We start from the raw sequence: 57,671 nt of genomic DNA on the forward strand, positions 1-57,671 counted from the left end.
GTACAAACTGGCGTAAAAGACGGCAAACCCGTTTACGGGCCTACCCTTTATGATCCGATAAACTTATTTACTTTTGATCCCAATAATCAAAGAATGGACATTCCATTATCTGGCAGAGCAACCCAAATTGTAAAAACAGATACGAATCGTTTTGGGGTTTATTTTCAGGATTTTATTTCGATTACAGACAAATTTAAAGTCTTAGCAGGTTTAAGATGGTCATGGCAGGAAGCCGAGGTAACTACTTATAAAGAAACAAACGGAGACGGAAGACCTGAAAATACAGTTCCGGTTGTAACGCCAAAACGTCTGGACAATGCTTTTTCTCCAAAAGCAGGAATTGTATATCAGCCGGCAAAAGACATTTCGGTATTTGGAAGTTATTCGAACTCGTTTACACCAAACTCAGGAAATACTGCAGACGGAGAAGCTATAAAACCCTCTATTATTGATCAGTATGAGGCCGGAATTAAAACAGATTTCTTTAAAGGATTATTAAGTACTAATGTTACGGTGTATCAAATTACAAACAGCAACCTGGCTCAAATGTCGCCAACTAAAGCCGACGGAACAGAAAATTCAGATCCAAACATTAAGGTTTTAAGCGGTGAAACCAAAAGCAAAGGTGTTGAAGTTGACGTTACTGCCCGACCAATTGACGGTTTGAATATTATTGCCGGTTACAGTTATAATGATATGCGTTATACTAAAACATCCGGCTTAAACGGAAGTTTTGTTCAAGGAGACCGTGTAGCAAGAACTCCTGTAAATACAGCCAATTTAAGTTTTTTTTATACTGTTCCTGAAGGTTTCTTTAAAGGTGTTTCGCTTGGCGCTGTTGGAAATTATATAGGAAAACGAATTGGCGGATGGAACGACGATTATTTGTGGACAGCTGTTAAACCTACGCCTGCAAATCCTAAACCGGATCCTGCATACACAATATCTGTCAGAGATCGTGATATTCCATTAGATGACTATGCTACAATTGATGTTTCTGCAGGTTATACGTGGAGGAAAATCTCGATTCTGTGCAAGTTATCAAACGTTACAAATGAATTAAATTATACCGTACACGAGAATTATAGTGTAAACCCAATAGCACCGCGCCAGATAATGACAAGCTTGCGTTATAAATTCTAAAAATTTGAATTAGATTATTTTCAAAACTTATTCCGGATTTCATATTTGAAAAACAGAAGAAGTTTTGGTTTTATTCAGAACCTCATTTATTACTAAATGAGGTTTTTGATTTTAACAAAAGAAAGTCTTTCAGGAATAATTACTTTTGCGGTCATAAAACAAAATTTCGAAACATGTCTGATACCGCCAAAAACCAATTGAAGAAAAGCCTTGGCCTAAGTTTTAACATTGCCGTATTAATTGGCGGTACAATTGGAGTTGGAATCCTGAGAACACCGGGAACCATTGCCGAAATGCTTAACAATTACTGGCTGGTTCTGGCTTCATGGCTCTTTGGAGGTTTGTACATCTTACTGGGCGCCAATTCATATTCTGAACTCGCCACCATGCTGCCAAAAGCGGGAGGTTCTTATAACTATATTAAAAGAGCTTTGGGCGAATATGCCGGGTTTTTATCCGGCTGGTACGATTATATTACCAATGTGATTCCGCCTGCATTTTACTGCATAGTAATTAGTGAATATATCATTATTTTGTTTCCTTCTCTGGCGTCTTATTCTACTGTAATGGCTATTTCCCTGCTATTTGCTTTTCTGCTGCTTCATTTAAGCGGTGTAAAAAACGGAAGCATCATTCAGCAGATTACAAGCTTATTAAAAGTGATTTGTTTTGTGGCTTTGGTTACCGCTTGTTTTATGTATACGGGTGTCGAAGTTCCAAAAATCCAGACTGATAACTCCATTTTTCATATCGGACTTATTTTTGGATTCTTTAAATCTTTACAGCTTATTATAGGAACTTATAATGGCTGGAACAGCGTCTGCTTTTTTGCCGAAGAAAATGAAAATCCAAATAAAAACATTCCAAAATCTTTGTACAGCGGTGTTATACTTGTTGCTGCAATTTATGTTTTGGTAAATGCCGCTTTTTTCCATGTACTGCCTATTGAAACTCTGGCCAAGTCGAATCTCGCTGCTGCCGATGTTGCCAAGATTCTGTTTGGCGAAAACGGTGCTAAAATCGTGACCGTAATTTCTATTTTCTCTTTAATCAGTATTTTGAATGCCTTTATGATGATTCCTCCAAGAATCCTTTACGGATTAAGCCGTGACGGTTTTTTTATCGCACAAGGCACAAAAGTAAACAAAGGCGGTACTCCAATAGTGGCACTTTTTGTATCGTCGCTTTTCAGTTTGTTTTTAATCTGCATTGGTTCTTTTGAAGTGTTGTTTTCTTTCGCCGCTTTTATCTCGATAATCGTTTGGGGGCTGGCGTATTTTTCGCTTTTAAAATTAAGAAGCAAAGAACCTAATCTTCCAAGACCTTACCACTCATTCTGGTATCCGTGGACAACCATAATCGCCATTATAGCCTCGATTGCTTTACTTGCCGGATTTATTTACAGCGATCCAAAAAGTTTTATAATTATTATTGGAATTACTGCGGTTTCTTATCCTTTATTTTTGGCTTTGCAGAAGAGAGAATAGTCATAATTCTAACAAAAAGTCCCGAATTACTTCGTCTATTTGCTTTCACGCGGGTTAAGGCAAAAAAACTTAAAAGCAGCTGACAGACTGTTGTCACTTAATATGATTTAATTTGTAATATAAAACCGAAAAAAAATGAACAAATTAGACTTAATAAAAACGGACAAGAACTATTATACTGCTAAAACGAATCCTGAAATTGTTTATATAGAAAAAACGAATTACATATCACTTACAGGCAAAGGAGATCCTTCGGGAATAGAATTTGCAGAAAAAATTCAGGCATTATACACCACAGCTTATGCAATAAAATTTATGCTAAAGGCCATAAATAATGATTTTGTTGTTCCAAAACTGGAAGCTCTCTGGAGTTTTGATACTGAAAAATATAAAAACATTTCGATGGATGAAGCACCATTGAAAATACCACGTGCTGAGTGGGATTACCGAATTATGATTAGAATGCCGGATTTTGTTACCAAAAAACAAATTCACAAATCTATAGATATTGCTGTCAACAAAAAGCAAAATGAATTAGCCCGAACAATCGAATTATTTGAATTGGAAGAAGGCAAAGTGATTCAGGTTCTTCATATCGGGCCTTTTGATAACGAACCAGCGACATTGAAAAAAATTCAGGAATTTAGTATTGAAAATAATTTGCAGCAAAATGGTTTGCATCACGAAATCTATCTTTCAGACTTTCGTAAAACAGCTCCTGACAAATTAAAAACCATACTTAGAGAACCTGTGAAATAACCTTACTTCTCTTGGAAAATCTTCATAAAAAAAGACCTAACAGGTTTAAAAAAACTGTTAGGTCTGTATTTGAAGAAATTTTTATTATTTCAAACCTGCTAAACTCTGCTCGATTGTAGCAATTTTTGCTAAAGCATCTGCTTGTTTTTGTTTTTCCAGATTAAGGACTTTCTCCGGAGCTCCGTTTACGAATTTCTCGTTAGAAAGTTTTGCTTCTACAGATTTCAGGAATCCTTTTGTGTAATTCAATTCTTCTGTCAGTTTTGCGATTTCAGCTTCAACGTCGATATTTCCTGTAATCGGAATGAAATATTCATTTGATTTTACACGGAAAGACAATGCCCCGTCTACTTTTTCAGAAACATATTCAAAGGCAGAAACATTTCCTAATTTCGTTATAATTGAATCGAAATAAGTTGAAACATTTTCGCTATTGATTCCTTTTAATTCGATGGCATCTTTAAACGGAATATTTTTGTCTTTTCTGATCGTTCTAATTCCAGAGATTACTTCGATAGAATTTTCAAAATCAGAAATTAATTTTGCGTCAAATGGTTTTACTTCCGGCCAGGTTGAAACAATTAAAGCTTCTTCTGGGGTTCTTTCTGCAATTAACTGCCAAATTTCCTCTGTCAAGAAAGGCATAAACGGATGCAATAACTTCAAGTTGTTTTCCAGCATTTCGATCGCTTTCGCAAAAGTTACGCTGTCAATTGGCTGTTGGTATGCAGGTTTAATCATTTCTAAGAACCAAGAACAGAAATCATCCCAAACCAATTTATAAATTGCCATAAGAGAATCTGAAATTCTGTATTTTTCAAAATTATCTTCAATATCAACTAAAGTCTGCTGTAATTTCGCTTCGTACCATTCGATTGCCACTTTTGACGATTCTGGCTGTGGAATAGTTTCAGAAACTTCCCATCCTTTAATCAATTTGAAGGCATTCCAGATTTTGTTTGAAAATGCTTTTCCTTGACTGCATAATTCTTCGTCAAACATAATGTCGTTTCCTGCAGAAGCACTCAAAAGCAATCCTACACGAACACCATCTGCACTAAATTTATCGATCAAATCTAAAGGATCAGGAGAATTCCCCAATGATTTAGACATTTTACGACGTTGTTTATCACGAACCAAACCAGTCAAATATACATTTGTAAATGGTTTTTCGCCTGCATATTCGTAACCTGCAATGATCATTCTCGCAACCCAGAAAAATAAAATATCCGGACCCGTTACTAAATCATTTGTTGGATAATAGTATTTGTAATCTGCACTTTCAGGATCCATAATACCACCAAAAACAGACATTGGCCATAACCAAGAAGAAAACCATGTATCTAACGCGTCAACATCTTGAGTTAAATTGTTAATGGTTAATTGTGAATTGTTAGTTTTTTCTTGTGCTAATTTTAATGCATCTTCGATGTTTTCTGCAACTACGAAATCTTCTTTTCCATCTCCATAATAGTACGCTGGAATTTGTTGTCCCCACCATAATTGACGAGAAATATTCCAATCGCGAATATTGTTCAACCAGTGTGCATACGTGTTTTCGAAACGTTTTGGATGTAATTTAATATCTCCCGTTTCTAAAACCGACTTAATTGCCGGTTTTACTAATTCTTCCATTTTCAGGAACCATTGGTCAGATAATCTTGGCTCGATTACGGCTTTTGTTCTTTCAGAAGTTCCAACTTTATTTAAGTGAATCTCTGTTTTTGCTAAAGCTCCAATTTCCTGAAGTTCTTTTTCAATTTCCTTACGAACCACAAAACGGTCTTTTCCTTGATACTGTAATCCAAAACTGTTTAAAGTTGCATCTTCATTAAAAATATCAACGATTTCCAGGTTGTGTTTTTCACCCAGCGTTTTATCGTTCATATCGTGTGCAGGCGTTACTTTCAAACATCCTGTTCCGAATTCTACATCTACATATTCGTCTTCGATAATTGGAATTACTCTGCCACAAATTGGAACGATTGCTTTTTTACCTTTTAAATGTGTAAAACGTTCGTCGTTCGGGTTGATACAGATTGCAGTATCTCCAAAGATAGTCTCAGGGCGTGTTGTAGCGATCGTCAAGAAATCTTCAGATCCTTCGATTTTATATTTTAAGAAAAATAATTTTCCTTGTTGTTCTTCGTAAATAACTTCTTCGTCAGAAAGAGTTGTTTTAGCTTCCGGATCCCAGTTTACCATTCGGTATCCTCTGTAAATTAACCCTTTGTTGTATAAATCAACAAAAGAACGAATTACAGAAGCAGACATATCTGGATCCATTGTAAATTTTGTACGTTCCCAATCGCAGGAAGCTCCTAATTTTTTAAGCTGTTCTAAGATTGTTCCTCCGTATTTATCGGTCCATTCCCAAGCATGTTTTAGGAATTCTTCGCGGGTCAAATCGTTTTTGTTGATTCCTTCAGCTTTTAATTTCGCCACAACTTTTGCTTCAGTAGCAATAGATGCGTGGTCTGTTCCCGGAACCCAGCAGGCGTTGAATCCTTTAAGACGCGCACGACGAATTAAAACATCCTGAATCGTATTATTCAACATATGTCCCATGTGAAGGACTCCAGTGACGTTTGGCGGCGGGATTACAATGGTGTACGGTGTTCTATGATCTGGTTCTGAATGAAAATAATTATTTTTCATCCAGTAATCATACCATTTACTCTCAATCGTCTTAGCGTCAAATTGTGCTGGAATTGTCATTTAAATAGGTTTAATCGTTGAATTTGTTAATTGTTTAATCGATGTTTTTAGTTACTTATAAATTTACTTTTTAATTATTTAACTGTCATAATACCATTATTTCACGAATCGATTCAAAACGATTAAACAAAATAGCGGTTAAACAGTTAAACAAAAAATTGGTTCAATTTTTGTAATTATAACTAACAGCAAAAGTAAATAATTAAGTAGATTATAAAAAACTAAATAATAATTTGTGTGTTAATTAAAAGAATGTATATTTACTTACAACTTAAAAACAATTTCAAAATGAAAAATGTTGCCTCTTTTATTGCAGTCGTATTTTTTAGTATAATAGGATATGCACAAAATGGCCCAAAAATTGAATTTGCAGCCCCGGACAACACTATTGATTACGGAAAAATTCCTAAAACAGATAACGGGGTTCGTTCCTTTGAATTTACTAATACAGGCGATGCACCGCTTTTAATTATTGGTGCGGCATCTACAGTTAGTTCTATAGTTGTTACCAAACCAGGCGCTGCCATCATGCCAGGAAAAAAAGGAAAAATTGATGTGAAATACAATATGGCTGCGGGACCTATTCGTAAAACAATTACAGTTGAAACCAATGCAGTAAATTATCCTGACGGCCGAGTTGCCTTAAAAATCAAAGGAGAAGTTTTATAAAAATTTAAAACCTTTAAAATAGTAAAAGCCGTTTCAAAATTTTGAAACGGCTTTTTATTTACTTAGAAATTAATTTCATCAACGATTATTCCCCGGCACATTCAGCACTGTCAAATTTATATTTTACGCTGTCAAAATCAATTGGTTTATCTTTTACCAAATATGTTACTCCCATTGTGGTCTGCATGGTTCCGTTTCCTAAAATAAGCTGATTGTTACGTTTTAAAAATGCCATAGGATTTTTGAACGTTTTATCTTTGCTTGCCAAATCTTTAAAAGTATAGTCGGCAAATAAGGTGTCTCCATGAAATTCTCCGGCAATTTCGCCTGTTCTAACTGTTGACGGAGCCACTTTCATAATCATGTTACCTGTTAGTTTTCCGTTCTTTAAAGTATTAAGTTTTAACTGGATCGTATCTTTTTCATAAAGAGCCTGATAACACTGTGTACTTACTATTTTTTCACCTTCGGCTTTTGCTGCTTCGGCTTCTTTTTGTTTTTCTTCATTTTTACAGCTTTGCAATCCTATTAAAGGTAAAAGCAGACAGGACAAAACTAGATTTCTCATAATTGCTGATTTAAATTTCATGGTTATTCCATAAAATTAATAAAAAAGAAGCCAATAAAAAGGCTTCTTAGTTAAATTTATTGTTTAAAAAACGGTTATAGATTCTTAATGACAAATTCAGATCTTCTGTTTAACTCATGTTCTTCTTCAGAACAGGCATCATCTGTTTTGCATTTTACAATCGGCACTGATTCGCCATATCCTTTAGCAGTAACTCTTTTAGCATCTATACCTGATTGTATGATAAATTCACGCGTCGAATTGGCTCTTTTTTGAGATAAATTCTCATTGAATTTAGCATTTCCGCGTGAATCTGTATGCGATCCAATTTCGATTGCCATTCCCGGATATTTCTTCATAAGCTCTACCACTCGTCCTAAAACCACTTTCGATTCTTTACGAATGTACCACATGTTGTAATCAAAATAAATTGGGTCTGTCTTAATAATTAGCCTGTCTTTATCTTTTACAACATCTTTCTCCTTCTCCAGAATTTCTTTTACTTTTTCATTCTTTTTAATTTCGGCGGCAACAATTGCGGCTTCTTTCGCTTTCTTCTCTTTTTCTTTCAGCTCAAGTGCTGCAAGTACCTCTTTTTTCTTGTTTTCTTCTTCTATTAATATTTCCTGCTTTCTTTTCTTTTCTGCAAGATCTTTTTCTTCCTGTTTGATTGCTTCCAGCGATCTTAATTCCAGAGAGGCATCATTTATTTTATCGCGGATTTTATCTGTCATTAATGTTTTGGAAGCATTTGTATAATTTTCTTTGAATGCCGAAACTTTGTATGAGGCTTCGCAGGGAACCGTAAAACTAAATTTTCCGTCTGCAGAAGTTGTGATCGTATACAGCATTTTATTGTTGGAATCCTGAAGCAATACTGTTGCATTTTCTAATACTGCTTTAGAATCAAAATCGGTAATGGTTCCGGCAATAAACTGTTTGCAGTCTTCAACAATAAGATCTTTTATTTCTTTAAATTGATAAATATCGTCTTTCCCTTTTCCTCCTTCTCTATTAGAAGAAAAATATCCTTCTTTGGTATCCGAATCAATATTGAAAGCAAAATCATCCAGATTTGAATTTAGCGGGAGACCAATGTTTACTGGTTTTGAGTATTCATTTCCGTTTATTTCTGAAACAAAAACATCCAGGGATCCATAGCCCAGATGCCCGTCTGATGAAAAATAAAGTTTATTATCTGCCGAAGCAAAAGGAAACTGTTCCCTTTTATCAGTATTAATTTCCGGGCCTAAATTCTTTGGTGTATCAAATGCTCCTTTATTAATATTTACAGAATAAATATCAAAAGAACCAAATGATCCCGGCATATCCGAAGCAAAATATAATACTTTTTCATCTGCACTTAAAGCAGGATGCTCAACCGAATAATTCGGGCTGTTAAAAGGAAGAGACGTAATGTTCGTCCATTTTCCATTTTCCAATTCAGCTTTAAAAATCTGAAGATTTGAGATTTTCTTATCGTCTTTCTTTTTCTTTCCGTTTTTCGAATTGTTTCGGGTAAAATACATCGTTTTGCCGTCTTTAGTAAAAACAGCATTTGATTCGTGCATTCCGGTTTTTAATTCTTTAGCAAAATAATGAACAATAGAATCCGAAGAGTTACTATTTTTGAGCGGAATTGAGACCAAATTTAAATATCCCGCATTATCCCATTTAAATTTTTTATCAAACAATCCCGGCTTTAATTTCACTCCAGCAAAAACCAAATTGTCTTTGTATTTTACCGCTCCAAATTCAGAATTTGGAGTATTTATCGGGAGGTTTTTAATCTCAAAACGCTGTCCGATAGCGCTGACATTTTCCAAAGTTTTAATATCTTTTTCAAAATTAGCGGCATCTTCTGTATTGGCTGATTTATTGTAATATTCTCTTAAAGCCTCGTTAGCATCATCATAGCTGTTTGTTGCTTTTAATGTCTGTGCATATCTGTAATAATATTCCCTGTCCAGATTATTATTATAGTTTTTTATTAAAAGACGATAATAACGCTGGGCTTTAATAAGGTCATTTGTGTAATAATAAGAATCGGCCAGATTTTTTATAACTTCCTGTGATGGTTTTTCATCAGCCAGTTTTTGATATAAAACTATAGCTTCAGTATAATAAGTTCTGTCAAAAAATTTCTTTGCCCTAATCATTTCCTGATCCTGAGCATTTATAAACTGTATTGAAAATACGAATATAATAACGAGTAGTTTTTTCATATTTTTCATTTTAGAAGAATCTTGGAGATTTATCAAATCCTTTTCCTAGTAAATCCAGATCAAAAAGCAGCATGATCTCGTGCGTTCCGGAATTAAACTGACCTAAATTGGTCAGTGTATAATCATATGCATATCCTGCTCTTAAAGAAGGCGTAATATTAAAATTAAAAAGGGCACTAACCGAATCACCGATTCTGTATGCTGCGCCAAATTCAAATTTTTCATTGTACAAAACATTTGCCGTAACGTCTAGAGAGATTGGGGCTCCTTTTACAAATTTTGACATAAATGCAGGTTTCAGTTTCCACATATCATTTACCTGAAAGACGTATCCGGCGGTCAAAAAAGTATGAATTTCTTCGGCTCCAAAAGCATTTACTCCTGATTTTTCCTGAATGTATTTTGACTTAAGCAAATTTGGCGCTGAAATTCCGACATAGAGATTATCTCTAAAATAATAAGCTCCTACTCCAATATTTGGTTTTGTTGCATTTATATTTTCAGCAAAAGCGAAATCTGTTGCAGGGTCACTAAAACGGAAACCATTAAAATTGGTCTGCATTGACGAAAAACCGGCTTTTAATCCGAGTGATAATTTATTTTTTCCTCCTAAATTTAATACATATGCAAAATCTGCATACACATTGTTTTCTTTTTTGGCACCATCTCCAATATCATCTGATATGAATGACAATCCTACTTCAACTTTTTCGGATAAAGCAGTATGTCCAAAGAAAGTAAAAGTTTTGGGAGCACCAACAGCACCTACCCATTGTGTCCTGTACAATCCTCCAAAGTTCATCATGGCAGGAGTTCCGGTTGCATAAGCAGGGTTTACAACACTCATATTGTACATATAATGTGTATACTCCGGGTCCTGCTGTGCAAAACCTGCTGTTAGACAAAGTAATAAACTTATTGTAAGTAGTATTTTTTTCATTTGAAAATAATCTTAAATAATAAAAGAAGAAACTATCGGTTTAAATAAATTCTTCCTTGCTGCGGAGGTTTATTGTTTTTATTAAAATTCAGAACATAAAAATATACTCCATTTGGTGCTATTCCTCCGCTGAGACCGCTTTGTTCATAATTCATTCCGTCCCATCCCGGTTTATTTTTATGACCTTTATACATTCCGTTTCCGTATCTGTTGAAAATCTCAATTGTATAATCCGGATATAAAAAGTCAATATCAGGAATTATAAAAGTATCGTTAATTCCGTCTCCATTTGGAGAGAATCCATCCGGAACAAAAAATGCATATTCCTGAGAATTACAATCGATTAAGGAAACTGTTACCGCCAGATTTTCATATGATATACAATTTTCGGTATTCGAAAAATCAAATCCATAATACGTTGTCCTGTCGCTTAAGGGTGTCGAAGAAGGCAGTACATTTCCGTTAACAGCCGCATCATACCATACAACCGTTGAAGGCGAATTGGTATTGTTAGATAAATTCAAAATTGTTGGATTGTCTAATCCGCAGAAATTTTGTCCATCAGCAATTAATACCGGTGCAGGAACATCATTTATAGTTACGGTAATTTTAGAGGCTTCGGAAACACATCCTGCAGGAGAAGTTTCTTTGACGAAATAATCTTCCGATTTTAGAAGATAGTTGTCAGGCAGTGGTGTTGCCGCAGTTTCAGAAATATACCATTTATACTGTACTCCCTGAGGCTGCAGGTCTAGTACCGTTGCTTCATCAGCTTTACAAAACGACTGATTTGCAGCTGCCGGAGCCGTTGGAATAGGATGTAGAATAAAACTTCCTGTTTTTCCTGTAACATCAATATCACAGCCTGTTGTATTATTTTTATAATTAGTGATAGTAATTGCTGATGATCCTGAATTAGGAAGTAGAGCAGATGGAATTACAAAACTTGCTATTCCATTAACCGGATTTAAATCAATTGTTTGTACTGGAGAAGTGTTTTGCCCTGAAAGCTGGTACGATAATGTAACATCTGTTAAAGCCTGAAAACCGGATATTGTAACCTGAACCGGTCTGCCGAAACAAACACTTGCGATTTGCATGGTCAGAGCTGAAAAATTTGGCAGCGGATTGATAATAATGTTTCCTGCTACATCTGCCCCACTGACGCATTGAGATTCAATATGTGTAATAGCAGTAATTCTAATTACAGAGGTGCCGCTTCTTGAATTCAACTGGTCAGGCACTATAAAATCTGCATTTCCTCCGGTAACCGTAATTCTTGCTACTTGTGAAAATGCTGTATTTGCACCTGTTACATTATATATAATATTATAGTCTCCATCAGCAAGTTTAATGGCATTACTTAGATGAACTATCGCATCTTTATTTTGGCAAGTAGGTTCAGATGTTAAAACAGCTCCCTCTAAGTCTGGATTGGGGTAAATAATCAAGTCGTCTGATAAATTATTTATAATATTTTGACATGCTCTTCGGCTGTTAAAAGCGTAAATATCTAATATGTTAACTTTAAAAACACCAACTTGTTGGAAAAAATCCGGTCTTAATGGAAAAGTAAGGACACCGTTGTTAAAATTAGATAAAACTGTTTCTGTTGCTGCCCTTGGCCCCGACACGCTATATCTTACATAATAGCTCCCATTTGGTATATTTGTTGCTCCTCTTGTAATAGTAACTGTATAATTGGCCGTTGTAATTTCACTTTCACATATATCCGAATTGACCTCTACAACTGCTCCGGTAAAATCAAGCTTTTCTTCAAGTCTAATTACAACTGTTGCTTGTTTATTCGGACAAATAGGATTTGTTGAGTTTACTCTATATGAAAAGCTATATTCGTTAGACCCAAAACTATTATATATTTTTTCAATATTTATCTCATGATCTCCTTTAAAATTAAGTTCTCCGGTATTACTATTATCTACCCAGGTTCCTCCCGGATCCTGTCCCGAAATCAAACTAAACAGATCATAATTTGTATAGGCAGATAATCCGTTACTAGCGCATAATGTTAATCTTTGTGCATCTCCTGCTTTTGGTGCCTGAAAAACAGTTATAAACACCGTTGAAGGAGGCGGCGAAGGGCAAGTGCCTATTGCAGGCATTGTGTAGGTAAATTGGTAGGTTCCTTCTAAATCTTTAACATTAATAACTGATCCGGATATATTTTGATTTGTAGTATCATTATGCCATTGACCATTTGAATGCGGACTTAGATAAGCACTGTCAAAAGCCTGAAAAAGATTAAAGGGACTATCTTCACTACAAACTGTCGCAGTTGGTGAAGGTTTTCCAGCATATCCCCCAATAGTAACAGTAACGGTAGCTGAATTGTCAGTACAACCCGCAGCGCCGCTTACAGTATATGTATATCTATAGATACCGCTTTGTCTAATTGCGTGCGCATTTAAAACACCACTTGTTGCATTTAATCCTCCTGAACTGTCGTCATCATTCCAAGTACCACCTGAATTAGCCGATCCAATTAAAGAAAATAAATTAATTGACTGATTGGCTGGATCAGGAATATCACAAACTGTTAAACTCGCATCGTCTCCGGCACATTGTGCGTAGAATGTTTGGTGACTAAATACTACAAAAAGAAGAAAAAGTACTTTTTGCAGAAATCCATTGTAATTTTTGACCATGAATGAATAAATTTTCGGTAAACTTATGAAAATATCAATACTCATTTTGTGAGAAAATGATTTTTAATTATTTTTTCACAAAACAAAAAACTAATAAATATTATACAATAATAATCAATCAATTACAATTCATCCTCAAGTTTGAACCTAAATTTTAAAATCAGGCTCTTTCTTTCTACTTCTAAGTTTATCCAAATATCATCTTCTGACTTCAGGATCTGGTTTATTTGCTGCAATGTGTATTTGTATGGCCGTTCTTTATTAATGGTAACAATTATATCTCCTGCTTGCAGCCCGCATTTTTCGGCTGTAGAATTTTTACGGATATTAACAATCTCGTATACTGGTTTTAGAGAAAATTTGTATCTGAAATTACCACTGTTGCTGTTCTGATTTATGTCGGTTTCATTTAATGAGCTCGACACTTTTACTGTCTCCAAATGTACGGTTTCCTGAACCCATTGTAATCCGTTATGCTGAATGGTAATACCGCTTTTATTATAGGCAAAAGGTTCTTTATATTTACTGTTTTTTTTAAGGTAAATTTTTTGGCCGGCGTAATCTAAAACAACTGTAAATCGTTTAAGTACTTCTCCTCCCACAGAACCTATACGCCCCGGAACCATCTTAACATTGCGAATAGAGGTAGAATCAGGAAAAGCTACAATTGGTCTTTTAAAATCAAACTCATCTATAGAGAACTTTGGAATCCTGGCACGGTGTCCTTCAATATCACCACTAAAACCTTTTCCCAGGAAATCCGGAAAATTCTTTTTAGGAAGCTTTATTTTATTATTTTCAAAAATCCAGAATGCGTCACTGTTTCCAATATCGATAAGCAGCTTTGCAGGTATTTCAACAGTATCTACTACTGCAGTGGTATAAATATAAGGTTTAGATCTTTCAATAGTAATGGGAACTTCCTTAAATTTTCTTTTTATCTTCTTTCTAACAGACTCGTTTTCAGAATAGACCGTGATTTTTTTCTTTTCGTAATTCACTTCAACCAGGTTATTCTTGAAAAATTTATATCCTATAATGCCATTAACAGGAATACCAATATGAGAAGAAAGATTAAAACTCTGATCTAAAATAACATATAGCATGTGGTTTTCAGATTTTAATCCGTGTGTTTCAAAAATATTCTTAGTCGATTTCAGCCCTTCAATTTCAGTTTCAGAACCTAAACCGCGAAGCTTGATTTTCTCCACATTATTAAACTTAACTTCCTGCATTTCATCCATACTAAACAAAATAGTTTCTTCGACTCCTGAATCTAATAAGAAATTCAATTCGATACCATTTACTCGTATTGGAATAAAAATGAGGTTATTGATCAATTTAAAAGGAATAACAACCTTCTTATGATTGTTTTCTATAATAAAATTATCTTGTGCTTTTGCCAAAAAAGGCAGCAATAACCCAAAAAACAGGACAATATGTTTTTTCATTGACAATATTTTATTATAAAATTAGCAAATATATTTATTATTGTTACATTTTTATAAGCACCCGCATTGTTTACGTTAAATTCGAAAAAAAAATGCAAATTTGCACTTCAATAAAAAATCACATGCCAACAATTTCTAACAAAGGCAGAAACATGCCCGAATCACCGATACGCAAGCTTGCTCCTTATGCTGATTTAGCAAAACAGAAAGGACACAAAGTGTATCACCTAAACATTGGTCAACCGGATATCAAGACACCCGAAGCGGCCATCGAGGCGGTAAAAAATATTGAATTAAGTCTTATCGAATACAGTCCGTCAGCCGGATATGAAAGTTACAGAAAAAAATTAGCTCAATTTTACCAACGCCAAAATGTAAATGTTAACTCAGAAGACATCATCGTTACGACTGGTGGCTCTGAAGCCTTATTGTTTGCGCTGGCCACGATTACAGATCCGGGAGATGAAATTATTATTCCTGAGCCTTTTTATGCTAATTATCATGCGTTTGCTTCTTCAACAAGTGCAACAGTTGTGCCTCTTGTTTCGTCTATCGAAACAGCATTTGCTTTGCCAAGTATCGAAGAAGTTGAAAAATTGATTACTTCAAAAACAAAAGCCATTTTAATTTGCAATCCCGGTAATCCAACCGGTTATTTATATTCAGAAACTGAAATTAAACAACTGGCAGGATTAATTAAAAAATACGACCTGTATTTAATTGCCGATGAAGTGTATCGTGAATTTTTGTACGACGGAGATGATGTTCATTATTCTGTAATGAATTTAGAAGATGTACAGCAAAACGTTATCATGGTCGATTCTGTTTCGAAACGTTACAGTATGTGCGGTGCAAGAATTGGCTGTCTGATTACTAAAAATAAAGAAGTTCTCGCAACTGTAATGAAATTTGCACAGGCACGTCTTAGTCCGCCGACTATTGAGCAAATTGCCTGCGAAGCAGCCATTGACACACCTCAAAGTTATTTTGATGAAGTTATTGGAGAATATAAAGAACGCCGCGATACTTTAATTTCTGAATTAAACAAAATAGAAGGCGTAATTGTAACCAAACCAAAAGGTGCTTTTTACTGTATTGCTCAATTACCAATCGAAAATGCAGATGATTTTGCACAATGGCTTTTGGAAAGTTACAACTTAAACGGTGAAACAGTAATGATTGCCCCTGCAAAAGGATTTTATTCAACTCTGGGAATGGGACTTAATCAGGTTCGTATTGCCTATGTTTTAAATAAAAAAGACTTAATTACTGCTGTTAATATTTTAAAAGAAGCTCTTTTAGCATACAGAAGCAGATAGTTAAAACTAAACTTAAACTTTCAAAAGACAATAACTTTCCAGTTATTGTCTTTTGTGTTTAAAAGCCAATTAGAGAAAATTTAAATTATATCCAAAAAGGTTCAATTAAATAATAAAAACCATAGAAAAGGTTTCCCATTTATTAATTATCTTTACCGCCTTAAAAAGATAAACCACACATAATAGTAGTTTTTAATGATAAATAACGACGATTTTTTAGACGAAATAGGTGACAGTCATTTCAGCAGCAATGCAAAAAACCCTTTACGAGAGGATGCTTTTGACTTAAGCGATGAAGAAAAAATAGAAAAAATTAAAAAAGATGTTGAAAACATTCTACAAACACTTGGAATGGATTTAACGGATGATAGTATAAAAGGTACCCCAAACCGAGTTGCAAAAATGTTCGTAAAAGAAATTTTTGGCGGTTTAAATCCTTCTAAACAACCAAAAGCTTCAACTTTTGACAATAACTACAAGTATGGAGAAATGCTGGTAGAAAAAAACATTACTGTTTACTCTACTTGCGAACACCATTTATTACCAATCATCGGACGTGCTCATGTTGCTTATATTTCTAGCGGAAGAGTTATTGGACTATCAAAGATGAACCGTATTGTTGAGTATTATGCAAAAAGACCTCAGGTTCAGGAGCGTTTGACAATGCAGATTGTTCAGGAACTTCAAAAAGCTTTAGGAACAGAAGATGTAGCCTGCGTTATCGACGCAAAACACCTTTGCGTAAATTCAAGAGGAATTAAAGATATCGAGAGCAGTACAGTAACGTCTGAATTTGGTGGAAAATTCAAAGATCCTCAAACTAGAAGAGAATTTCTTGATTATATTAAGTTAGATACACAGTTTTAAAAAGTTTGTTGTTTTTTGTTAATTGTTTATTGTTCTGATGGCGAAAATAGAAAAATTTGAAGATTTGGAAATCTGGAGATTAGCACGAGAGATTTGCCAACAAATTGAAAATTTAATCCAAACCACGAGCTTAAAAACCAATTATGCCCTAAAAGATCAAATTGACAGAAGTTCAGGATCTATTATGGATAATATTGCGGAAGGTTTTGAAAGAAATGGAAACAGAGAATTCATCAATTTCTTAAGTATTGCAAAAGGCTCCGCAGGAGAAGTAAAATCACAGTCTTACAGAGCTTTTGATAAAAATTTAATTAGCGAAGAACAACATTTAAAACTAAATGAAAAAGTAGAATTGGTGAAAAATAAAATTGGTGCAATGATGAACTATTTAAACAAATGTAAAATCAAAGGACTCAAATTCAAATAATACTTTTTACCGTCGAACCACAAACAACAAACCACAAACAACAAACAATAAGCAAATATGCCCTTATATAGCAGTCAACCACTAAAAATATACAATTCGCTTTCTGGCGAAAAAGAAGATTTCAAACCAATCCATGAAGGAAATGTTGGAATGTATGTTTGTGGACCAACGGTTTATAGTAACGTACATCTAGGAAACGTAAGGACTTTTATGTCTTTTGACGTAATTTTTAGATATTTTCTTCACTTAGATTACAAAGTTCGCTACGTTCGCAATATTACCGATGTTGGACATATTGTAGATGATGTTGATGAAGGAGAAGATAAAATTGCTAAAAAAGCACGTTTAGAGCAATTAGAACCAATGGAAGTTGTACAGCGCTATACTGTCGATTTTCATGACATTCTAAAAGCTTTCAATTTTTTACCGCCTAGTATTGAACCTACTGCAACAGGACATATTATTGAACAAATCGAAATCATCAAAAAAATAATTGATACCGGAATTGGTTATGTTGCAAACGGATCTGTATATTTTGACGTTGTAAAATATAATAAAACCAACAATTATGGTGTTTTAAGCGGTAGAAATATCGAAGATATGCTAGCTAATACCCGTGATCTTGATGGGCAATCAGACAAAAGAAACCCACAAGATTTTGCACTTTGGAAAAGAGCTGAACCGGAACATATCATGAGATGGCCTTCGCCTTGGAGCGATGGTTTCCCTGGCTGGCACTTAGAATGTACAGCAATGAGCACTAAATATTTAGGAAATCATTTTGATATTCACGGAGGCGGAATGGATTTAAAATTCCCTCACCACGAATGCGAAATCGCACAAAATGAAGCCTGCACTGGTCAGTCTCCTGTAAATTACTGGATGCATGCCAATATGCTTACCCTTAACGGAAAGAAAATGGCTAAATCTACAGGAAACAATATACTTCCCGGAGAAATTTTAAGTGGAGACAATACTGTTTTAAGCAAACCATTCTCAGCATCTGTAACTCGATTTTTCATGCTTCAGGCACATTACAGAAGTATTTTGGATTTTTCTGATGATGCCATTACTGCAGCCGAAAAAGGTTATAAACGATTAATGGAAGCTCTTGATGCTCTTCCTTCTATATCGGCAGGAAACTCAAGCTCTGTTGATTTCAACGCTTGGAAACAGTTGTGCTACGATGCAATGAACGATGATTTTAATACCCCAATTTTAATTGCACAATTATTTGAGGGAGTTCGTTATATCAACTTATTAAAAGATGGAAAAGAAACTATTTCTGCCGAAGATCTAAAAACATTCTCAGCTGCAATCAATGCATTTGTTTTTGATGTTTTAGGTTTATCAGATGAAAAAGCAGCTGACAGCAATAATGACAAATTAGAAGGCGTTGTAAATATGCTTATTGCCATGAGAAATCAGGCAAGAGCCGATAAAAATTTCGCATTATCTGACCAGATTCGTGACCAGCTTATTGCTTTGGGAATTCAGTTAAAAGACGGTAAAGAAGGAACCAGTTTCTCAATGTAAAAAGTAAAAAACTAATAAACTATGAAAATTACAACCCCATTTGTTTTATTAGTACGTTTTTATCAAACTGCCATTTCACCTTTTACACCTGCTTCATGCCGGTTTGAACCAACATGTTCAACCTACATGATTCAGGCATTGCAAATTCACGGATTATTTTATGGAGGCTATTTAGGAATTAAAAGAATCCTGAGCTGTCACCCGTGGGGAAGAACGGGTTACGATCCGGTTCCTGAGAAAAAATGTTCACATAAACATTAAGCTGCATTATGAAGATCTCAAATTTAAATAGCTATTTTTACAATACACAAAACATCTAATATATATATGACACAGTCTTTAAACATTGTTTGGAATCCGTCAGAAGGAATTGACTTAGGATTTTTCATGATTCGATATTACAGCTTAATGTTCGTAGTTGCCTTTGGTTTAGGCTGGTTTCTGATGAAGAAGATTTTCGAAAGGGAAAACGAAACACTGGAAAAGCTGGATTCTCTTTTTGTATGGACTGTTTTAGCCACCTTAATCGGAGCACGATTAGGTCATGTTTTATTTTATGACTGGGATTATTTTAAAGATCATTTATTAGAAATCTTCCTTCCGTTTAGATTTCAACCGGAATTCCAATTCACAGGTTTCCAAGGCTTAGCAAGTCATGGCGCTGCGATTTCTATCATAATCGCCATGTACTATTACAGTAAAAAAATTCTGAAACGTCCTATGTTATGGATATTAGACCGTGTTGTAATTCCTGTAGCCAGCGGTGCCATTTTTGTACGTATAGGAAACTTCATGAACTCTGAAATTATAGGAAACGAAACGACATCGGCATTTGGAATTCGTTTTTTACATGATAAATTCGACAAAGCTCAGGCAGTTGGTAAAACCGGAATTAATGATCCTAAAGAAGCTTATAATGCAATTGCAACTGATCCCAGATTTTCTCAGTTATTAGCAGAAGTTCCGGCAAGACACCCTGCACAATTGTACGAATCAATCTGTTATGTTTTTGTATTCGCCATTTTGTTCTTTTTATACTGGAAAACCAATGCCAGACTTAAAACAGGATTCTTATTCGGATTATTTTTAGTTCTTTTATTTGTTGTGCGTTTTATTGTAGAATTTGTAAAAGAAAGCCAGGGCGGTATCGAAAGTTCATTAGGCTATTTTTCTACAGGACAATGGCTGAGTATTCCGTTTATTATTATTGGTTTATTCTTCGTTATAAGAGCACAAAGAAACCCTTTAGCAGCATCTTAAATTAATTATAGAAATTATAAAAGTCCGGCATTTAATCGTAAATGCCGGACTTTTTTATTAGAGAGGATAAGAAATCCCAAATTCAATATTTTTGGTATTATAGCCCGCATTTGTATCACTTAATCCTCCGTTTGAAACATGCCTTACTTCCTGACGGATATCAAATTGCATTTTTTTAAATTTAAAAGAAAAACCAACCGCTAAAACATCTGCAAAAGCAAACCCTTCAGACATTCTTTCGGTTTCAGTATCGTTTATCATTGGACCAATGCTTCCTAAAATATAAAAAGAGCATCTTTCAGAAAGTGGTTTCCGAACCAGAAAACCGATATTCAGAACATATTCCTTAACATCTTTCAACTTTGTATATCTTTCTCTTTTTTCTTCAAAATACGGCGAATCAGGTTTAACAAAATAGAAATTCAGTAATTGATGTTTTGCAAAGTTGATTTCTGGCTGTATTAAAATTTGATATTGAAAATGCTTTCCTTCCTTTAAATTATAATACAATTGAAGCTTATAAAAGTGATTTGTAAAAGTATAATCTGTATTGCTAAATTCACTTCCGAAACCATAATTAAACCCAATTGCAAAGCGGGAAAGCTTTTCCTGAGCCGCTAACTCAGAAAAACTAAAAAGAAACACCAGATACATCAGTATTCTTTTATTCATAAACAAGCATTTGTTTTCTATAAATATAAACAAAAAAAAATCCAGCGAAAGCTGGATTTTTTTAATATTTAAAACATAATTAATTAAGCTTTGTTGTGCTTATCTTCAATTGTGTGTTTCTCATCAGCAGAGATTGTATCAACCAATACCGGAGTAGCAATAAATAATGAAGAATAAGTACCTACAATAATACCAATTAACATCGCGAAGATAAATCCTCTGATTGATTCACCACCAAAGATAAACATCGTTAACAATACGATAATCATCATTAATGAAGTATTCAATGTTCTTGATAATGTAGTATTAATAGAAGCATTTACGATATCTTCGAAACTTCCTTTACGGTTTCCGATGATAAATTCTCTTACCCTGTCAAATACAATTACCGTATCGTTCATAGAGTAACCAATTACAGTAAGAATCGCAGCGATAAAGTGCTGATCCATCTCCATGTGGAAAGGCATGAATTTGTAGCATAATGAATAAACTCCTAATACGAAAACTACATCATGCGCAACAGCTGCAATCGCACCTAATGAATACTGCCATTTACGGAAAGACACCATTAAGTATAAGAAAATAACTGCCATTGCTCCAAGAACTGCCCAATACGAGTTTGTTTTAATATCTTCTGAGATAGAAGCTCCTACTTTCGATGCTTGTAAAACCCCAACCTGTTTACCATTGTAAGAGTTGATGAATTTATCGTAAGTCGTATTTGGGTAATATTTCTGTAATGCGTTGTATAATTTTTGGTTCACCTCTTCATCGATAGCGATACCATCTTCTTTAATTTTGTATTTGGTTGTGATTTTCAACTGATCATCATCACCTAAAATCTTAGCTTCAACCGGAGTTCCAAAAGCTGCAGATAACTCATCTGAAACAACACTAGCATCAACAGGTTTTTCAAATTTAACCTGGAATGTTCTACCTCCAACAAAATCCACACCTTCATCTAATCCGTTAATGAAGAAAATAGAAGTTAAACTCACTACTGTTACAATAGAAGAGAAAACATAAGTAAATTTCTTAACTTTAATAAAGTCGTAGTGGAAATTAGTAAACCAGTTTTTAGTAATATTTGTAGAGAAAGTTAAATCACCTTTTCCTGCAATATTTCTATCAATAAAGATTCTCGCAATAAAGATTGATGTAAACAATGAAGTTACGATACCAATAAGCAATGTTAAAGCAAAACCTTTAATTGGACCTGTACCGAAGATAAACAAAATCGCTCCAGTTAAAACGTGTGTTACGTTAGCATCAATAATAGAACGCATTGCACCATGCCATCCATAAGATGCCGCTACAGCTTCAGATAATGATTTACCTTCACGTAATTCCTCTTTTGCCCTTTCATATATAATAATGTTCGCATCTACCGCTGTACCTAATGTTAATACGATACCTGCAATACCTGGTAATGTTAATACAAAACCAAAACTTGCCATAATACCAAACAAGAACAATAAGTTTAATAATAAAGCAAGGTTTGCATACCATCCTGCTTTACCATAATAGAACACCATCCATGCACAAACTAATAAAAACCCTAATACAGATGAAGTTGTACCTGCATCAATTGCAGCCTGACCTAAAGATGGTCCTACAACTGTAGACTGGATAATGTCTGCAGAAGCCGGCAATTTACCCGCATTTAATACGTTAGCTAAATCTTTTGTTTCAGCAACATCAAAAGAACCTGTAATTTCAGATCTTCCTCCGGCAATTGGACCGCTAGTAACACCAGGCGCAGAATACACGATGTTATCCAGAACAATTGCAATATATCCTTTTTGAGAGAAAGCTCTTCCTGTTAATTCTTCCCAAACTTTAGCTCCCTGGCTGTTCATTTGCATAGAAACAGCTGGCTTACCCATTTGGTCAAAAGTATCTTTTGCATCAGTTACAACACCACCGCTCATAGCTGGTACGTTATCTCTGTTCCCTTTTAAAGCGTATAATTCTACAGCTTCAACTTCTTTTGCTTTAGCATCTTTAATAGTCGTTGGTTTGCTCCAAACGAATTTTGCATTATGCTGATCAGCAGCCAATAAAATTCTAATTTCCGGTCTTTTAAAATATCCGTTGATTGCAGCAGTATCTTTTACAGCGAAGTATCCTAAAACCGGACCACCGCCCTGGACAATCATTTTATCAAATAAAGGATTGTTTCCTTTTTTAACGTCGCTTGAATCTTTAGCATCAGTTAATAAAGCATTCAATGAATCTTTAGCAACAGTTTTAGTTTCTGTTTTCTTAACTTCTGTTGCTTTTAAAGCTTCGTTTGCTGAAACTAAGAAGTTACCAACTTCTTCAATTTTATAAGTTTCCCAAAACTCTAACTGAGCTTTTCCACCTAATAATTTTTTAATTCTGTCAACATCCTTAGCACCCGGAAGCTCAACTAAGATTCTTCCTGTTTCTCCTAATTTCTGGATGTTTGGCTGTGTTACACCAAATTTGTCGATACGCTCTCTTAATACTTTAAAAGCACTTTCAACAGATTCATCAACTTTTCTTTTGATTACTTTTTGAACCTGAGCATCAGACATTTGAAAATCGATCCCACCATCACCCTGCAGACTTCTGTTTGCAAAAATATCCGGTGAAGCCAATTTCACTGTTCCTTTTGAATTTGCTTCAAAAGCTTCAAAAAATTTATTTAAATAGGTCTTATTTCCTTCTAAATTTGCACTTGCATCGGCTAATGATTTATTAAATACCGGATTTTTAGAATTATTAGCTAAACCTTTTAATACGTCTTTAATAGAGATTTGAAGAATTACGTTGATTCCTCCTTCTAAGTCAAGACCTTTGTTTAACTGCTTGTTTTTTACTTCGTTGTAAGTAAAATCTGTAAAACCAAGACTAAATACTTTCTCTTTACCAATAGAATCTAAATATTTTAGCTCTTTATCAGGATTATCTCCTGCAAAAGCTTTAGCTTCACCTTTGACATTATTTGCCACAAAAGTGAACGAGAGTTGGTAAATACTTACCAATGCAAATAGAATTGCGAAAAATTTAATAAGTCCTTTATTCTGCATTATTACTAAAAATTAATTATGTTTTATTGTTTGTTTCTGGTTTTAAATTCACTTTTAATAAGCCCTGACATGAATTTTTAAAACAAAAAAACGAGATCACGAATTACCAATTTTTTTTTAAATCGAGCAAATATATAATTAACGAAAATATTTACCAATTTATTTATTAATTAATCTCAAAAAAAAAGCTGCAAAAGTGCAGCTTTTTCTTTTTATTACGGTTTTTATTATACTAAAATCGCCTTTAAAGCATCGTTCATGTTACGAACTGCATCTGCACTTTTCGCAAATAATGCCTTTTCCTGGTCATTTAAATTAATATCAACAATTTCTTCTACTCCATTTTTACCTATTATACAAGGTACACCTATGCAAATATCATTTTGACCATATTCGCCTTCTACAAAAACTGAGCAGGCAATCATTTTTTTCTGATCATTTAAAATACTGTCTACTAAATACGCTACAGACGCTCCAGGAGCATACCACGCCGAAGTTCCCAGTAATCCTGTAAGAGTAGCACCGCCCACCATGGTATCGGCAGCTACTTTTTGAAGTACGTCTTCTGAAAGAAACTGAGAAACCGGAATTCCGTTATAAGATGCTAAACGTGTTAACGGAATCATAGTAGTATCACCATGACCGCCAATTACCATTGCCGAAATATCATTTGCAGGTTTATCTAAAGCCAGAGAAAGATATGTTCTAAAACGAGAGCTGTCTAGCGCTCCTCCCATACCAATAATTCTGTTTTTTGGCAGCCCTGTCGCTTTTAATGCCAAATATGTCATAGTATCCATTGGATTAGAAACTACAACAATTATAGTATCCGGAGAATATTTAAGTACATTTTCGGCAACTGTTTTCACAATTCCTGCATTTATACCTATTAACTCCTCACGAGTCATTCCTGGTTTTCTTGGTATTCCTGATGTAATTACTACCACATCACTTCCTGCGGTTTTAGAATAATCGTTGGTAACGCCTGAAACTTTGGTATTAAATCCTGTATTTGTGGCACACTGCATAATATCCAACGCTTTACCTTCGGCAAAACCTTCTTTAATATCCAACAGTACTACTTCGCTTGCTATTCCTCTATAAGAAATAACATCTGCACAGGTAGCTCCAACATTTCCTGCTCCTACAATGGTAACTTTCATATTTTTTTACTTTATCGGTTATTAATTAATTTGTCTATTCTTAAAAAAGACAATTCGTTTAATTGTCTAGTAAATTTAAACAATTAAACGAATTGATTTTATTAAATTTTCATTTTATGCGTCAATATTTGCATAAACTGCATTTTTCTCTATAAACTCCCTTCTAGGAGGCACCTCATCCCCCATCAGCATAGAGAAAACCTGATCTGCTTCGGCAAGACTGTCGATGGTTACCTGGCGCAATGTTCTAAAATTAGGATCCATTGTTGTTTCCCATAACTGCTCGGCGTTCATCTCTCCAAGACCTTTATAACGTTGAATATTGGCACTTCCACCCATTCTTTCGTTAGCCTGATCGCGCTGCACATCATTCCATGCATATTCCTTTTTATTTCCTTTTTTTACTAAGTATAAAGGCGGTGCTGCAATATATACGTGTCCTTCTTCAATAAGTTCTTTCATAAAACGGAAGAAGAACGTTAATATTAAGGTAGAGATGTGACTACCGTCGACATCGGCATCACACATGATGATTACTTTATGATATCTTAGTTTTTCAATATTTAGTGCTTTACTGTCTTCTGCAGTACCAACTGTTACACCTAAGGCTGTAAAGATATTTCTAATCTCTTCGTTTTCGAAAACTTTATGATGCATCGCTTTTTCAACGTTCAAAATCTTACCACGTAGTGGCAGAATAGCCTGAAAGTTACGATCACGTCCTTGTTTGGCCGTTCCACCCGCCGAGTCTCCCTCGACAAGATAAACCTCACATCTTGCAGGATCCTGCTCAGAACAGTCTGATAATTTTCCCGGAAGTCCACCGCCGCCCATAACGGTTTTACGCTGCACCATTTCACGCGCTTTTTTCGCTGCATGACGTGCCTGAGCTGCTAAGATTACTTTCTGGATAATCAGCTTAGCGTCATTTGGATTTTCTTCCAAATAATTCTCTAACATTTCTCCAACCGCCTGAGAAACCGGAGAAACTACCTCTCTGTTTCCAAGTTTAGTTTTTGTCTGTCCTTCGAATTGAGGTTCAGATACTTTTACCGAAATAATTGCTGTTAATCCTTCACGGAAGTCATCTCCGGCAATCTCGAATTTTAATTTATCAAGTAAACCTGAAGCATCAGCATATTTTTTAAGCGTTCTTGTCAAACCACTTCTAAAACCTTGTAAATGCGTTCCTCCTTCGTGTGTATTGATGTTATTTACGTAAGAGAAAATATTCTCTGAATAACTTGTATTGTAAATTAAGGCAACCTCAACCGGAATCTCTCCTTTGTCATTATCCATACTGATAACGTGAGAAACAATTGGTTCACGGTTTCCGTCTAAGTAACGGATATATTCTTTAAGTCCTTCATCAGAGTGAAATACCTCACTTCTGAATTCACCTTTTTCATCTACTTCTCTTCTGTCCGTAAACGTAATGGTAATTCCTTTATTAAGGAAAGAAAGCTCACGCATACGGGCTGACAATGTATCATACGAAAACTCAATTGTCTGAGTAAAAATAGTGTCATCCGGAAAGAAAGTCTGGCGTGTACCTCTTTTTTCTGTTTCTCCAATTTGTTTTACAGGATATAAAGATTTACCTCTTTCGTATTCCTGCTCATAAATTTTCCCTTCTCTGAAAACAGTAGATTTCATATGAACAGAAAGTGCATTTACAACCGAAACCCCAACTCCGTGAAGACCTCCTGAAACTTTATAAGAATCTTTATCAAATTTACCTCCCGCACCAATTTTAGTCATTACAACCTCAAGTGCAGAAACGCCTTCTTTTTTATGTAAATCAACCGGGATACCACGTCCGTTATCTTCAACAGTAACAGAACCGTCTTCGTTTATTGTAACACCAATAGTATCACAATGTCCTCCCATTGCCTCATCAATAGAGTTATCAACAACCTCGTAAACCAAATGATGCAGTCCTCGAACTCCTACATCTCCAATATACATGGACGGACGCATTCTTACGTGCTCCATTCCTTCTAATGCCTGAATACTATCTGCTGAATAATTGTTCTTCTTGATTTCTTCGCTCATATAATCTGTTCTAAAAAATATAATTATTGTCTAACAGGCAAATATATAAAAACGCAGGGTATATACCTATAAAATCCCGAGTTAAAGCACTTAAGTTATCAACACAATGGTATTAAAAACGATAAAATTTAATCAAATTCCAAAATTACAGCATAAAAAAAATCCGAACACAAATAGTATTCGGATTTTATATTTTAAGCCAAACCGGATTTTAGAATTTTAAATATTGGATTTTATGCCTTAAACTGCTATTCCGGATTTTACAGCTTCAAAGTTTCCGTTTAAATGGGCAGCATTTGCCCTTCCGCTTGGATCCAGGTTTTCCTGCCATTTCGGAATCCATTTACGAACCGTTTGCGCTGCGCTGACCTGCGGATAGTATTTATGAAAAATTGATCTGTAATAATACGCTTCTTTCGTCGTAGGTGTATTGTATGGAAATTCTGCACTTGCTCCGGCCAGTTGTTCATCTGAAACCTGAGAAGCACAATATTCGATTAATTCATCAACCCAGTTGTACCCTACTCCATCAGAAAACTGTTCTTTTTGTCTCCATAAAATTTCAGAAGGCAGATAAGGATCTTCTGCCGTATCAAAAGCTTTTCTTAAGATATATTTTTCAACTCCGTTATAGGTTTTAGGCTGTTTTTCTTCGGTTTTAATTCGAATCGTAACATCCAGAAAATCTTTATCCAAAAACGGAATTCTGGTTTCGATTCCGTGAGCCATTGTTGTTTTATCAGCACGAAGTAAATCAGCAGTAAATAACTTCTGAACTCTTTCTATGGTTTCATCCTGAAATTCTTCTGCTGATGGTGCATTTCTAAAATACAAATGTCCTCCAAAAATTTCATCGGCACCTTCTCCGGATAAAATTACTTTTACTCCCTTTTCTTTTATTGCTTTAGACAATAAATACATAGGAACACTGGAACGAACTGAAATAATATCGTAGGTTTCGATAGACGAAATTACTTTTTCTAAAGCTTCTACTCCTTCTTTTACCGTAAAATGAACTTCGTGATGTTCTGTACCTAAAAATGCCGCCGCTTTTCTTGCTGCCAAATTATCCGGTGAATCGGCATCTAACCCAATAGAAAATGAAGGTAATTTTTTACCGCTTTCTTTAAATAATCGTGAAGCTATAGAAGAAATTAAAGACGTATCCAAACCTCCTGATAACACAACGCCAACGGGAACTTCACTCATTAAACGTTTACGGGTGGCCTCGATTAAACTTTGGCGGATTAAATCGAAATCCAGACATTGGTCTGCTTTTAAATGATCTTCGTATTCCGGACGGTAGTATTTTACAAAACCGCTTTTGGCCGTATAATAATGTCCCGGAGGAAAAGTTGAAAATGATTTACACTGGTCTGCAATAGATTTCATTTCTGAAGAAAAATAAATCCTTCCTCTTTCATCCAATCCATAATATAAAGGTTTAATCCCAATTGGATCTCTTCCTGCCACATAATTATCTCCATCGATAATTACGAAAGCAAAATCTCCATCAAGTTTATTGCAAAAATCATAGCCAAATTCTTCATACAAATGCACGATTACTTCTGAATCTGAATTGGTCCTGAAAGTATGGTCTTTTAAAACCGTATTTTTTAATTCCTCATAATTATAAATTTCCCCATCATGCACCATCCAGGCATTTTTTGTTCCCTGAATAGGCTGTTTACCTGATTTCAAATCGATAATAGATAAGCTTTCATGACAGAGCACGCTGCCATTTTCCATAATATGTAAATCGCTTTCATCAGGACCACGATGTGACATTCTTTCTGAAAGCTCTTTTACAAGCTGCGGGTCTTTTCCTTTGCCGATAACGGCCAATATTCCAGACATACTATTTTATTTTTTTACTTTTTAATGATTGTAATAAGCTTTAACATTAAAAAATCATTAAAAAATTCAACTAAAAGCAAAACTAAATATTATTTTTTGCTTTTCTATACTTTAATGCTAAAATCTCAACGATTTAACTCGAAATCGATATATTCCAAATATATCAAAAGAAAGTTAAATAATTGCCAAAAACTTATTCACAACATGTTGATTTTTAGAATTTAACATTATAAGACAAGAAAAACGTCCTCAATTCTGAGAACGTTTTTCGCGAAAATTATATACTAATTCTAAAAATTAACTTGTTTATGCTTTTACATAAGCATCGTCGTGAACGTTTGCAACCGCTCTTCCTGAAGGATCGTTTAGGTTTTTGAAAGCTTCGTCCCACTCTAAAGCGATTTTTGTACTGCAGGCAACACTTGCTTCCTGCGGCACACATAATGCAGCTGCATCGCTTGGGAAATGTTCTGTAAATATTGAACGATAGTAGTATTCTTCTTTTGAAGTAGGTGTTTGTAACGGGAATTTAAATCTTGCGTTTGCCAATTGCTCGTCTGAAACTTCTCTTGCCACAACTTCTTTCAAAGTATCGATCCAGCTGTATCCTACTCCATCAGAAAACTGCTCTTTTTGTCTCCAGGCAACACTTTCAGGAAGCATATCTTCAAAAGCTTTACGAACTACCCATTTTTCCATTGGATGTTCTTTGTTAATCATTTTATCTTGCGGGTTGATACGCATGGCAACATCCATAAATTCTTTATCTAAGAAAGGCACACGACCTTCGATTCCCCACGCAGCCAAACTTTTATTAGCACGCAAACAGTCATACATATGAAGTTTTCCTAATTTACGAACGTTTTCTTCGTGGAATTCTTTTGCGTTCGGCGCTTTGTGGAAGTATAAATATCCTCCAAATAACTCATCTGCACCTTCTCCTGAAAGAACCATTTTGATTCCCATTGATTTGATAACTCTGGCCATTAACCACATTGGAGTCGAAGCTCTTACAGTAGTTACATCATATGTTTCAAGGTTATAAATTACATCACGAACAGCGTCTAAACCTTCCTGAATTGTAAATTTAATTTCGTGGTGAATAGTTCCAATATGATCTGCTACTTTTCTCGCTGCAGCTAAATCCGGAGAACCTTCTAATCCAACAGAGAATGAGTGTAATTGAGGATACCACGCATCTGTAGTATCATCTGACTCAATACGTTTTTGAGCAAATTTTTTGGCTACAGCCGAAGTTATAGACGAATCTAAACCTCCTGAAAGTAAAACTCCATAAGGAACGTCACTCATTAATTGTCTGTGAACCGCTGCTTCAAGTGCTTTTCTGATTTCTGGAATGCTTGTTTCGTTGTCTTTTACTGCATCGTACTCCGTCCAGTCCCTTTTGTACCATTGTACAAATTCTCCGTCTTTGCTTGATAAATAATGTCCCGGAGGAAATAATTCGATTTTTGTACAGTATCCTTCAAGAGCTTTTAACTCAGAAGCTACGTAGAAAGTTCCGTGCTGGTCCCATCCAATATACAATGGAATGATCCCCATATGGTCACGGGCAACGAAATATTCGTCTTTATCAACATCATAAATCGCGAAACCGAAGATTCCGTTTAATTCATCAACAAAGCTTACTCCTTTTTCTTTGTAAAGTGCCAGGATAACTTCGCAGTCGCTTTCAGTTTGAAAGTTGTATTTTCCTTCAAATTGTTTACGAAGTTCTCTGTGATTGTAAATTTCACCATTTGCTGCCAAAACCAGTTTTTTATCTTCTGTAAATAAAGGCTGTTTTCCTGAAGCCGGGTCTACAATTGCCAGACGCTCATGAGAAAGAATTGCTTTATCATTGCTGTAAATACCGCTCCAGTCTGGTCCGCGGTGACGAATGATTTTAGACATTTCTAATACTTGAGGTCTTAAAGCTTCTGCTTTTTGCTTTAGATCAAAGGCACATACAATTCCGCACATAATTTTATATTTTTTACTTTTAAATTTTATTTTGATAGGGCAAAGATGAAGTATTAGTTACAATTGAAAAACACAAACAACAATATCAATTACAATTATCAATCAAAATAATCAATTTACATACAAAATGTAAAATTCTAACATCAAAAAAAGCCTGAAACTTAAAATTTTTAATTTTGAGGATAAAACTGGTTTAAAATTGAAAGTTTTTAAGAAGTATTTGAATTATTTTTTGAGTTGTATAGATCTAAATGAAAGATTCGTAAAGTCAGGAAAGAAAGTTGTTCTGGAATTATAATTTACATAATCCAGCGGATTGTTTGTCATTTCGGGGAACGAGAAATCGCACTAGCAGCTCCGAAAAGAATATACTTTGTGGATAAGCTAGTGCGATTCCTCCTTTGTTGAAATGACAAGATTGTGCAGAATTAGAAAATAACTACTCTACACTCTCAATAGTATAATGCGTTTTATTAATCTCAAACTGAAACCCGACTTTATTCCCCATTAAATGATTTCCTAAAGGTGACTGCGGAGAAAGTGCAATGACATTAATTCCGTCGATTGCAATTTTAGGAAGTGCAACGCTTACGTACAAATAAATTCCGTTTGCTTTTACCAGACTGCCCAAAACGATGTTTTCTGTTGTTTTGGCGGGGTCAATTTTATCCAGAACGGCTATCTGTGCGATCGATTCTTTTAATTTATGGGTTAGTTTTTCCTGCTCGATGTGCATCATCGATAAGGCGGTTTCGTGTTTATCGCCGGCAGAACCTTTGGCGTCGTTTTGAGAATCTTCGGTCAGGTTTGAAATCATGTCTCTGAAAACATCAATTCGATCCTGAACCATTTGGATATAGTGTGAATATATTTTTTCTTTAAATGTCATTTTTTTAGCTGGTAAGATTCTGTAGTACTGAGATGCTAAGGTTTCTTAATTTAAGATTTTATTGAAAAAAAATATCCGGATAAACTACATTTCCGTATACCTTTTTCAATCCATCTTTTGTAAGGGGAATAACCATACAATTTTCTGCAGGAACATCAAATGGCATTTTGATATTGTATTTTGAACAGCGTTCGTATCCAAATTTTGGATAATAATTTTCATGACCAAGCAAAACAACGGATTTATATCCCAATTTTTCTGCCACATTATGACCTTCTAAAATAAGTTTTGCTCCTACTCCCTTTCCCTGAAATTCAGGTAAAACAGAAACCGGTGCCAGGGCCAGACATTCAAAAGTATCAAGTTCATTTACAATCTCTAGTTTTGTAAATAAAATATGCCCGGCAATTTTTCCGTCGATCTCTGCAACAAGAGATAATTCCGGGATAAAGATTTCTGATTTTCTTAATCTTTCTACTAAAAACTGCTCTTTGTGATCACTATATTCTTCTTTTTCAAAAGCTTTTTCTATCAGCTGGAAAACACTTTCAAAATCGTCTTTTTGTTCTTGTCTAATTATAACTTCCATTACTCTTTAATTTAGTCACAAAAATAGCCACAAATTCACGAATCTACTCCAAAAAATCCATGAACCTATGGCTAAAAAGGCACTTTCTGTTTAAAAAACTTCGTACCTCACTGCTTTTGCATCAAAAACTGTCCTAAAAATCGAATTTATAGTTCCCTCCGGCTAAAACCTGAAATCCCTGAACCGGATAGTTCAGCCATCTTTCGTAAGCCTGATTTCCTATATTATTTAATTTAAGGAAGAAAGTTAAACGCTCATTATATTTGTATCCTAAATGCGCATTGGCATCGAAATAACTTTTTAAAGTGGCAATAACGGGATCTGTTCCCAAACTTAAATTAGTCTGCATATCTTTACGTTCGCCTACATAGAAAACCTTTACACCGGCATACCATTGTTTGGTAATATTTACATCAAGACTTGAACTCAGTTTCATTGATGGTAAATTCCACGCTTCGGCCACATTATCTGTTTGATAACTATTAAAAGTTCCGTTAATTCCAAAAGTCACATTTTGAGAGAAATCAGCTTTTAATTCTCCATAGAAACGGAAAGTCCTGATATCATCATACGTTACACCAAAAGAGTTCCCGAAAGCGTAGTTTTGGTTTGTGAAATCTTCTGTATAATCATTGCTTTTAAACAACGCTTTGTCCTTTTCATTTAAATACGAACCTGTCAGATTATAGCTTACATTATTGGCCAGTTTTCCTTTTAAACCCGCAAACACATTATATTGTGTACTGCTTGGTCTCATATTTAAAGTTGGAGATAAAAACGGATTATCGGTCACAAAATCAGCATACGAGTTTTGGTTTAACGCTCCATTTACTCCTGTGTAGAAAATCATTAAATCGCCAACTAATTTATAAGAAGCATTTACTTTTGGATAAATATAAAATTTGTTGCCGCTGTTTTCAGAATCCAGAGCATAGAACAATCCGGCACCCAATTCTAATGTCCATTCGTTTTCATGAACCACAAAACTCGGTTCAATACCAAAATTGGTTAAACTGTATTTTACCGGTTCAAGATTATCTCTTAAGTAATTATTTTTGAATGAACCGCTTACGTGATCTACAATAATATTTGTATTTATTGCCTGATCCATAACATCTACTTTAAAAGTCGGCTTTAGGTAGAAACGATTTTCTGAAGAAGAAAAACTATCCGAAAAATGGGTAAATCTTGTCGAAATCTTGCTAAAAATACCTTCTGTAAATTCGGCATTCCCGCCTGCTGAAATCGTATTATAAGAATGATCAGGACTTATTCCTCTAATTAAATCATTTTGCAGTTCAGGTGATAAAGTCGATCCAAATCCCGCCGGAAGTCCGTACCAATTGTAAATTTGATTCTGATATCCTACATCAACTCCCCATGAAACATCGCGGTTGTTTACGCCATACCCAATATTTAAAGCTGTATCGTAAAATTCGTCATTAAGCTGTACATCTTTAATACCGCCCTGGGAAGAATGATGACGAAACATTCCTGCCAGATAATCGTTGTTTCCTAAATCGTGTGTTACAAACAATTCAGCATTTAAAGTTCCGTAATTACCAACACCAGCCGTTGCGTAATTGCTGAACAATCTTTCTTTTTTAGATTTATCTACAGCTTGTGCATTTCCTTTTGCCGGGGTAAAAGTCGAGGCAACCGGAACAGACAAAATACTGTATTTGATCGTTTCTTTAGGCTGGTTTCCGGCATCGTCAAGTGAAGGAATTTCTTTCACTTTAAACGCATCTGATATCGTTGGCGAATAAGGTTTTACCACGTTTACTGTTTCTGTTCCTATGTTTTCATTTTTCTTTTGTGCAAACGAAAGCTGAACAACAAATAACACTAGTAAAATGATGATTTTATTTCGGCAGTTTAATTTCATATTTCTTTTATTTTGTAAAATGTCTATTGTAAAATGTCAGATGTTTTACGACTCTCTTTTTTTACTTTTCACATTTCACATCGTACATTATCTAACTTTCTAATTCTCTAAATTATTATGCTTCCCAATCTCCTTTGGCAACAAACTGGGCTTTTCCTCCTATTTGTATATCAAACTGATCATTGGTCAATTTTCCTTTGAAATAAATCTCAGACGGACGATTGATATAATCTCCCTGATGGTTCGTTAATTCTAATTCCGGTTTGTGATATTTTAGTAAAAAAGCCTGTAAGCAAGTACTGGCACTTCCGGTAGCGGCATCTTCAACCAATTGGTTGTGTTCAATGCACAGCATTCGGCTGAAGATTTTTGAACCTTCTAAATAATAAAAATACAATCCTCGATGACTTGTTTTACAATGATTTTTCAGCCATAGATCGGTTTTATCTTTATCCAAAACCAGATTTTCAAGTGCTCTTTTACTGCTCAAACCTACCATTACAAAGGCACTTCCGGTGGTAACTTCCTGAACCGGAAATTGGTTTTCGAAATCACTCACAGTCAAATTACTGAATGATGTAATATCCTGTTTCGAAAAAACATCCCAAAATTTTGGCTGTGCTGCTTTTAACCAAATCAAGCTTTCTGACTGATGAATCGCAATGGGTCCAATTGGCACTTCCAGTTTAATTTGGTCAGGCGAATTATCAAACACTTTATTCATCAAAACCCACGAAGTCCCAATTATAGGATGACCTGCAAACTGCATTTCCTGCGATGGTGTAAATATTCTGATCTCGGCTTTATTATTTTCTGTGTCCAGTTTTGTAACAAATGTACTTTCGGCAAAATTGATTTCGCGCGCTATCTGCTGCATTTCTTCTGAACTTAAATTTCCTGCTTCCAAAAAAACCGCCAGCTGGTTTCCGGCATATTTTTTATCTGCAAAAACATCTACTATATAAAAAGGTAAACTCATATCTTGTACAATGTGTTTAAGGTAAAATGTATTTCTGCTTTATTTCAATTCACAGATAACATTTTACTTTTCACTAATAAACTATCTGTTAATTGATGAATTCGTTTTTGATTCTTCTAGCTTAATCGCATTCAACTCATTTTTAGCTTCTTCAACAACATCCGGATAATCGGTGAAATTATTGATTACGTTGTCTAAAATATAGGTAGCCTGATAACTGTCTTTTAATCCGTAGAAGTTTCTCGCCATTAACACCAATCCTTTCGCTCCGTAATATTTGTAGGCTGAATAATTTTTAGCCAGTTTTTGAACGGCAGTATTTGATGCTTCAAATTTTCCTTCTTTTGTTTTAAAATAGGCATCATAATACAAAGCTTCTGCTGCTAATTCTCCTTTTGAAGTTGCCAAAAGTTTAGCATAAGCTGTTTTTGCTTTGTCTTCGTTTCCGGTCTGCATTGCGGCGCGGGCTACAACAATCTGTGCATCGGCTTTTACACCGGCATCTGATTTTGGATTTTCTAAAACCTTATCTGCTGCTGTAACCGATTTATCATAATCTTTCTTGTCGTAGTAACATTTCATCAGGTTAGCCTGTGCAAAGTTTTTATTTTGAGGATAATCAGCTTCGGCTTCTAAACGTACCAAAACAGGAATTGCTTTATCGCAGTCTTTTGCTTTTAAATAAATCTGAGCCAGTCTGTTTAAAGCCTGCTCTGTAAATTCGCTTCTTGGCTGGTCGATTACATATTGGTAATTAGAAGTCGATTTTGTTTCTGAACCTTCTGCATAGTACAATTGTGCCAGATAGAAATTAGCTTCTAAAGCATGTAAACCAGAAGGAAATTTGCTTACATAACCTGCAAAACCGGTAATCGCCGCCTTGCTGTTGTTTTGACTGTATTGTTTAAAAGCCGCATCGTAAGTATCGTTATCAAGTTCAGCATCGGTTACAGAAACGAAATCCAGCGTCTTTACCCATGTCGCATATTCATCAACTCTTCCTGAATCAACATAAATTAATCTCGCTGTAGAAACGGCTTCTAAGGCTTCCGGCGTTTTTGGAAATTCAGCTGCAACTTTTTTGAATTTTGTTAAAGCCTGCTCGTCACGATCTGAATTATAATAAATCAAACCTTGTTTCAGGATAGATTTTGAAGTAAACGAACCGTTTTTGTATTCAGAAATTAACTGGTCGTACGTTTTAATTGCCAGATCATTTTTCTTATCTGCCACGTACGTATTTCCTAATTCGAATAAAACATCATCACGATATTCTGATTTTTTATACATTTTCAGGAAATTGTTCAGTTCACTGATTTTCTGATCATTTTTCCCCATAAAACCATACGAAAGTGCTTTTTGAAACTGAGCATAATCTGCATCGACACTTTTGGCATCCATTGCTTTTCCGTATGCTTCCATTGCCTGAGCATATTTAGAAGTTACAAAACGTGAATCTCCCAAACGTAAATAAGAATCATTTAAACGTACTTTGTCTTCTTTAGAATTCTCAATCTGCGCCTGAAATGAATTAGCAGCCTGATCGTATTCTTTTAATTTAAAATACGTATATCCAATATTATAATTGATGTTTTTATATTCGTCTGTACTTTTTGCTGCCGGAAGTCCTGCAAATTGTTTGTACGTCAATAGTGCATTTTGCATATCGTCGTTAAGATATTCTGTTTCTGCTTTCCAAAAAGTCGCACGGGCTGTAAATTCAGGTGTTTTTTGTTCAGCAATGGCACTTTTGAACATTTTTGAAGCTTCTGAATAATTTGATTCGTTGTACAATTCAAGTCCTCTGTAAAAAAGTACTTTTTGGTACGCTGCTTTGTTTTCAGGCGTTCTGTTTTTTTCTAATAAAACCAAAGCTTCTTTGTAATTTTTGGTAGAAATATAAGAGTCAACTAATAATTTTTCTACTTCTGCCCTGCTTGAATTGTTTGGATATTTCTTTAAGAAATCCAGTAAAATTCCCGGAACGGTCTGGTAAGCGTTTCCAATATCGTAACTTAATTTTGCGTAATTTAAAGAAGCATCTTCCTGAATTTGTGCATTAAAATCCATTTCGGAAGCATTTTTAAACGCGTTTAAAGCTTCTTGCTTTTTACCCGTATTTAAATAACTCAAACCTAAATGATAATACGCATTTTGAGCCACAAAGTCTTTACCTTCAATGATTTTATTAAATTGTGAAATGGCTTTTTCATATTCTTTCTGCTCATAATACGCATATCCTAACTGATAAAAATCGGTATTGTTCCATTTTCCTTTTTTACCTGCATACTGCTCTAAATACGGAATGGCTTTTCCGTATTGTTTTAAGTTGAAATAACTTTCTCCAATAATTTTATTCAGTTCCGATTTTTCCATTGCATTGGATTTCTCCATTGCTTTTTGCCCCAAATCGATTGCTTTTTGGAAATTTCCTAATTTGAAATTCATATCGGCCTGATAGTACGAAAGTTTCTCTTTGTACTTTTCTTCTCCCGAAACCTCATCAAAATATTTGGTAGCCTCTTTATAATCATCTCCTTCATAAGCCATAAAACCTAAGTAATATTTGGCCTGCGAACCATATTCAGGAGAATTCACCACTTTATTGAAATATGTTGTCGCTTCTTTTTTCTTTTTAGCATTAAAATAGCCGTATCCTTTCTGGAAATTAAATTTATCCGATTCTGATTTGCTCATGTAACTTTCGTCAACTCTGTCAAACCACTGTAAAGCTTTTGGATAATTGCCTTGTTCAAAGAAATATTGCGCTACCTCGATATACGCCTGGTTCTGTTTGGTGCTTGTTGGGTAATCCTCAACAAACTTTTCCATCAAAGCATCGGCATTGGGTTTATTGGTTCTGATAGCACAGTTGGCAATGTAATAGGCACAGTCTGATTTTACTTCTTCGGTAACTGCGGTGTTTTTTACATTTTCGAAAATATGTTGTGCCGAAGCATATTGTTTGTCATTATATAAAGCCAGTGCTTTGTCAAAATCCTTTAATTCGTAAGTATATATAGCTGATTTTTGTGCTGAAACTGCTGTAGAAATAAGGATAATTTGGAATAAAAAGAACCAGGAAAGTTTACGCATTTTAGTTATATTTAGTATTCAAATTTATCATTTTATACCGTTTATAACGAAACGTTTCTTAATTTTATTATGAACAAATGTTAACGATCGGCTATTTGCGGCTTAAATTTCACCATATAAGAAATATAAGTAATTATAAGCTAAGTTTTTCAGCCGTGATTTTGCCCAACACAAAATCAACACGCAAAGCTAAAATAAACTTACATGACTTATATGGTTTAAAATTAGTTCTATATTCCAAATTAGTCGTATCGTTCAATTTGCCCATTCGTTTCAGGGAGTTTTCTTAAGAAATGATTGAAATTTATTTTGAATCCAGTCGTTATCTTATTACTTTTACCATTCAAATCAATTTTATTATGTCACAAACCGTACTATCTCTTAAGGAAGTCACTATATATCAGGAAGGAAGAAAAATTATCTCTCATATTAATTTAGATGTTCAGCATGGCGAATTCATCTATATTATCGGGAAAACCGGTTCAGGGAAAAGTACTTTTTTAAAAACCCTTTATGCTGATTTGCCTTTAATTGAGGGAGAAGGAAATATTGTAGAATTTGATCTTGCGACTTTAAAAGAAAAAGACATTCCGTATTTGAGACGTAAAATCGGGATTGTATTTCAGGACTTTAAACTGCTTCCGGATCGTTCTATAAAAGACAATATGCTTTTTGTTTTAAGAGCTACTGGATGGGTTGAAAAAGAAGCCATGCAGCACAAAATTGATGAAGTTCTGGACAAAGTAGGAATGAAGGATTTCCTTAACAAAATGCCTCACCAGCTTTCCGGAGGTGAACAGCAGCGTGTTGCGATTGCCAGAGCACTTTTAAATGATCCTGAATTTATTTTAGCCGATGAACCAACCGGAAACCTTGACCCACAGACGAGTACTGAGGTTCTGGAAGTTTTAAAAACCATTAACGCGGCGGGTAAAACCATTATCATGGCAACTCACGATTATGCTTTATTGATGAAATTCCCATCTAAAACATTAAAATGTGAGGATGAAAGAATTTTTGAAGTAGTGCAAAGAAGCGTGTAATGCTTTCTGTTTTAATTCCTGCTTATAATTATAATGTTGTACCGCTTGTTTTAGAACTTAAACAGCAGGCAGATAATTTAGGAATTGAATATGAAATTTTGGTACAGGATGATGTCAGCCAAAAATTTACGAGCGAGAATTCACATATAAATACCTTTGAAAACTGTCATTTTTCTATTAATAAAGAAAATTTAGGCAGAGGACGAAATATTAACCTATTGTGCTCCAAATCAAAATATGATTATGTTTTGATTATGGAAGCAGATGCGCTGCCTGAGAATGAATTCTATCTTAAATCTTATATCGAATTACTGTCAAATTCGCCATCTGTAATTTTTGGAGGTGTAAGATACCCGGATTCTCTACCCGCCAGAGAAAAATTACTTCGCTGGAAATACGGCATTCAAAGAGAAACCAAATCTTTAAAACAAAGACTAGAAAATAATTACAACTTCGTATTTACCTGGAATCTGCTTTTAAAAAAAGAAATTCTGCTAAAATTTCCGTTTCCGGAATTTATAAAAGATTACGGATACGAAGATTTGATTTTTATAGAAAATCTGCGTTTAAATTCAGTTGATGTACTTCATACCGAAAACCTTTTAATTCATTTCAATAATGAAAACAGCATCGATTTTATTGAAAAATCTGAAAGGGCTGTTAAAAACCTGCACGCTTTAATTCAGTTTCAAAAAATTGATCCAAAAAATATTCGGCTGGCCAAAGCTTATTTACTTTTAAAAAAACTGTATTTAACCGAAATTGCAAAAGCATTTTTTCAGACAGCTAAAAACCGGATTACAAACAATTTAACTTCAGAAAACCCGAACTTATATTTATTAGATTTCTATAAATTAGGGTATTATTGCACTTTAAAAAAATAATTGGTTATGGTATTTTTTTCTGTTGTTGTTCCATTATACAATAAAGCTGCTCATATTGAAGAGACTATAAAAAGTGTCCTCGATCAAACTTTTACTGATTATGAAATTATTATAGTAAATGACGGCTCGACCGATAAAAGTGAAGATATTGTAAATCGTTTTTCAGATAAAAGAATCAAAATCTTCAATCAAAAAAATCAGGGGGTTTCAAGCGCCCGAAATCTGGGAATAGAAAAATCAAAAGGAAAACTTATTGCTTTTATGGATGCAGACGATTTTTGGTTTCCGGATCATCTGCAGGAATTATCAAATTTATATCGTGATTTTCCAGACTGTGGCATCTATTGTTCCCGCCATAAAATCAGGATTTCTAAAAATAATTTTCAAATCCCTTTTTATAATGGAACAGACCCGTCTTTTAGAGGAATTGTAAAAGATTATTTTTTTTCAAACCGTCCTTTTCGAATCACCTGGACTTCAGCTTTGGCAGTTCCAAAGGAAATCGCAGAAGAAAACGATCTGTTTACACCCGAAGTAACAAACGGTCAGGATTTGGAATTATGGACTAAAATAGGCATAAAATATCCGGTTGCCTTAACCAATAAAATCACAGCAGTTTATAATTACAACATCCCAAAAAGTCTTGCTAAAAATCCTGTAAATACGATGAAACTAATGGATTTTGAACAATTTAAACCTTCAGAAAAAGAAAATCCTTCACTTAAAAGTTTTCTCGATTTATACCGAATCGAATACGGCCTGCGCTATTATATTTTTGGAAACAAAGAGAAAATGAACTTTTATATAAAAGATGTCGATCCGCAAAATATCAGCTTAAAAATTAGGCTTTTAATGAAAATGCCTTCCGGTATTTTACGTTTCTTTTTAAGATTAAAGAATACCTTAAAAAGATTAGGGTTTGATTTCTCTATTTACAATTAGAATATTCCAGAAATTCATCAAAATCTCTAATGTAATCTTCTTCAATATAAACCTCTGAAGCCACAACCAGACAAATAGAACCCGAAGAAAAATTCTGCAGTTCCCTCCAGATTCCGGGATTAATCAACAAACCTTCATAAGGTTTGTTTAACGTAATAATTTCCTCTTCTTTTCCATCGTTTAAAACCACATCAAAACTGCCGCTTAAAGCTACTAAAAACTGCTGCAGGTCTTTATGTGCATGCCCGCCGCGTTCTGATCCCGCCGGCACATCATACAAATAATACACTCTTTTTATCTCAAAAGGAATTGTGTCATTTTCTATTACAGATAAATTCCCTCTGCGTTCCTCAATTTTAGGAATTGGGATAATTTTTACTCTGTTATTTTTTATTTTCATCGTGGTATTTTTTCAAATTTTTCATGTCCGTTTCTGCCACTTTCCAGAACGGTTTTGATGTTTTTAAATTTTATTCTTTTCTGTTTTAAATCAAAAAACAATTTTATAAACAGCCAAATCTTATATTTCTTTTTAAAGATTCTCGAAAATAATGCGCCCTGAATATAATATCTTTCAGTATCATCTTTCTTATTTGAAGAAGTCTGGCTTTCATGCTTCACAATTATTTCAGGATAAAATGCCAGCTGTTTCTTCTTTTCTTTAAAATCCGATAAAAAAACAGCTTCTTCTCCCATTTCAAAAGCACTTCCTAAACCAAAATTTTCATCAAATCGTATTTTCGATTCATCAATGATTCTTTTATTAAGTGTCATTTCTATTGAACTCACATTCAGAATATCAAAAATATTCAGATTCGGTTTAGAACCGGAAGGATATTTTTTAATCAAATCTCCGTTTGAATTTACGGCTTCAAAATGTATTACAGCCGCTTCCGGAAATTTATGATATCCCTGAATAATTTTATTCAAAAATTCTTCCTCATATACTACATCATCATCAGCAATAAGAAGGATTTTTCCAACAGCATTTTCAAGAGCTGTATTCCGGCTTTTTGCCAAACCTGTTTCAAATGAGTTTATAACTCTCACATTTGAATAATCTGAAGTTAAGGTTTTCTCATTTTGGGTTTGGTTCACAATTAAAATCTGAAAATTAGCAAAATGATCAAAAGGAAACATTGGAACTAAAAAATCCAATGACTCCCGGTTCATTGTAGAAATTAAAATTTCGATGTCGCTTATGTTGTAAATCTCTTTCAAATGTTTTTTCAGCTTAAACAAATGTAATTTTTTTTTCTCCTTAAATACAAAATGCAATTTTTTTGTTTTGTAATTGTTTTACTTTTACTTTTTTTCTTTAACGAACACAGTTTATGCGCATTTTACTAATCGGGGAATACAGTCTTTTACATAATTCCTTAAAAAAAGGATTAACAGAGCTGGGACACGAAGTTGTTTTGATAGGCAATAGCAATGGCTACAGATGTTATCCTGTTGATTACGATTATGAAGCAAAGTTTTTTAAGAAAGAAATTTTCACGATACCCAGAAAAATTATATTCAGACTCTTCAAATTTGATTTGGTCAGTCTCGAATATGGCATTCGTTTTTTCAGGTTTCTTCCCAAATTAAGGGATTTTGATGTTGTGCAGTTTGTTAACGAAGCTTCTGTAAAAACAACCCGAAGATTTGAGCTTTATCTAATAAAAAAAATAGTGAAAAATAATAAGTCCATTTTTCTATTATCCTGTGGACTGGATTATATGACCCTTAAGTTTTATACTGAAAACAAAGATTATAAATCTATTTATCAGCCTTCTATAGAAAATCCTTCTACAGAATTTAACTGGTTTTTTGATTATTTTAAAAAAGGGCATATTAAAATTCACCAATATATGATGAACAATTTTAACGGATTGATCGCGACTGATTTCGATTATGCTGATGCTGCAAAAAAATATCCTATATTCTCTGATTTTATTCCATATCCGATAGATTTAACCAAATTGAATTTTAAGGAACTAGTGGTTGCCGATAAAGTCATTATTTTTTTAGGGATTAATAAATACAGTTACCATCAAAAAGGGATAACGTATTTTGAAAAAGCACTGAAACTGATTGAAGAAAAATATCCGGACAAAGTAGAAGTTATCATTACAAATACAGTTCCTTATCCTGTTTATATTGATTTATACAACAAAGCTCATATCTTGATGGATCAGGCTTTCAGCAGAGATCAGGGGTATAATGCACTCGAAGCAATGGCAAAAGGAAAAGTGGTTTTTACCGGCGCCGAAAATGATTTTACAGAATATTACAAAATTACAGACCGGGTTTGTGTAAATGCGCGTCCTGATGTTGATTATTTAGTTGAAGAATTATCGTTTTTAATAGAAAATCCAAATGAAATAACGGCGATTGGAAAACGGGCAAGGGCTTTTGTAGAAAAAGAACACGATTGTATCATGATTGCCAAACGCTATCTGCAAACATGGGTAAAATAAACAGCCCGATTTTTACCCTTTTTTCATTTTCAATACGATTTCACAAACTTCTTTTAATTCTTCTAATCTGAATAATCTGCAGATAACTAAATAAGTTATCACTCCAGATATACCGCCTAAGAACAGCTGTAAAATTAAATTTTCTGTTAGCCAAGAAGTTATAAATACTACAATACTCATTCCTATTGTCGCTGCTAAAAAAGGAAGCATATCTTTTATCTGTTTCAGAATACCATAACCAAAAAGTTTTCCGGGCAAATAGGCATTTACCGCAAAAAACAGTGCCGATGTAACCACATGTCCAATTACTATAGCTTTTACTCCAAGCGGAATTGTAATGGCCATAGCCAGTAATGTTACGGGTAGTTTAGACAAATCGGTTTTTAGATATAAATCTGAACGCCCTGCAGCGTTTAATAAATTCAAATTGAGTGAACTCACCGGAAGAAAAACACGCGAAAAAACGATCCATTGTAAAAGCGGAATTACAGAACTCCATTTTTCTGTCAATAATAATAAAACTATCGGTTTTGCCAGTAAGGCAATAAGAGTCATTAGCGGAAGTACGAGAAAAGCCGACATACGGATCATCCGGCTGAAAATAGAAATTAGTTTTTCTTTATCGTCCTGCACAGACGCCAGAATAGGAAATGTACTTTGTTGTAAAATACTCCCAATTGTTCCCGCAGCTATATCGGCAAAACTTTTGGCACGTGTATAATAACCCAATGAAGCCGGAGTATAAAATTTCCCTAAGCAGATATTGTAGATGTTATTGAGAATCTGAGCATACAAACCTGCGATCAATAACCTGGAACCATAACCAAATAAAGATCGAAATGCTTTTTTTGAAAAAGCGACAGAAGGCATCCAGTTACTTAAAAACCACAAAGACAATGAGGAACTGAAAGCTCCGGCAAGCATTTGAATAACCAATGACCAGACTCCATAACCATTTATTGCTGCCACGACCCCGCAGATACCGCCTGTAATCATTCCTATAACATTGCTTTTTGCTATAGATTTAAAATCTACTGCAATGGTTAATTTTGTCCGCTGGACTATTGCAAAAGCATTAAAAAACAGCGTCAGACCTAAAACTCTGGTTAAATACGTTAATTCCGGCTGTCCGAAAAAAGAAGAAATAAAAGGCGCCGCAAAAAATAACAGCAAATAAAAAAAACCGCTTACAGCTAAATTGAATACAAATAATGTCGAAAAATCAATGCCGGATCTATTTTGACGTTGTATTAAACCTGTCCCTAATCCGCTTTCTGTAAATGTCTGCGATACGGCTATAAAAATGGTCAGCATTCCTATTAAGCCAAAATCTTCCGGAAGTAAAATTCGGGCCAGCAGTATACCCACAACAAACTGGCCGAACTGAACAGCAAATTTGTCGACTGCTGACCAAATTACTCCTTTTATTGCGGTTGACTTTAGAGAATTATTACCCATTTATAAAAATTACAAAAGTTCTAAATTATTGAAAAATCTGGCTTTCTAAATAATCCAGTATATTTTCGGATGCTGTTAGTTTGTTTTTAGGAAGCAACATATTTTCTACAAAATCAGTACGCTCTTTCATCATTTGGTCGCTGCCATTTAAAACCACATTTTCAATAAAATCGATTACTTGTTCTTTGGTTCTGGATTGATAATGTACGGCTACCGCCTGTTCGCCAAACGCATTCCAGTGTTCCATAACCGATTCGTCTCGAACCATAAAAAGCGCCGGTTTACCGGTTACAAGATATTCTGCCATAAAGGAACCGCAATCGTGTATTAAGGCATCAGATGTTGAAAAAAGAGTGGTGTATTCGCCATTTTCACACTGACCGTTTGAAAGATTCATCCATTTTGTATAATACGCATCTGTTTTTTCTTTACCCCAATATTCCTGTTCCAGCTTAATTCGTAATAAATGATGCGGTTTAAATGCAATTTGTATTTTATCACTGTATGTATCTGCCAGTTCTAAAAAGAAATCATAATACTCTAAAAAATTAGCTACTTTATTCCAGTCAGAAATTGCGTGGTGCGGCGCCCAGATGATTCTTTTTAAATCTGGATTTGCATTTTTCCAAACCGAAGAATTATGCTGCTTTTTATTTAACAGTAACTGATCAAATCCCGGGTAACCTGTTAAAACGTTATTTTTTCCTTTATTTTTTCGTTTTTGCAAAGCTATTTCATTGTGAATGGGAGTTTCAGCAAAAATCTTCCATACCAGATTATGAAAATTTAAATTATAAATAAAATCATAATTCACGGTCATAATAGCATAAGGGACATAGCAGGTTAATGTTTTTGAAAACTCTTTTATATAATACCTGTAATCCTGCAATCCTTCGTACGGATTGGTAAAAAATACAATATCAGGAGCAAAAGTTTTGTGTATATCTACATAACTTCCTGCTGCCTCATCATACGTTTTTATAACATTGTATCCTTTCTTTTTAAATGCTTCAAATGTTTTATTCATTTCAAAAAGCATATTTTCCGGACCAAAATTCACAGCCGGACAAACAAAGATCTGAGGTTCGAAACGAGGATGCTGCAACATCAAATCAAACAATACATCGTATTTCCAGACCGATTCATGAATTAAAAAAAAAGCCACTTTAACTTTTTCCTTTTTCCTGACAAGCTGCAATGCTTTTTGGTGATTCTCAGGCGCTTTTTTTATTTGGTACCAATCATTTACTGCGCGAAGTTTTGTAAAATTATAAATTCGGATAAGCGAAATCCAAATGATTTCGGGTATGAATCGTTTAACTGTCAGTTTTAATTTTTTCATTTGTATCAAATCAAAAATTAATACTGATTTAAAACTTCAATTATAAAATCAATTTCCGATTCTTCTAAAACAGGACTCATTGGCAGACTCAAAACTTCATTATGAATTTTCTCTGTTACAGGAAAAGACAGAATATTCCATTCCGGAAAAGCCTTTTGTTTGTGTGGCGGAACCGGATAATGTATAACGGTCTGAATTTTATTCTGAAGCAAATAGTTCTGTAAATCATCTCTGTTTTCTGTTCGTATAACAAACAAATGAAACACATGATTATTCGAAAAATCCCAAAAAGGCAGTATTATTTTATCGTTTTTTATTTCAGACAGATATCGTCTGGCAATCGCTCTTCGTTTTTCATTATCTGAATCTAAATTAGGGAGTTTCAGGTTTAAAAATCCCGCCTGAACTTCATCCAGTCTTGAATTTACGCCCACAAATTCGTTGTAATATTTCTTTTCAGAACCGTAATTTCGCAGCGAACGAAGCACTTTTTCTAACTCAGGATCATTTGTTGTTATAGCGCCGCCATCTCCTAAACATCCCAGATTTTTCCCCGGATAAAAACTATACGCGGAGGCAGATTGTAAATTGTAAATTGCAGATTGTAGATTTTCATCGCTTTGGAATTTGGTCTTTAAAAATTGAAGTTTAAACACTTCTGTTCCATGCGATTGTGCACAGTCTTCAACAACAACTAAATTATTTTTTGCAGCTATTTTGATTATTTTGTCCATTTCGGTCAATTGTCCGTAAAGATGAACTACCAAAATAGCTTTTGTTTTTAAGGTGATTTTTTCCTGAACCAAATCAGGATTTATATTATAGGTTTCTAATTTTGGTTCAACCAAAACCGGGATTAAACCGGCCTGCAAAATAGCTAAAATACTTGCTACATACGTATTCGCAGGAACGATAACCTCATCTCCCCTTTTTAATTTCCCGAGTTCGATATAGGCTTTAAAGATCAGTGTAAGTGCATCAAAACCATTCCCGACTCCAATACAGTATTTAGTCTGGCAATAGGCGGCAAAAGATTTTTCAAAAGTATCGACTTCATTTCCTAAAATATACCAGCCATTGTCTAAAACCGTTTTCAGTTTTTCGTGAAAAGCGGCTTCATACGGTTGATTTATTTTTTTCAGGTCCAGAAACGAAATCATCTATTTTGTTTTTTTAGACAAAAATACCATTTAACTTAGTATAATTTGAAGTTTCGACTTCGTAAAAATCATGAATTATAGTACTTGCCCCAAAACTTTCTTTCCAATACGTTAAACCTTCGTTTAGATTTTTTCCCTGATTTTCATTTGAAATCCCAAAATCAAAAAAGCGTTTATTGGCAAATCTTTCATTGATTAAATAATGAAAAAGATAATCCAGGCTTCCTAAATTTTCTGCATCAGGATTTTTTGAAATATATTGGCAATGTGCCGTTGTTCCGGTTTCAAAAACGGTTGTTCCCGCCGCAATTTTATCTTCAAAATAAACATTAAACTGATGAATATTATCCGGAAAAAATGCTTTCAGTCGGCTTATTTCTTCAATTGAATGAACGGGTTTTGCATCGTGTCTGTTTTCCAGATTCGGAATCAGAATTTCATTCCAAAACAACTCAAATTTCGATTCTTCTTTAATTATAAGTTTATTTAAAATCGCTTTTTTTAATCCTCTCTTTCTAATTTTAGAAATTGATTTTTCCTGTGATTGGTCTATAACCGAAAGTGAATCACGTCTTATCAGTTTTGCTTCTGCCAAAAAAAGGGTGTATAAAATTTCTTCCCCGGGTTTGATATGATAAATAGACGGAAGAGTTTTAATGTATAATTTCTTAAAGCCGGCATTCTTCAAAAAAAGCAATACACTGTTAAAAATGGCAATTATGGCTGTTTGTTTGGTTTCTTCTTTATAAACCAATCCTCCATAAGTAAGTCCCTGATGAGAATGAATTGAATTTCCTTGTGTATTAGCGGGCAGAATGGCATGTAACTTTTCTTCTTTGAAAATCAGAAGCGAAAAATCTTCAAAACGATCTGCATGATATTCCATAAAATCCCGATGAAACAAAAACGTCGCATTTTTGGCCTGACTTACAAAGTCATTCCATAAGGTATAATCGTTTTTGTGGTATCGTTTTACGGTGTATGCTGTCATTTTAAAAATTACTTATGATCGAATGCTTTTAAGTTCCATTTGTACTTCACTGCCAGCAGTCGAATCAAAATAATAATCAGAGAAGTGACCAAATATAAAATATCGTCGTTTAAATTGAGCTTTCTGAGGCCAAAAAAAACAATTCCTCCAAAAATACAGATGGTCGCATAGATTTCTTCCCTGAAAACGTTTGGGATTTCATTGCACAGAATATCTCTTGTTACGCCTCCAAAACAAGCCGTCATGGTACCAAGAGCAACACAAATTACAGGATGAAGTCCCGTTAAAAGTCCTCTTTCGAGACCAATCAGCGTAAAAACCCCGAGCCCGATGGTATCAAATAGAAACAAGGAAGTTCTTAATTTGTCAAATTTCTTTCTGAAAATAATCGCCAGAAAATAGCCCAGAATGATAACATAAACATATTGCAGATTCTGCATCCATCCAACCGGAGTTCTTCCTATTAAGACGTCACGAAGCGTTCCGCCTCCTACAGCTGTTACAAAAGCAATGATAAAGACACCAAACGGATCCAGTTTTTTATGCATTGCAGTTAAGGCACCCGACATAGCAAAGGCCATAGTGCCAATAATATCTAATAAATGAAACATTTTTTTTAGTTAAATTTTCAAGCTGCAGAGGTACAAAGATTAAATAGACAATTCACCTACAATTAGTTATTTTTTTACATAAATAGGACTTCTTTTTAACAAATAGGTTATGGAGTCCATCCAACTGTCTTTTACATTTAAAAAAGGTTTTCGGGTCTGCGAATACACCTTAGTTGTGTTTTTATACATGTCAAAATAAACGGTGTAGTAATAGTAGGCCTGAGTATTAGCAGTTGTTGTCGATACATCGTTGGTTTTCTTCTTATTATTATCATTTGATTTGGTATTACTGCTGCTATACGTTGTAGCCGTAGTTCCTGATCCTATTGTATACGATACTTTTGCTGCAACAATATTATCTACTCCTAATATCTTTTCAAGATCTTCAATTGGTGTTTCATCAATATTGTTGTGGTTAATTCCGGCTTTATGCAGTAAACTGTTGGTTGTTCTTAAATCCTGAACAGTAAGCGGAAAAATATTGGCCGACTTATCGAGCAGTTTGTTATAAAGGTCATTTTGTGCAAATTTTGCCATATCTTCAGATCCTTCCTGACTATCAGAATTAACATAAGGAACAGGCAGTACTGCAATAGTATTTGTTTTCATTGTCGCAGCAGTTACAGGCTGGCCCGAATTATCCTGTGAGGTATTTGAAGCCGAAACATCAAAAGTCTGAGAACGTCCGCTGGCAAAATCAATTCGGGCAATCTGCGAAACATCCAGTACGATTAACAAAGTTTCGCCCGGCAGCGAATATTCGACCTGTTTATCAGATATTTTGGCAATTTTACAATCAATAATCTGATAATCTCTTTTAATAATTTTGTCTAATTTTTTTTCGCCCTGAGCGAAACTAAAAAAAGTACCAAGTAACAAAAACACAATAAGAAAAGGCTTCAAATTTTTCATTTTCAAATTTTTAATTCAACTGTACTAACTAAATAATCAGTTAAATATAAAAAATTATCACCAAAACCTGAAAAACATTTTAAAATCCTTAAAGAAAAGATTACATATACTACAGGTAGAATAATCTACTGTACCGATAATACCAACAAATCTAAATCATGAAAACATTCATTATCTTTTTACGTAAATTGGACTTCTCTTTAACAAGTAGGAAACAGAATCCATCCAGCTGTCCTTGTCACTAAAAAAAGGCTTACGGCTTTGTGAGTAAATTTTGGTCGAATTTTTATACATATCAAAGTAAATAGTATAATCATAAACCTTCTCTGTATTAGAATCTGTTGTCGAAATATCACTACTACTGACCTTTTTATGATCGCCGCTAACTTTTATATCGCCACTATTGTATGTTGTCGAAGAAGTTCGGGCATCAATACTGTAAGAAACTTTTACAGTTACAATATTATCAACTCCCAGTATTTTTTCAAGATCTTCAATTGGAATCTCATCAGCATTTTTATAATCAATTCCTGCTTTGCGAAGTAAGCCGTTTGTTGTTCTTAAATCCTGAACCGTAAGAGGGAATATATTTGCTGATCGATCTAATAATCTACTATATAAATCATTTTGCGCAAATTTTGCTATATCTTCTGAACTTTCCTGCGTGTCTGAGTTTATATAAAGAACAGGTAATACAGCAATAGTATTAATTTTCATTGGAGCATAACTTATTTTGAAATCGGATATTTTAGATTCAGAATCGTTTTGCAATGGAACGGATGAAACTGATGAAACTGATGGAGCTGATGAAACTGATGGAGCAGATAAAGCAGCATCAAAAGTTTGAGATCGTCCGCTGGCAAAGTCAATTCTTGCAATTTGTGATGCATCAAGCGATATTTGAATTGTCTCTCCCGGCAGCGAATATTCAACTATTTTATCAGACATTTTCGCAATGCTGCACTCAATTATCTCATAATTACGCTTTATAATTTTATCTAACTTTTTAGCAGACTGAGCTTCAGCATTAAACGAAATAATTAATAAAAGAGCGAGAATAAATACATTTTTCATTTTCATAAAATCAATAGTGCAGAACATAAATAAATTATTTTTTTACAAGTTTTTTCTTGCAAATATATTTTATTTTAGGAAATACTGCAATAACTGATTCTGTTTATTTTTTTACATATGCTGCGTATAAAAATTATAATCTTTTAAAATTACCCTGATAAAATCCTCATTATTTCCGGATTGATTTTTTATTCCGGTCACACTTTCAATTTTTGCCACCAGTTTATAAATGATTTCATGATCGTTTTTCATCATTGCGTTCTGAAAAGTTTCCTTAATAATACGCATATCATTGTCGGAAAGCTTAATTACCAACGGATAAGTAGGCACATAAGCATCTCCGATTTCTTCAAGAATCGTGTGGCTGATATTAATTTTATTCTTTAAAGTTATAACCGCTGTTCCGGCTGCCATGTCTCCTAACCTCTGTGATTTTTTTCCGGATGAAACCGCAATGAGAGCAATAAGACCGTTAAACAAGTCAAAATCGATTAATCTAAAAAACCATCGAATTAAATAATCGCCAAAACCGGCCTGATAACCATCAATTTTTACTACTTTTATTTTTACCAGCTTTTTTCCGAACGATTGTCCTTCAAAAATACTTTCTAAGGTTATAGAGTAAATTAATAACGGAAAAAATAGTATTATAAATATTGCGCCTTTGGACCACATATCCAGTCCGGACATATATCGGTCCATGTCGAGCATACCGTAAAATACCCACAAAACCATTAACAGATATGCAATTTTTATTACCGAATCTATCAGGTAAGCTGATATACGCTCGCCTACAGTAGCAGCAATAAAATTTATTTTAACATTTTGTGTTGTAGTAATAGATAATTCTGACATATTTTATATTTTAGCCCTCAATGAGAGAAGTTGCTTTTATAAAACAAAATAAAGAAAAATGGCTGGAATTTGAGCTAGCTATTTTTGGTAAAGCTAAGAAAAATCCTGACGATTTAGCTAACTTGTACATTCAATTAATGAATGACTTGTCGTATGCACAAACTTATTACCCTAAAAGTAAGACAGTTATTTATTTAAACCATCTTGCATCGCAGATTTATCAAAAGATATATAAAACGAAGCGGACAGAAAAAAACAGAATTGCTGAATTTTTTAAAACCGAAGTGCCTCTTTTGCTTTTTGAGTACAAAAGGTACCTTCTTTACGCTTTTGTACTGTTTTTTGCCACCGTTGCAATGGGGGTTGTATCCGCTCGCTATGATCATAACTTTGTCCGGCTGATATTAGGAGACGATTATGTAAACATGACTTTGGACAATATTAAAAAAGGAAATCCGGTGGCAGTTTACAAATCAGGATCAAACTGGGGAAGCTTTATTGGTATTACAATAAATAATCTTGTAGTAGGTGCAAAATGCTATATGTATGGAATTTTAGGCGGACTTGGAACCTTTTATATTTTTCTTCAAAATTCATTAATGCTGGGTTCATTTCAGTACTTTTTCTTTGAGCAGAATGTTTTCTGGAAAAGTGTCCGCGGTATTTGGATTCATGGCTCAATGGAAATTTTTGCTATCGTAATAGAATCTGCCGCAGGGTTTATTCTGGGAGCCTCTATCCTGTTTCCAAAGACTTTTTCGAGAATGAATTCGTTTAAAATCGGGTTTAAAAACAGTTTCAAAATATTTTTGAGTACTTTCCCATTTACCATAAGCGCCGGATTTCTGGAAGGTTTTATAACGAGATATTCTATAGACATGCCAAACTGGTTAAGCAGTTTTATTATATTATTTACATTAGGAATTATTTCATTTTATTATTTGATATACCCTTCTATTGTTTACAGAAAAATGCAAAAATTATCAGCCAAAACGAATTAATCAGAACCTGTAATGAATAGAATTTTAATTATTTTATCCTTTCTTTTTTTCTGCTGTACCGCAAACGCTCAGGACAGCCTGGCAATGCCGGATCCTCCAAAAGCTAATTTCGAAAAATTTACGGAAGACGATATTTATGTTGACTCCGACTCTATCGAAGCCAAAACTTTCACTAAAGATTATCAGAAAAAATATACCGATAAAGATTTTGTGTACGAACACAAAGCGCCTGAAAAAAGTCTTTGGCAGCGTTTCAAAGACTTGATAGCCGGTATTTTAAGAAGTTTATTTTCTTTCAACACAACCGAATCATCATTAAAGTTTGTCGATTTAATCATTAGAATTGTAATTGTCATCGTAATTGTTGTGGTAATTTATATGATTGTAAAATCAATTATCAATAAAGAAGGCCAGTGGATTTTTGGGAAAGATTCAAAAAAGAGAACCATTCATTATTCTGATATTGAAAAGAATATCCATCTTCTGGATTTTGAAAAATTAATAAAGGAAAGTCTCGAACTGGGCGAAAAACGAGTGGCAATCCGATACTATTATCTCTGGCTTTTAAAAATAATGGCCCAGAATAATTATATCGAATGGGATATCGAAAAAACCAATTCAGATTATTTATACGAAATACAACAACCATCTCACAGAGAAGAGTTTACCTATTTATCATACCTCTACAATTATATTTGGTACGGAGAATTTGAAATTGACGAAACCACCTTTGTCAAAGCAGAAAACAGATTTAAGAATGCTTTAAAAACCTTTAGCTGATGAGTAAGAATGTCAAAATATACATAGCTGTACTGGTTTTAATTTTTGCCGCAATTCTGATTTCAGATTACAATGAACCAAAACCAATAGACTGGCGTCCCACGTATTCTGTAAACGACAAAATTCCGTATGGCTTATTTGTCCTTGATAAAGAAATGGGAGGAATTCTAAAAAAACAAAAGATTGAACGAATTTCTTCTGTAACGCCTTATGAATTTTTAGATTCTAAATACGATCCGGATTCCCTTGTACAAACCTATCGCATCAAGGGTACTTTTATCAATATTTCTTTGCAGAATAATATTGACGATCAGTCGATGAAGGAAATCATGTATTTTGTATCACATGGAAACAATGCTTTTTTAAGCATGGGAGATTTCCCTAAACCTTTGTTAGACAGTTTAAAAATCGAGTACAAATCTGATTTTATCCCAACAGACAGTTCTTCTGTCTGGATGGCGAATAAAACCCTGAGTACAAAAAGATACAAATCTACCGGCGATGTGGCTGAGTATTTTAGTAAAATTGACACCCTTCAGACTACTGTTTTAGGATACCAGAGCAATCAGAAAAAGAAGAAAAACATCAATTTTATAGCCGTTCCCTTTCACGACGGATACTTTTTCCTGCATACACATCCTGTTGCTTTTACAAATTATAATTTATTGAAAAAAGACCGTTTTCAATACACCGAAAATGTATTATCGTATATCCCGGAAGGAGATATTTTCTGGTACACAAAAGTGCACAACAGCGAAGATATTTCTTTGTCTCCAATGCGATATATTTTGAGTCAGCCCGCTTTAAAATGGGCCTGGTATTTATTCCTTATCGGAATGTTTGTCTTTATACTATTCAATGCTAAAAGAAAACAGCGTATTGTTCCCATTTTGCAGCCACTGCAAAATCTGACAGTCGATTTTACCAAAACAATTGGAAACTTATATTATCAGGAAGGCGATCATACCAACATAATTGACAAGAAGATCATTTATTTCCTCGAAAAAGTAAGAACCGATTATTTAATCGATACCACAAATCTTGATGATGAATTTGTAAAAAAACTGCAGCATAAAACAGGAAAAAACGAAGCCGATATTCAGGAATTAGTATTTTTAATCAACGAACACAAAAACAGCTATCATGCCAGCATTGAATCAGATTTAATTCGGATAAACAATGCGATCGAAAAGATTTTACACTAAATAAATATAAAAACAGCATATAAACTCAATAAGAAAAACATACCCATCATGGACGATATCAATAAAACTGAAATTACAAACGAAAACGTGAATTTTGAAACCAGAATAAACCTGGGACCTCTTTTAGACCACGTTAACGCTATTAAAAAAGAAATCGAAACTGTTATTGTAGGACAGCATAAAATGGTCGATCAGCTTTTGGTTGCTATTTTATCAAATGGTCATGTTTTGTTAGAAGGTGTTCCCGGTGTTGCCAAAACCATCACGGCAAAACTTCTTGCAAAAACACTTAACATAGATTTCAGCCGAATTCAGTTTACACCGGATTTAATGCCATCGGATATTTTAGGAACTTCTATTTTTAATTTAAAAAATTCTGAATTTGAATTTAAAAAAGGTCCTATTTTCTCCAATTTGGTTCTAATTGATGAGATCAACCGTGCCCCTGCCAAAACTCAGGCCGCTCTTTTTGAGGTTATGGAAGAAAGACAAATTACAATTGACGGTTCCGGCTTTAAACTGGAAGCTCCGTTTTTGGTAATTGCCACCCAAAATCCAATCGAGCAGGAAGGAACTTACCGTTTACCGGAAGCACAATTAGACCGTTTCTTGTTCAAAATCACAATTGATTATCCCAAATTAAACGAAGAAATCCTGATCATCCAGAGAGAACATATGTTACAGGATCATGGAAAACTCGAAGCAATTAAAACAATTCTTTCTTCATCTGAAATAAATGAGTATCAAGGTCTTGTAAAACAAATCAGAGTCGAGCAAAACTTACTGGAATATATTGCCAGAATTGTAGTAAACACGCGTGAAAATGCGTTTTTATACTTAGGAGCTTCTCCTCGTGCATCGATTGCTATTTTAAATGCAGCCAAAGGTTTTGCCGCTATCCGAGGACGCGATTTCGTAACTCCAGAAGATATTAAAGAAGCTGCTATTCCGGTTCTCCAGCACCGTGTTATCGTAACTCCTGAACGTGAAATGGAGGGCATTACAAGTTCTGAAATTATTAAACAAATTATTGAAACTGTAGAAATTCCGAGATAGTTTTTTTATCTGCAAAGGGTTAATTTCGATCAGTTTATCAAAATTTAGTAGTAAAATATAAAACTAAGAAAACTTGAATTTTATAAAAAGTTTATATCTCAATAATTTCTTTTTCTATGTGCTTTTGGGCGTTATAGGATTATTTATTTGTGCCTTTATTTTTCCAAACCTCTACAATGCGGTTTGGTTTGTACTTTTGATTCTGCTTACTTTTGTAGGATTGGATATTTTAATTTTGTATGTCACCCAGACCGGAATAGAAGCTGAGAGAACTGTACCCGAAAAACTATCCAACGGAGATTTAAATCCTGTAAACATTCAAATTAAAAATCATTATACTTTTCTCGTTTCGGTTAAAATAATTGACGAAATTCCGTTTCAGTTTCAGGTACGTGATTTCAAAATTATTACAAGTATAAAAGCATCCGGTCAAAAAGAAATCGGCTACGATCTTCGCCCGACAGAAAGAGGCGAATATCATTTTGGGGCTTTAAATATTTATGCTTCTTCGCCTTTGCGATTGATTTCCCGCAGGTTTTCTTTTGGGAACAATCAAATGGTTCCCACCTATCCTTCTTATATTCAGTTAAGAAAATACGATCTTTTGGCTTTTTCAAATAATTTGTACCAATACGGAATCAAGAAAATACGCCGAATTGGTCATACAATGGAATTTGAGCAAATTAAAGAATACGTTCAGGGCGATGATCTCAGAACTTTAAACTGGAAAGCTACTGCAAAGAAAAATGCCTTAATGGTGAATCAGTTTCAGGACGAAAAATCACAATCAGTTTACATGGCTATAGATAAAGGCCGTGTGATGCAGATGCCTTTTGATGGTTTGAGTTTATTAGATTATGCTATAAATTCGACTTTGGTTTTATCAAACGTGATTCTAAAAAAACAAGATAAAGCCGGACTTTTTGCTTTTTCGAAAAAAGTCGAAAACAGAGTTTTTGCAGAACGAAGAGGTTCACAGATGCAAAAAATCCTTGAAACTTTATACAACATCAAAACCGACTTTTTCGAAAGTGATTACAGCCGATTGTATGCCGATATTAAGAAAAACATCAATCAGAGAAGCTTAATTATTCTCTACACCAATTTTGAAACAATGGACGGACTGCATCGTCAGCTGCCGTACTTAAAAGGAATTGCAAAAAGTCACTTATTGGTTGTAGTTTTTTTCCAAAATACCGAATTAAACTCCATCATCAACAGAAAAACCGATACGATTCAGGAAGTATACGATAAAGTAATTGCCGAAAAATTCATGTTTGAAAAACGTCTTATCGCCAATGAATTAAAGAAATACGGAATACATTCGGTTTTAACACAACCTGAAAACCTGACATTGGATGCCATAAATAAATATTTGGAAATTAAGTCACGCGGGATATTGTAAACCATCTAGTTATATCTATTTAAAACCAAAAAATACAAATGAAATCATTCTTTGGAATTCTTTTCCTTTTTATAACAATTACTATTACTGCACAGATTCCAAAAACCTTAACAGCAAATGATAAGGTCTACGGACTTTCGAAATTCTGGCAGGAAGTAAATTATAATTTTATTTATTTGGATAAAGTAGACCGCACAATGTGGGATAACCAATACAAAGAGCTTA

General features: G+C 34.4%; 47 protein-coding genes (2 of these 47 cut by a window edge). 20 read left to right on the plus strand and 27 right to left on the minus strand.

The genetic code is table 11. From position 1 onward, the window contains the following. The 3 genes from OZP11_RS07725 to OZP11_RS07735 form a co-directional block, all read left to right on the plus strand. A protein-coding gene (locus OZP11_RS07725) for a TonB-dependent siderophore receptor (RefSeq protein WP_281234644.1) crosses the window boundary here: on the plus strand, window positions 1-1,143 show its final stretch. The gene continues 1,164 nt to the left of window position 1, outside the view; only the last 1,143 of its 2,307 coding nucleotides appear in the window; its start codon lies beyond the left edge, outside the window; the stop codon is at window positions 1,141-1,143. Between the two features lie 173 nt (window positions 1,144-1,316). Next, complete coding sequence (locus OZP11_RS07730; RefSeq protein WP_281234645.1) at window positions 1,317-2,630, plus strand: APC family permease; 1,314 nt, start codon at window positions 1,317-1,319, stop codon at window positions 2,628-2,630. A 135-nt stretch (window positions 2,631-2,765) separates the two neighbouring features. Continuing rightward, entirely contained in the window at window positions 2,766-3,389 is a 624-nt protein-coding gene (locus OZP11_RS07735; protein WP_281234646.1) for a GyrI-like domain-containing protein, read from the plus strand. 84 nt (window positions 3,390-3,473) lie between these two features. Here OZP11_RS07735 and OZP11_RS07740 read toward each other — a convergent pair whose 3' ends face one another. Beyond that, window positions 3,474-6,107, minus strand: a complete 2,634-nt coding sequence (locus OZP11_RS07740; protein ID WP_281234647.1) for a valine--tRNA ligase — start codon at window positions 6,105-6,107, stop codon at window positions 3,474-3,476. A gap of 288 nt (window positions 6,108-6,395) precedes the next feature. On the opposite strand from OZP11_RS07740, the gene OZP11_RS07745 reads away from it, so the two are divergent. Then, on the plus strand, window positions 6,396-6,776 hold the full coding sequence (locus OZP11_RS07745) for a DUF1573 domain-containing protein (protein ID WP_281234648.1): 381 nt from the start codon (window positions 6,396-6,398) through the stop codon (window positions 6,774-6,776). Between the two features lie 85 nt (window positions 6,777-6,861). Here OZP11_RS07745 and OZP11_RS07750 read toward each other — a convergent pair whose 3' ends face one another. The 5 genes from OZP11_RS07750 to OZP11_RS07770 all read right to left on the minus strand — a co-directional run bounded on the left by OZP11_RS07750 (window position 6,862) and on the right by OZP11_RS07770 (window position 14,626). Further along, on the minus strand, window positions 6,862-7,344 hold the full coding sequence (locus tag OZP11_RS07750; RefSeq protein WP_281234649.1) for a hypothetical protein: 483 nt from the start codon (window positions 7,342-7,344) through the stop codon (window positions 6,862-6,864). Between the two features lie 95 nt (window positions 7,345-7,439). Beyond that, window positions 7,440-9,569 carry an OmpA family protein gene (locus tag OZP11_RS07755; protein ID WP_281234650.1) on the minus strand — a complete coding sequence of 710 codons (2,130 nt, stop codon included), beginning with the start codon at window positions 9,567-9,569 and terminating at the stop codon, window positions 7,440-7,442. 10 nt (window positions 9,570-9,579) lie between these two features. Then, complete coding sequence (locus OZP11_RS07760; RefSeq protein WP_281234651.1) at window positions 9,580-10,509, minus strand: PorP/SprF family type IX secretion system membrane protein; 930 nt, start codon at window positions 10,507-10,509, stop codon at window positions 9,580-9,582. A gap of 32 nt (window positions 10,510-10,541) precedes the next feature. Next, window positions 10,542-13,175, minus strand: coding sequence for a T9SS type B sorting domain-containing protein (locus tag OZP11_RS07765; RefSeq protein ID WP_281234652.1), 2,634 nt, complete (start codon window positions 13,173-13,175; stop codon window positions 10,542-10,544). 122 nt (window positions 13,176-13,297) lie between these two features. Next, on the minus strand, window positions 13,298-14,626 hold the full coding sequence (locus tag OZP11_RS07770; RefSeq protein ID WP_281234653.1) for a PDZ domain-containing protein: 1,329 nt from the start codon (window positions 14,624-14,626) through the stop codon (window positions 13,298-13,300). 122 nt (window positions 14,627-14,748) lie between these two features. On the opposite strand from OZP11_RS07770, the gene OZP11_RS07775 reads away from it, so the two are divergent. The 6 genes from OZP11_RS07775 (at window position 14,749) to lgt (ending at window position 20,035) form a co-directional block, all read left to right on the plus strand. After that, window positions 14,749-15,945, plus strand: a complete 1,197-nt coding sequence (locus OZP11_RS07775; protein WP_281234654.1) for a pyridoxal phosphate-dependent aminotransferase — start codon at window positions 14,749-14,751, stop codon at window positions 15,943-15,945. Window positions 15,946-16,140: 195 nt separating this feature from the next. Further along, entirely contained in the window at window positions 16,141-16,812 is a 672-nt protein-coding gene (gene folE / locus OZP11_RS07780; RefSeq protein WP_281234655.1) for a GTP cyclohydrolase I FolE, read from the plus strand. A 37-nt stretch (window positions 16,813-16,849) separates the two neighbouring features. Continuing rightward, entirely contained in the window at window positions 16,850-17,239 is a 390-nt protein-coding gene (locus OZP11_RS07785; protein WP_281234656.1) for a four helix bundle protein, read from the plus strand. A gap of 57 nt (window positions 17,240-17,296) precedes the next feature. Further along, window positions 17,297-18,775: a cysteine--tRNA ligase gene (gene cysS / locus OZP11_RS07790; protein ID WP_281234657.1), complete on the plus strand. Its 1,479-nt coding sequence runs from the start codon at window positions 17,297-17,299 to the stop codon at window positions 18,773-18,775. 21 nt (window positions 18,776-18,796) lie between these two features. After that, entirely contained in the window at window positions 18,797-19,036 is a 240-nt protein-coding gene (gene yidD, locus OZP11_RS07795) for a membrane protein insertion efficiency factor YidD (RefSeq protein ID WP_281234658.1), read from the plus strand. Window positions 19,037-19,102: 66 nt separating this feature from the next. After that, window positions 19,103-20,035: a prolipoprotein diacylglyceryl transferase gene (lgt, locus tag OZP11_RS07800; protein ID WP_281234659.1), complete on the plus strand. Its 933-nt coding sequence runs from the start codon at window positions 19,103-19,105 to the stop codon at window positions 20,033-20,035. A 57-nt stretch (window positions 20,036-20,092) separates the two neighbouring features. Here lgt and OZP11_RS07805 read toward each other — a convergent pair whose 3' ends face one another. The 11 genes from OZP11_RS07805 to OZP11_RS07855 all read right to left on the minus strand — a co-directional run bounded on the left by OZP11_RS07805 (window position 20,093) and on the right by OZP11_RS07855 (window position 38,262). Next, window positions 20,093-20,707, minus strand: a complete 615-nt coding sequence (locus OZP11_RS07805; protein WP_281234660.1) for an acyloxyacyl hydrolase — start codon at window positions 20,705-20,707, stop codon at window positions 20,093-20,095. Window positions 20,708-20,790: 83 nt separating this feature from the next. Further along, complete coding sequence (secDF, locus tag OZP11_RS07810; protein WP_281234661.1) at window positions 20,791-23,763, minus strand: protein translocase subunit SecDF; 2,973 nt, start codon at window positions 23,761-23,763, stop codon at window positions 20,791-20,793. A 227-nt stretch (window positions 23,764-23,990) separates the two neighbouring features. Further along, window positions 23,991-24,926 (minus strand): malate dehydrogenase, encoded by a 936-nt coding sequence (mdh, locus tag OZP11_RS07815; protein ID WP_281234662.1) that lies wholly within the window; start codon window positions 24,924-24,926, stop codon window positions 23,991-23,993. 114 nt (window positions 24,927-25,040) lie between these two features. Beyond that, the gene (gyrB, locus tag OZP11_RS07820) at window positions 25,041-26,981 is read right to left on the minus strand and encodes a DNA topoisomerase (ATP-hydrolyzing) subunit B (RefSeq protein WP_281234663.1); all 1,941 of its coding nucleotides are present in this window, start codon (window positions 26,979-26,981) and stop codon (window positions 25,041-25,043) included. A gap of 240 nt (window positions 26,982-27,221) precedes the next feature. Continuing rightward, window positions 27,222-28,838 carry an asparagine synthase B gene (gene asnB, locus OZP11_RS07825; RefSeq protein WP_281234664.1) on the minus strand — a complete coding sequence of 539 codons (1,617 nt, stop codon included), beginning with the start codon at window positions 28,836-28,838 and terminating at the stop codon, window positions 27,222-27,224. Window positions 28,839-29,144: 306 nt separating this feature from the next. Beyond that, window positions 29,145-30,821 carry an asparagine synthase B gene (gene asnB, locus OZP11_RS07830; RefSeq protein ID WP_281234665.1) on the minus strand — a complete coding sequence of 559 codons (1,677 nt, stop codon included), beginning with the start codon at window positions 30,819-30,821 and terminating at the stop codon, window positions 29,145-29,147. A gap of 439 nt (window positions 30,822-31,260) precedes the next feature. Further along, the gene (locus OZP11_RS07835; protein ID WP_281234666.1) at window positions 31,261-31,710 is read right to left on the minus strand and encodes a hypothetical protein; all 450 of its coding nucleotides are present in this window, start codon (window positions 31,708-31,710) and stop codon (window positions 31,261-31,263) included. Between the two features lie 58 nt (window positions 31,711-31,768). Next, entirely contained in the window at window positions 31,769-32,299 is a 531-nt protein-coding gene (locus OZP11_RS07840; protein WP_281234667.1) for a GNAT family N-acetyltransferase, read from the minus strand. Between the two features lie 133 nt (window positions 32,300-32,432). Then, on the minus strand, window positions 32,433-34,187 hold the full coding sequence (locus OZP11_RS07845; protein WP_281234668.1) for a TonB-dependent receptor: 1,755 nt from the start codon (window positions 34,185-34,187) through the stop codon (window positions 32,433-32,435). 115 nt (window positions 34,188-34,302) lie between these two features. Continuing rightward, window positions 34,303-35,166 carry a PhzF family phenazine biosynthesis protein gene (locus tag OZP11_RS07850; protein WP_281234669.1) on the minus strand — a complete coding sequence of 288 codons (864 nt, stop codon included), beginning with the start codon at window positions 35,164-35,166 and terminating at the stop codon, window positions 34,303-34,305. Window positions 35,167-35,247: 81 nt separating this feature from the next. Next, a complete protein-coding gene (locus OZP11_RS07855) occupies window positions 35,248-38,262 on the minus strand; it encodes a tetratricopeptide repeat protein (RefSeq protein ID WP_281234670.1) in 3,015 nt (1,004 codons plus the stop codon). 359 nt (window positions 38,263-38,621) lie between these two features. Between OZP11_RS07855 and OZP11_RS07860 the strand changes: the two genes are divergently transcribed. Genes OZP11_RS07860 through OZP11_RS07870 form a run of 3 tightly spaced genes read left to right on the plus strand, consistent with a single transcriptional unit; the run spans window position 38,622 to window position 41,131 of the window. Continuing rightward, window positions 38,622-39,305 carry a cell division ATP-binding protein FtsE gene (locus OZP11_RS07860; protein WP_281234671.1) on the plus strand — a complete coding sequence of 228 codons (684 nt, stop codon included), beginning with the start codon at window positions 38,622-38,624 and terminating at the stop codon, window positions 39,303-39,305. Continuing rightward, a complete protein-coding gene (locus tag OZP11_RS07865; RefSeq protein WP_281234672.1) occupies window positions 39,305-40,189 on the plus strand; it encodes a glycosyltransferase family 2 protein in 885 nt (294 codons plus the stop codon). Before OZP11_RS07860 ends, OZP11_RS07865 begins: the two co-directional genes overlap by 1 nt. 6 nt (window positions 40,190-40,195) lie before the next feature. Further along, window positions 40,196-41,131: a glycosyltransferase family 2 protein gene (locus OZP11_RS07870; protein WP_281234673.1), complete on the plus strand. Its 936-nt coding sequence runs from the start codon at window positions 40,196-40,198 to the stop codon at window positions 41,129-41,131. Here the strand turns inward: OZP11_RS07870 and OZP11_RS07875 are convergent. Beyond that, window positions 41,118-41,531 (minus strand): sugar 3,4-ketoisomerase, encoded by a 414-nt coding sequence (locus OZP11_RS07875; RefSeq protein WP_281234674.1) that lies wholly within the window; start codon window positions 41,529-41,531, stop codon window positions 41,118-41,120. The genes OZP11_RS07870 and OZP11_RS07875 overlap by 14 nt on opposite strands. Continuing rightward, window positions 41,528-42,352: a glycosyltransferase family A protein gene (locus OZP11_RS07880; protein ID WP_281234675.1), complete on the minus strand. Its 825-nt coding sequence runs from the start codon at window positions 42,350-42,352 to the stop codon at window positions 41,528-41,530. Before OZP11_RS07880 ends, OZP11_RS07875 begins: the two co-directional genes overlap by 4 nt. Before the next feature lie 113 nt (window positions 42,353-42,465). Between OZP11_RS07880 and OZP11_RS07885 the strand changes: the two genes are divergently transcribed. Further along, a complete protein-coding gene (locus OZP11_RS07885) occupies window positions 42,466-43,596 on the plus strand; it encodes a glycosyltransferase family protein (protein ID WP_281234676.1) in 1,131 nt (376 codons plus the stop codon). Between the two features lie 12 nt (window positions 43,597-43,608). Here OZP11_RS07885 and OZP11_RS07890 read toward each other — a convergent pair whose 3' ends face one another. The 8 genes from OZP11_RS07890 to OZP11_RS07925 form a co-directional block, all read right to left on the minus strand. Continuing rightward, a complete protein-coding gene (locus OZP11_RS07890; RefSeq protein ID WP_281234677.1) occupies window positions 43,609-45,054 on the minus strand; it encodes a lipopolysaccharide biosynthesis protein in 1,446 nt (481 codons plus the stop codon). A gap of 25 nt (window positions 45,055-45,079) precedes the next feature. Next, window positions 45,080-46,396, minus strand: coding sequence for a CDP-glycerol glycerophosphotransferase family protein (locus OZP11_RS07895; RefSeq protein ID WP_281234678.1), 1,317 nt, complete (start codon window positions 46,394-46,396; stop codon window positions 45,080-45,082). A 17-nt stretch (window positions 46,397-46,413) separates the two neighbouring features. Beyond that, window positions 46,414-47,556 carry a DegT/DnrJ/EryC1/StrS family aminotransferase gene (locus tag OZP11_RS07900; RefSeq protein ID WP_281234679.1) on the minus strand — a complete coding sequence of 381 codons (1,143 nt, stop codon included), beginning with the start codon at window positions 47,554-47,556 and terminating at the stop codon, window positions 46,414-46,416. Window positions 47,557-47,569: 13 nt separating this feature from the next. Continuing rightward, window positions 47,570-48,547: a GNAT family N-acetyltransferase gene (locus tag OZP11_RS07905; RefSeq protein ID WP_281234680.1), complete on the minus strand. Its 978-nt coding sequence runs from the start codon at window positions 48,545-48,547 to the stop codon at window positions 47,570-47,572. Between the two features lie 8 nt (window positions 48,548-48,555). Further along, entirely contained in the window at window positions 48,556-49,158 is a 603-nt protein-coding gene (locus tag OZP11_RS07910; protein ID WP_281234681.1) for a trimeric intracellular cation channel family protein, read from the minus strand. Between the two features lie 66 nt (window positions 49,159-49,224). Beyond that, window positions 49,225-50,070 (minus strand): hypothetical protein, encoded by an 846-nt coding sequence (locus tag OZP11_RS07915; protein WP_281234682.1) that lies wholly within the window; start codon window positions 50,068-50,070, stop codon window positions 49,225-49,227. A gap of 171 nt (window positions 50,071-50,241) precedes the next feature. Further along, on the minus strand, window positions 50,242-51,144 hold the full coding sequence (locus tag OZP11_RS07920) for a hypothetical protein (protein ID WP_281234683.1): 903 nt from the start codon (window positions 51,142-51,144) through the stop codon (window positions 50,242-50,244). A gap of 111 nt (window positions 51,145-51,255) precedes the next feature. Continuing rightward, complete coding sequence (locus OZP11_RS07925) at window positions 51,256-51,999, minus strand: RDD family protein (RefSeq protein ID WP_281234684.1); 744 nt, start codon at window positions 51,997-51,999, stop codon at window positions 51,256-51,258. A 20-nt stretch (window positions 52,000-52,019) separates the two neighbouring features. Between OZP11_RS07925 and OZP11_RS07930 the strand changes: the two genes are divergently transcribed. The 6 genes from OZP11_RS07930 to OZP11_RS07955 form a co-directional block, all read left to right on the plus strand. Beyond that, entirely contained in the window at window positions 52,020-53,000 is a 981-nt protein-coding gene (locus OZP11_RS07930; protein ID WP_281234685.1) for a stage II sporulation protein M, read from the plus strand. Window positions 53,001-53,012: 12 nt separating this feature from the next. Next, the gene (locus OZP11_RS07935; RefSeq protein ID WP_281234686.1) at window positions 53,013-53,780 is read left to right on the plus strand and encodes a DUF4129 domain-containing protein; all 768 of its coding nucleotides are present in this window, start codon (window positions 53,013-53,015) and stop codon (window positions 53,778-53,780) included. Next, complete coding sequence (locus OZP11_RS07940) at window positions 53,780-54,985, plus strand: DUF4350 family protein (RefSeq protein WP_281234687.1); 1,206 nt, start codon at window positions 53,780-53,782, stop codon at window positions 54,983-54,985. The genes OZP11_RS07935 and OZP11_RS07940 overlap by 1 nt, the downstream gene beginning before the upstream one ends. A gap of 48 nt (window positions 54,986-55,033) precedes the next feature. Then, a complete protein-coding gene (locus OZP11_RS07945; protein ID WP_281234688.1) occupies window positions 55,034-56,041 on the plus strand; it encodes an AAA family ATPase in 1,008 nt (335 codons plus the stop codon). Between the two features lie 73 nt (window positions 56,042-56,114). Next, window positions 56,115-57,446, plus strand: coding sequence for a DUF58 domain-containing protein (locus OZP11_RS07950; protein ID WP_281234689.1), 1,332 nt, complete (start codon window positions 56,115-56,117; stop codon window positions 57,444-57,446). Window positions 57,447-57,484: 38 nt separating this feature from the next. Next, on the plus strand, window positions 57,485-57,671 hold the beginning of the coding sequence (locus OZP11_RS07955) for a S41 family peptidase (protein WP_281234690.1). It continues 1,175 nt past the right edge of the window; the window shows 187 of its 1,362 coding nt (coding positions 1-187); the start codon lies at window positions 57,485-57,487; its stop codon lies beyond the right edge, outside the window.

It is taken from the genome of Flavobacterium gelatinilyticum (assembly GCF_027111295.1).
GTDB classification, from domain to species: Bacteria; Bacteroidota; Bacteroidia; order Flavobacteriales; family Flavobacteriaceae; genus Flavobacterium; species Flavobacterium gelatinilyticum.

Bases quoted from the DNA above. Each gene is read 5' to 3' on its own strand.
- OZP11_RS07730 (WP_281234645.1), top strand. From the start codon at position 1,317: ATGTCTGATACCGCCAAAAACCAATTGAAGAAAAGCCTTGGCCTAAGT.
- OZP11_RS07735 (WP_281234646.1), top strand. From the start codon at position 2,766: ATGAACAAATTAGACTTAATAAAAACGGACAAGAACTATTATACTGCT.
- OZP11_RS07740 (WP_281234647.1), bottom strand. From the start codon at position 6,107: ATGACAATTCCAGCACAATTTGACGCTAAGACGATTGAGAGTAAATGG.
- OZP11_RS07745 (WP_281234648.1), top strand. From the start codon at position 6,396: ATGAAAAATGTTGCCTCTTTTATTGCAGTCGTATTTTTTAGTATAATA.
- OZP11_RS07750 (WP_281234649.1), bottom strand. From the start codon at position 7,344: ATGAGAAATCTAGTTTTGTCCTGTCTGCTTTTACCTTTAATAGGATTG.
- OZP11_RS07755 (WP_281234650.1), bottom strand. From the start codon at position 9,569: ATGAAAAAACTACTCGTTATTATATTCGTATTTTCAATACAGTTTATA.
- OZP11_RS07760 (WP_281234651.1), bottom strand. From the start codon at position 10,509: ATGAAAAAAATACTACTTACAATAAGTTTATTACTTTGTCTAACAGCA.
- OZP11_RS07765 (WP_281234652.1), bottom strand. From the start codon at position 13,175: ATGGTCAAAAATTACAATGGATTTCTGCAAAAAGTACTTTTTCTTCTT.
- OZP11_RS07770 (WP_281234653.1), bottom strand. From the start codon at position 14,626: ATGAAAAAACATATTGTCCTGTTTTTTGGGTTATTGCTGCCTTTTTTG.
- OZP11_RS07775 (WP_281234654.1), top strand. From the start codon at position 14,749: ATGCCAACAATTTCTAACAAAGGCAGAAACATGCCCGAATCACCGATA.
- folE (WP_281234655.1), top strand. From the start codon at position 16,141: ATGATAAATAACGACGATTTTTTAGACGAAATAGGTGACAGTCATTTC.
- OZP11_RS07785 (WP_281234656.1), top strand. From the start codon at position 16,850: ATGGCGAAAATAGAAAAATTTGAAGATTTGGAAATCTGGAGATTAGCA.
- cysS (WP_281234657.1), top strand. From the start codon at position 17,297: ATGCCCTTATATAGCAGTCAACCACTAAAAATATACAATTCGCTTTCT.
- yidD (WP_281234658.1), top strand. From the start codon at position 18,797: ATGAAAATTACAACCCCATTTGTTTTATTAGTACGTTTTTATCAAACT.
- lgt (WP_281234659.1), top strand. From the start codon at position 19,103: ATGACACAGTCTTTAAACATTGTTTGGAATCCGTCAGAAGGAATTGAC.
- OZP11_RS07805 (WP_281234660.1), bottom strand. From the start codon at position 20,707: ATGAATAAAAGAATACTGATGTATCTGGTGTTTCTTTTTAGTTTTTCT.
- secDF (WP_281234661.1), bottom strand. From the start codon at position 23,763: ATGCAGAATAAAGGACTTATTAAATTTTTCGCAATTCTATTTGCATTG.
- mdh (WP_281234662.1), bottom strand. From the start codon at position 24,926: ATGAAAGTTACCATTGTAGGAGCAGGAAATGTTGGAGCTACCTGTGCA.
- gyrB (WP_281234663.1), bottom strand. From the start codon at position 26,981: ATGAGCGAAGAAATCAAGAAGAACAATTATTCAGCAGATAGTATTCAG.
- asnB (WP_281234664.1), bottom strand. From the start codon at position 28,838: ATGTCTGGAATATTGGCCGTTATCGGCAAAGGAAAAGACCCGCAGCTT.
- asnB (WP_281234665.1), bottom strand. From the start codon at position 30,821: ATGTGCGGAATTGTATGTGCCTTTGATCTAAAGCAAAAAGCAGAAGCT.
- OZP11_RS07835 (WP_281234666.1), bottom strand. From the start codon at position 31,710: ATGACATTTAAAGAAAAAATATATTCACACTATATCCAAATGGTTCAG.
- OZP11_RS07840 (WP_281234667.1), bottom strand. From the start codon at position 32,299: ATGGAAGTTATAATTAGACAAGAACAAAAAGACGATTTTGAAAGTGTT.
- OZP11_RS07845 (WP_281234668.1), bottom strand. From the start codon at position 34,187: ATGAAATTAAACTGCCGAAATAAAATCATCATTTTACTAGTGTTATTT.
- OZP11_RS07850 (WP_281234669.1), bottom strand. From the start codon at position 35,166: ATGAGTTTACCTTTTTATATAGTAGATGTTTTTGCAGATAAAAAATAT.
- OZP11_RS07855 (WP_281234670.1), bottom strand. From the start codon at position 38,262: ATGCGTAAACTTTCCTGGTTCTTTTTATTCCAAATTATCCTTATTTCT.
- OZP11_RS07860 (WP_281234671.1), top strand. From the start codon at position 38,622: ATGTCACAAACCGTACTATCTCTTAAGGAAGTCACTATATATCAGGAA.
- OZP11_RS07865 (WP_281234672.1), top strand. From the start codon at position 39,305: ATGCTTTCTGTTTTAATTCCTGCTTATAATTATAATGTTGTACCGCTT.
- OZP11_RS07870 (WP_281234673.1), top strand. From the start codon at position 40,196: ATGGTATTTTTTTCTGTTGTTGTTCCATTATACAATAAAGCTGCTCAT.
- OZP11_RS07875 (WP_281234674.1), bottom strand. From the start codon at position 41,531: ATGAAAATAAAAAATAACAGAGTAAAAATTATCCCAATTCCTAAAATT.
- OZP11_RS07885 (WP_281234676.1), top strand. From the start codon at position 42,466: ATGCGCATTTTACTAATCGGGGAATACAGTCTTTTACATAATTCCTTA.
- OZP11_RS07890 (WP_281234677.1), bottom strand. From the start codon at position 45,054: ATGGGTAATAATTCTCTAAAGTCAACCGCAATAAAAGGAGTAATTTGG.
- OZP11_RS07895 (WP_281234678.1), bottom strand. From the start codon at position 46,396: ATGAAAAAATTAAAACTGACAGTTAAACGATTCATACCCGAAATCATT.
- OZP11_RS07900 (WP_281234679.1), bottom strand. From the start codon at position 47,556: ATGATTTCGTTTCTGGACCTGAAAAAAATAAATCAACCGTATGAAGCC.
- OZP11_RS07905 (WP_281234680.1), bottom strand. From the start codon at position 48,547: ATGACAGCATACACCGTAAAACGATACCACAAAAACGATTATACCTTA.
- OZP11_RS07910 (WP_281234681.1), bottom strand. From the start codon at position 49,158: ATGTTTCATTTATTAGATATTATTGGCACTATGGCCTTTGCTATGTCG.
- OZP11_RS07915 (WP_281234682.1), bottom strand. From the start codon at position 50,070: ATGAAAAATTTGAAGCCTTTTCTTATTGTGTTTTTGTTACTTGGTACT.
- OZP11_RS07920 (WP_281234683.1), bottom strand. From the start codon at position 51,144: ATGAAAAATGTATTTATTCTCGCTCTTTTATTAATTATTTCGTTTAAT.
- OZP11_RS07925 (WP_281234684.1), bottom strand. From the start codon at position 51,999: ATGTCAGAATTATCTATTACTACAACACAAAATGTTAAAATAAATTTT.
- OZP11_RS07930 (WP_281234685.1), top strand. From the start codon at position 52,020: ATGAGAGAAGTTGCTTTTATAAAACAAAATAAAGAAAAATGGCTGGAA.
- OZP11_RS07935 (WP_281234686.1), top strand. From the start codon at position 53,013: ATGAATAGAATTTTAATTATTTTATCCTTTCTTTTTTTCTGCTGTACC.
- OZP11_RS07940 (WP_281234687.1), top strand. From the start codon at position 53,780: ATGAGTAAGAATGTCAAAATATACATAGCTGTACTGGTTTTAATTTTT.
- OZP11_RS07945 (WP_281234688.1), top strand. From the start codon at position 55,034: ATGGACGATATCAATAAAACTGAAATTACAAACGAAAACGTGAATTTT.